The sequence below is a fragment of the Paenibacillus xylanexedens genome (assembly GCF_007680605.1).
GTDB lineage: Bacteria > Bacillota > Bacilli > Paenibacillales > Paenibacillaceae > Paenibacillus > Paenibacillus xylanexedens_B.
The window spans coordinates 1-57671 of record NZ_VEIO01000013.1; the positions used below are offsets into that span (position 1 = coordinate 1).

Below are 57671 nucleotides of genomic sequence, written 5' to 3' on the forward strand. Positions count from 1 at the left end.
CGACCGTTAAGCCCTCTAGCGCCGATGGTACTTGGACCGCAGGGTCCTGGGAGAGTAGGACGCCGCCAAGCAAAGAACCACTGCCGATGATGTTCGGTGGTGGTTTTTATTTTGTTCATTTATATGAAAGTATAAAAGACATATCCTATCAAAGCGTAAAGCTCTGACAGCTTCGTTATGGGAAGGTAACATTTTTGTTACGGATGGCAAGGATAAAACCAGTATAATAGGACTATGTTAAATATGCTAAAAGTACCTGACCGAAGAGCTGGATTGTGCAGCTGTGAAAAGGAGGGTGTGTGTGTTAAGTTGGCGGAGAGTAGGACTCCACTCACTTCTGTTGCTTTGTCTGGCAATTGTTCTTGCAGGATGCGGTGAAGCTTCAGGATCTGTATGGATCTCATATGAAGGTGCAGTTAACGAAAAGAGTTTCCCTGTACCCAAAGTAGCGAATAAATCTGACCAGTCCGAAAACAATTCGGATATGGATTATGTTCGATATACGTTGTCTGGAATCAGTGAAAGCACGAGTTTGCCTGAGGTATATCTTAACGAGATTAAAAGTTGGGGTTGGACAGAAAGGCAAGCAAAGCGTTCATCGAATCCATCAAGTAACGTACATGTTTTCTCAAAGGATGGCCATATTGTACAGTTGGCTGTGCATGATGGTTCGTTTACGTTAATGGTTCCCAGAAATGAAACGACTCAGACGACAGTAAAGTCACTGGAAGAAGAGAACTAACGGATTGTATGAAAGCGTACGAGTTAACATTGTGATGTTCTTAAAAGTGAAGTTCTCATCAAAAGCGATGAGGGCTTTTTTTGTTACTACAAGTTGAAGATTCCAGTATGCGGACTCATTTAGATATAAATCACATTGAAGGCTAGAGTGGGTTAGCGGAGCTGAATAATCATTCAGAATGGAGAAGGGGAATACGCCTATTTTTGTGGATAAAAGAGAGGGAAGCAAAAAAAGGTTATCCACAGTGGATAACCTTTTTGAAGAAGGATGGCGAATAGAACGATTTACTGCAAGTAATAAGAGATATCTTGATGATTTAATTTAACAAGACCGTCTTTACGTTCACGCGATAGAATGAGTATTACGTATAGGCGTGGTCCAAGCAACCACAGATGCCAGAATATAAGGGAAAGTGTGAAGGAGACTGGAGACCATAACAGGCACACGGTAATGATACACAATCCAATCCAGCTCATATTCAGATGAACTCGGACAAACATGCGGTAACTAAAGTGCTGATCTGGTATGTAGCCAAACCAAGGCATACGCAGGTTCCAGTGCCAACGCTTGGCATACGAGGTACGAACGAGTAACAATATAGTCCTGGCAATGACATAATGAATCCAGACCGTAATCGGTCCTGCCAGTAGAAAAAAGAAGAGGCCGTTCCAGGAGAAGGCAAGCAGATTAAAGAAGAGCATGATAACGGGCAAACACAGGTAGCTGTATATGACGCTACGAGCGATAGCTTTTTTTTTCAGAAGGCGATACTGATAAAAGGTTGCCTTATTCTCCGGTTCGGCGATCATACGATTTAAAATCCTCCTTCAAATTTACGAGTATGTGATAGAGTGGTGTATACATATGTATGGAGAGATAGAGATGGCTATAAAATAATTCATGTGGCTTACCCGATTTTGTTATCGTTATCATATCTTATATATCGGCTGAAATTCCAAGTTTTTTTAAGGTTATTATATCGTAGTTTGCATCAACATGAACTTGCATGGGGAAATCATGTGTTGTTTCATGAAAAAGAGCGAGGTAGCAGGTCCAAGAATAAAAGTGACTCGGAACATTGGATTGTATATTTTCTGTACAGACACCTATTAAGGGAAAGGCGAATATATATATTTTATAGAAAGAAAGCACTATGAAAATGTTTAAAATAATAGAAACTGTGCAATACTGATAGTAAACGTAAAACAAGGTGGGATGGTTCATGGAAGAACATGCCGAACACACATGTATCATTTGCGAGCAACGGAAGAGAGAAGGCATTTTTATTGTATCTGAATTCATATGTGATGCTTGTGAAGCAGAGATGGTTCACACCGATGCGCAGGATGCGAAGTATAACTTTTTTATTCATCAAATGAAACAGATTTGGGTGCAAAAGAACGCTTAAATAACGTTATATCCTTCACTATGAAGTTAGAAATGCACATGATTAATATTAATGATTATATATGGGCCCACGAGGCCTTTTTTTGTTGGAGAAGGGATTCCCTTGTCTGACATATGCAGAAAGCGTATGCTGAAATAAAGGGTAGAGATGCATGTTTTACGAAAATAACAGTTACAGGATGGATATCTTATGAATGAACATAATACATCAGGTGTAGGAAAAAATAGAGCTCCTCTATATGAAGCGTTGCTTGCATATCGTGATTCGAAGCAACGTTCATTTCATGTCCCGGGACATAAAAATGGACAGGTCTATTACCAATGGATGCAATCGTTTGAGGGAGCGGGAGATGATCTGCAAAAAGGTATAGGGGGAGAGCGGAATTCTGTTGTAACAGATTATGACTTGAAGGGAACAGCTCCATTCAACCATGTTGTACCCGTACGTGCTTATCTAGACATGATGGAGATGGATGTTACAGAGATTACGGGTACGGATGATCTCCACCATCCTGAGGGAGTGATCAAGGAAGCACAGGACTTGGCGGCGGATTGTTTCGGCGCGGAGGAAAGTTTCTTTCTAGTTGGAGGAAGTACAGCAGGCAACCTGTCTTTATTACTAACGATCTGTGATGAGCCAGGAAGTATCGTGCTGGTGCAACGTAATGTACATAAATCGGTTATTCACGGGTTGATGTTAGCTGGCGCAAGGGCAGTATTTCTGGAGCCGTGGGTTGACCCTGAATCTGGACTTGCTGTCATGCCGTCCATTGAGACGGTTCAGGCTGCTGTCCAGAGGTATCCTGAGGCAAAGGGTGTATTTGTCACGTTGCCCAATTATTATGGCATGGGCGCAGATCTGACGCCCATTGCCGAGATTTGCCACGAGGCCGGCATGCCACTACTCGTGGATGAAGCGCATGGCGCGCATTATGGGCAGCATCCGGAGCTGCCTGTATCTGCACTGTCCTGCGGAGCGGACGGTGTAGTGCAGTCGACGCATAAGATGCTGGCCGCATTCACCATGGGAGCCATGTTGCACATTCAGGGACCGCGATTGAACCGGTCCCTGCTTCGGCAACGTCTGGCCATGGTGCAAAGCTCAAGCCCATCCTACCCGGTGATGGCTTCGCTTGATCTATCGCGCCGGCTATTACATGTACACGGCGCCGATGCCTTCACGGCAGGACTTGCCGCCGTGAAAGCATTCAAGCGCGGTCTCGCGGAGCTACCGCGCTTCCAGTTGTTGCAGCCTGCGGATTCGCTGCAACAGGAGCCGGCCTACGGCCATGAAAATCCGGCGGCGATGCCTGGCCGCCAAGGATATACCGCTCAGGACCCATTCAAGGTCGTCATATATGACGACACAGGGGTACTGAGCGGTTATGGGCTGCAGCAACAGCTGGAAGCTTGCGGCTGCGTGCCAGAGATGAGCGACGAACGGTACGTCGTCCTGCTCTTCAGTCTTGGCTCCACATTACAGGATGCGGAGCATGTGTTACAGGCTTTACGGCATATTAACGTTGCCTACAAGCTGGAGCATTCACTGGAATCCAAAGTGTCTGTGAGGACGGATTCCCAAACTCAAATTGACCCTCCAAACTATGTTTCCACGTGGAACAATATAGAAGAACATGAACGCTTATCTGAGCCAGTGGCCTTTTCCCTGCAACCAATCTTAGAGAAGGATATGATCGGAGTTTCAATTGAAGACTGCGCAGGATATCGGTCGGCGGAGATGGTTATTCCATATCCTCCAGGCATTCCACTGGTATATCCCGGCGAGCGAATAAGTCCAAAGGTTGCTGAGCGAATTCGAGTTCTACGCGAAGTAGGGGCCAAGTTTCAGGGGATATCGGATCATACGTATCAAAAATTAAAAGTCATGAAACCTGAGTCATAGGAAAAGCTCTTGCATCTCCCGGAAAGCAGTGGCAATGCTTCATGACAAGGGTGATTAGCCATCCCAAAAATCTTGCCTGTGCATATCAGCAGTTTGAGGAATTTATATGTGATAAGGAAACAACCATAATGATATGCGACAGTAACATTGTCACGTTTATCCCTTGTTCATGTTATGTTGGCTCAGGAGTAGAATCAAGTAATTACAGGATCAAGAGTACTGTTTAATGTTGATTTCACTTTCGATGGCGATATTGTATGGTTGAAAAAGGACTAACGTTTCATGTTGGAGGAAAAGCCACCTTATAGTATGATAGAAAGAAAAACTAGCTTGGTTTATTTTTGTGTTATTAAATGCAGTTGCTGAACAATACACCTCTGGGCGAAGGAAATCATATCTTGAAGCAAGAGGGTCTAGGCACATGCATAATAGCCATGAATGAATACAGCAATGAATACAGAAAGCAGGGAAGCATATGCAGGGCAGAGGTAAATTCATTACGCTGGAAGGAGGAGAGGGTTCAGGGAAAACGACGATGATCGGCAGGATCGGTTCTTATTTTGAAAAACGGGGTATACCTTACGTAGTCACAAGAGAGCCTGGCGGGATTGAGATTGCAGAGAAAATACGTAACATTATCCTGGACCCTCTTCATACGGCGATGGATGCACGAACCGAAGCACTGCTCTATGCTGCCGCACGAAGTCAGCATCTGGCGGAGAAGGTAGAGCCTGCACTGCAAGCTGGCAAAACCGTGATCTGTGATCGGTTTGTAGACAGCAGCCTGGCCTATCAAGGGTATGCTAGGGGCCTCGGAATTGAGGATGTATGGGCAATCAATCGTTTTGCGATTGGGGATCTGATGCCGGACATGACACTTTATCTGGACATTGAGCCAGAACAGGGGCTTGGTCGAATCGAGGCTCATGATGGTCGCGAAGTCAATCGTCTTGATCTGGAGAACCTGGAGTTCCATCGCAAAGTACGTGAAGCGTACTTCTTGCTTCAGAAACAGTTTCCGGAGCGTATCCAAGTTATCGATGCTTCACAGACCCCGGAAGAGGTAGAGAAAGCGATGATTTTGTCGCTAAAAGCCGGGATTTTGAAGGATTTTGACGAGTAATTGTCTAATATATAGACAGGGCATTTTGTTAGAAGTGCTTATTCTAAAGGAGGTTATGCAGGATGAAACTGATTGTTGCGATTATACAGGATAAAGACAGCAACCGATTATCCAGCGCATTGGTCAAAGCGAATTTTCGGGCAACCAAGCTTGCCAGTACCGGTGGATTTTTGAAGGCAGGCAACACGACGTTTATGATCGGTGTCGATGATAGTCAAGTCGAATCCGTTATGAATGTCATTCGCAGCAGCTGTAAGGTTCGTGAACAGCTCGTAACTCCGGTTACACCGATGAGCGGAACGACCGACTCTTACCTGCCGCTACCTGTTGAGGTCCAAGTCGGTGGAGCAACCGTATTTGTTCTTCCAGTAGATCGTTTCGAGCATTTCTAATCCGTTTGCACAGATGAACTCCATGAGTGTTTTTCATTTATCGATAGCATGACTGCATCTTGCATGATGATAACGAAGGATGTAAAAGGACGTATCCGGTATGCATACGTGCCACTTATGGAGCGCCCTTCTTGATGACAAGAACCGGCACACTCTCTCCCAAAGGAAACTTGATTCCACAGTAATATGTTTCTTTTGGGAGAGGCGACTTAGAATACAATCGTAGATAAGAGACTATCTTTCTACCATTATATATACAGTGTATCTCAACAACCCATAAGGTCCATCTTACGCACAGGCGCAATGCGCTCTGTGCTGATGTGCGATTGGCCTAACGATGATAGAAAGCAGGCATGTCCATGAAAATCAATCCTGGATTCAGACCGCTACAGACCGGAATCAATACGAATGATTCAGGCTCAAAGCCGGTTCAATCCAAAAACTTCTCTGATATGATGAATCACCAGGGAGAACGTGCTTCCCAAGCAGAGCTCAACCGCCGATTAAGCGAAATCCAGCTTCAGGGTGATCGTTTGGCTCGATCCATGACGATTCGTGAACTGAAAGCATATAAACAGCTTGTCAAAAGATTTCTGGAAGAGACGGTCCGCCGCGGTGTATCAATGAAAGAGACAAGGGGTTGGGATCGCCGGGGCAGGGGCAAACGATATAAGCTTATTGATGAGATTGACTCGGCTCTATTATCCATGGCAGATGAATTACTGGATACAGAAGAGGGGAAAATCTCTCTTTTGCAACAAGTAGGAGAAATTCGGGGAATGCTTATTAATTTAAGCTTCTGAGGAGGAAGTATGTCTTTTCAACAGATTATGGGCCAGCAGGCAGCCAAGCAGTTGTTACAGAGCAGTTTGAGACGTCAGGCCATCAGTCATGCATATTTGTTTAGCGGTCCATCTGGAAGTGGGCAGTTACAGACAGCAATGGCGTTCGCCAAGGCAATCTTCTGCACAGAGCTTGAGGATGATGCTTGCGGGCAATGTCTTGAATGCCGCAAAGTAGAACACGGAAACCATCCAGACCTGACGATGCTTGCGCCGGATGGAAATAACATTAAAATAGATCAGATTCGGGATTTGCAACGCATTTTCTCTTACCGTTCAGAGGCGGGGCATCCCAAAGTATATATTATAGAGCAAGCTGAGAAAATGACGGTTCAAGCTGCGAACAGCTTGTTGAAGTTTCTGGAGGAACCTCAAGTTCCGGCAGTAGGAATTCTGATTACGGATAATGGACAAGCCATGTTGCCTACCATTCGCTCACGTTCTCAGATGGTGCCGTTCAGTGCACTGAATCCGGAGGAAATGCTTCAATCGTTGATTGAGGAAGGTTATCCTGCGAATCTTGCACGGTCTGCCGTCCATTTAGCGTCAGGATTGGAAGCATGTAGAGAAATTCTCCAGCAGAATTGGTTTGCAGAAATTAGAAACGTAATGTTACAATTAGGGAAGGAGTCCCTGGGCAGAGGAAGTACATCTTTGATCTCGGCTCAGCAGAAGCTTTTCAAAACAGGACTCTCGGAACACCTGGACATGCTGCTTAGTTTGTTCCATTTGTGGTTCAGGGACATGCTGTATGTTCAGTACGGTAGGCATGAACATATCGTTTTTATAGATCAGTTAGACATGCTGTCTCAGTTGGCACATACCCGTAGCACAGAGCAGTGGGTCTCCTATATGGATTTGGCCGCGGCATGCAGAAAAAAATTGCGTTTTAATGTCAATGGCCAGCTTTGTCTGGAGCAATTTTTGATCGGTTTGGCATAAGAGTGGAGGATCGCGTGAGTTCCAATCCTATGCAAACGGTTATAACTTCGGCGGGTTCCCTAAGAAGTCAGGGCTTCAGACGAAGTGGGGTTGGCTTACAAGGGGGTTAATTTTTTGTACAGTGTAGTGGGTGTCCGTTTCAAAAAGGCGGGCAAAATTTATTACTTCGATCCCCTGGACCTTCCCATTGAGAAAGAAAACTGCGTGATCGTGGAAACGGCACGAGGGGTTGAGTATGGTAAGGTTGTCGTGGGCAAGAAGGAAGTGGGCGAGGCCGATGTGGTTTTGCCGCTCAAAAAGGTTATCCGCGTTGCAGGCGATACAGATGCCCGTGTGGTGGATGAGAACAAGCGTGCAGCCAAAGAAGCATTCGGCACTTGTTTAAATAAAATCAGAGACCATGGCCTCAAAATGAAGCTGGTCGATGTAGAATTCACGTTTGATCGCAATAAAATTATTTTTTATTTTACAGCAGAGGGCAGAGTCGATTTCCGCGAGCTGGTCAAAGACCTGGCAAGCATCTTCCGTACACGAATCGAACTGAGACAGATTGGTGTTCGCGATGAAGCAAAAATGCTTGGTGGAATAGGGCCTTGCGGCCGTGTGTTGTGTTGTTCCTCTTGGCTGGGAGATTTTGAGCCTGTGTCTATCAAGATGGCTAAAGATCAGAGCCTGTCACTGAATCCGACGAAAATTTCAGGGTTGTGCGGAAGACTTATGTGCTGTCTGAAATTTGAGCATGATAATTATGAGAGCGTGAGAGAAGAGTTGCCAGCTGTAGGCAAACTGGTCGTCACCTCAATGGGTGAAGGCAAAGTTGTCGGGATTAATGCCGGTAACCGCACGGTGCATGTTCAACTGTTCGACATCAGTAAAGTCAAAGAACTTCCGCTGGATGACGTCGTTATCAAGTAAACCATAAAGGTTGCTTCGGGGTGGAAACTTGGAAAAGAAAAATCTGTTTACGCACATTCATGAAATGGAAACCCAAATGGGTCAGTTGCACGGTGATTTAGCAGAATTAAAAATGATTGTGAAAGAGTTGCTGGAAGATAATCAGCGGCTTACCATCGAAAATGAGCAGTTACGCAAACTGCTTAAGCGTGAAGCGCCAGCAGATCTGCCGATCTCGTCTGCTCTTGCTCCTGTCGCAAGACCTGCAGGTCCAGCTCCAGGTGAAGATGTAGTTGGCGAAGGTTATGATAACCTGGCTCGGCTGTATCATGAAGGATTCCATATCTGCAACGTCTATTACGGACACTTGCGGACGGAAGGCGATTGTCTGTTCTGCCTGTCTTTTTTGAATAAATGAAGTGACCGTAGGGATTCCCTACGGTTTTTTTTCAAGGTTATAAACGTTTAACGTACCGGAGGATGAGAGTACCTTATGACAGACCAAGAAGTATTTTTACAGGATTCAGAGCGGATTGATGATCTGCTCTCTCATAATTTGCGAATAATTCAAAGTGATGAGGTGTTCAGTTTTTCTATGGATGCTGTATTGCTGGCCCGATTTGCTTCTGTTCCGAAACGTGGGCGTGTCCTGGACTTGTGCACAGGAAATGGGGTTGTTCCTATTTTACTGACAACACGTACGCAGGCAAGTCTGGAAGGCATTGAGATTCAGCCACGACTTGCGGATATGGCACGCCGGAGTGTGCAGCTGAATGAATTGGGTGAGTCCATCCATATTCGTGAGGGAGATTTGCGAGAATTGGTTAAAGAAACAGGACATGCAGTATATGATGCCATTACAGTGAATCCCCCATACATGCCGCTGAATGGAAGTGACCTCAAGATGAATACCCATCAGGCGATGGCACGTCATGAAATCGGATGTACCCTTGAGGAAGTCATTCAAGCATGCAATCGTCTTGTGCGCAATGGTGGAAAAGTATCCATGGTTCATAGACCGCAACGTCTCGGTGAGATCATATCATTGATGCGCGAATACAAGCTGGAACCCAAACGTATTCGTATGGTGCATCCGCGTGCTCATCTGGAGGCGAACATGGTGTTAATTGAAGCGATGAAAGATGGCAAGCCAGAGGTACGCATGTTGCCGCCACTTATTGTTTACAATGAACAGGGAAGCTATTGTGATGAAATAATGGAGATCTACTATGGTCAGCAGGATGTTGAACGCTCCAAGGAAGGAGGAAACTAGATGTCTTTACAAGTCCAGAAAAGCTTTAATGAGCAGTCCGAACATACAGGTAAATTATATTTGGTTGGGACACCGATTGGAAACTTGGAGGATATGACATTCCGGGCCATCAAGACTTTACAGGCTTGCGATATTATTGCCGCTGAAGATACTCGTCAGACGCGTAAGTTGCTCACTCATTTTGAGATTACACCTTCGATGCTGTTTAGCTATCATGAGCACAATAAGGGAGCAAGTGGCCCTGAACTGATCCGCTATATAATAGAAGGAAAAAATTTGGCACTGGTCAGCGATGCCGGATTACCGGCTATTTCTGACCCAGGTTCTGATCTGGTAAAGCTCGCGATTGAAGCCGGAATTACGGTCATACCGATTCCTGGTCCGAATGCAGCATTATCTGCTCTGATCGTATCCGGATTACCAACGGAAAGGTTTACCTTCGGTGGTTTTTTGCCACGAGAGAAAAAGGACATGCGTAGGGTACTGGAAGCCTTCAATGAGTCGAATGGTACGTTGCTTTTCTATGAGTCTCCTCACCGGATTCGCAAAACGTTAATGTATCTGGAGGAAATATTGGGCGAACGTTCCATTGTACTGGCTCGTGAGTTGACCAAGCGGCATGAGGAGTTTGTTAGAGGTAGCCTGAAGGAATGTATAGAATGGCTCGAAGAGCACCCGCCTCTAGGTGAATATTGTTTGTTGGTTGAAGGGATCAGGGAAGAGGAACGTAAGGCCGAACGGGAGGCTTGGTGGCAGGTTTTGTCGCTGGAAGAACATGTTGAGCACTATGAAAATGAAGGAAACAGCCGTAAAGATGCGATGAAAAAAACAGCAGCTGATCGAGGTTTGGCAAAACGGGACGTATATAATGCGTTGATTGGGTAGTCTAAAATTTTAAAAATGCCAAAATTAGTTGTAATTACCTTAAAGAGAGATTAAAACCAAGCTTAATATAACCTTAAAATGTAAAAAGAGCAGTGCACCAAAATGTGAAAGATATGTGTCTGCTCTTAAGGTTAGAAAAAAACCTTCCAAGGTGAGATTACACCAGGAAGGCGATAAGGAAATATAAAAAGGTTAGAATTAACGATTTGCATAATTCCAGTATACTTGTTTTTCTTATTTTGCTACAGGTGCAGGGATTTCAGAAATACATTCGTTACAAACGATTTTACCTTTGAAGTAAGTTACGTTCTCAGCGTTACCACAGAAGATACAAGCTGGCTCGTATTTTTTGAGCATGATGCGCTCACCATCAACGTAGATTTCCAAAGCATCTTTTTCGCCAATACCGAGCGTACGACGCAATTCGATTGGAATAACTACCCGTCCCAGTTCATCCACTTTTCTTACAATACCTGTTGATTTCATCATTATAATCAGTGCTCCTCTCAGCTAACTATCATTGTCATTATTCGACATTATTTTATGTTTTATGATACCCATCATACCAACGATTCCCAAAACAGTCAACCTTAAAATTAGCTTAAAATAAAGGGTATTTTTCTTAAGTTTGCTGGTGGTAAGGGATTAAAAGCAATTTTTCGTATTTAAACATCCATGTCAGCTTTGTCGATTTGGAAAACGACAAAAGTGCTTTATTCGACAAAATTCGTCATTCCATGTCGAATTGTTGGTGAAAATTGAAGCTGGACGCGCTATTCTTTATGGCAAGAGAACAATTTCAAAGGAGTGAATTGAAATGGAACATCGTTTGACGGAAGAAAAAGTATTTAAAGATCCGGTACATAATTATATTCATGTGCAAGAACCGATTATATGGCAATTGATCAACACACCTGAATTTCAGAGGCTACGCCGTATTCGTCAATTAGGAACATCTTATCTTACTTTTCACGGGGCAGAGCACAGTCGGTTCTCCCATTCGCTAGGTGTATACGAAATTACCCGAAAAATCATCTCTCAGTTTGAACGAAGCCACTATTCGGACTGGCCCAAGGAAGAAAAGCTGGTGACGTTGTGCGCCGCCTTACTTCATGATCTCGGACATGGACCATTCTCTCATTCCATTGAAGAGGCTTTTGACATGAATCATGAGGATTGGACATGCCGCATTATCAAGGGTGATACCGAAGTAGGGGCGATTCTAAGACGGTATGCTCCTGATTTTGATGAAAAAGTGGCTTCCGTTATCCAGAAGACGTATGATAAACCGATTGTCGTGAACCTGGTAACCAGTCCGCTTGATGCGGACCGAATGGATTACTTGCTTAGGGATGCCTATTTTACAGGAGTAAATTATGGCACGATCGACTTGGATCGTATTCTGCGCATGCTGCGTCCATTTCATGGACGAATCGTAGTCAAAGAGTCTGGTATGCATGCTGTGGAAGACTATCTGATGTCACGATACCAGATGTACTGGCAGATTTACTTCCATCCTGTGACGCGTAGCTCCGAGATTATATTGCGACAAATCTTTAAGCGGGCCAAAGAACTTGTAAAGCAGGGTTTTCCATTCCGTTTCATGGTAGAGCCACTGCCCAAACTGTTTAATGGAGAAGTTTCAGTTAGTGAATATCTGCAGCTTGACGAATCGCTAATTCAAACAGCTTTTATGCAGTGGCGTAAGGAGGACGATTCTGTTCTAAGTGAGTTGTGCGAACGTTTTATGGATCGCAGGTTATATAAATATGTGGAACTTGAACAGATCGACTTGGACATCATTGAAGAGATTCGGGAAGCTTTTGTACAAGCAGGATTGAATCCCGAGTATGATCTTGAAATTGATTTTCCGACGGATAATCCGTATGATGTGTTTCGTCCAGATCAATCCACAGATAAGCAAATTCTTCTGCTCGATCGGCAGGACAAGTTGCATGAGCTGTCAGAGGTTTCTGACATTGTTCGTTCCATCAGTGGACTTCATCTGGGCAAACATCATCTGTACTATCCGCAAAACAAGGTGGATGCCATCCTTCATGAATTACCGTCCCATATACGCCCCTATTTTCTGTAAGCTTGAGTCGATGCAACAGGATGAAACATTTTGATATCAAAAGACTTTCCAAGAGAGCTATTTTACATGATACATTAATCTGCTTTAATGGGGAGGATGTGTAGATCGACATAATTTTGTAATTCGAGTGAGTAATTATACAGTTTCTAACGCCTTTCCTTGCCAGATGTTGATTTGACTTTTTATTTTTCTTCTATATATAGTAGCTTGAGTGCTAAAACTGAAAATACTGAAATTGATGCTTGTCCCAATCATTTAATGATGCAAAAAAATAAATTTGAAATTCAAACGCAAAGAATTCCTGTACAAGAATAAGAGGAGTTCCCATGAACAAATCTTCGGCATTTGACTTTCGACATGAAGGGAGAACGAGAAAGCATGTTATTCGACACACATACTCATCTGGATGCACCACAATTCGACGAAGACCGAGAGGACATGATTCAGCGGGCCGTTGAGGCAGGAGTTACTCGCATGATTAATATTGGCTTTAATCGGGAGACGATTCCAACAACGATGAAACTGGCCGAAACGTATGATTTTATCCACGCAGCTGTAGGCTGGCACCCGGTGGATGCCATTACGATGCAAGAGGGTGATCTCGAATGGATTGCATCATTGTGCAAACATGAGAAAGTGGTAGCAATTGGCGAAATCGGTCTAGACTATCATTGGGACACTTCTCCTAAGGAGGTACAGCACCGCGTATTACGACAACAAATTTCATTGGCACGTGAATTGAGTATGCCCATTGTCATCCATAATCGGGATGCTCATGAGGATATTGTGCGTATCTTGCGTGAGGAGAAGGCTGGTGAGGTTGGAGGTGTGATGCATTCTTTCTCCGGTAGCTGGGAAACGGCGAAAATGTGTCTGGATTTAGGCTTCCATCTGTCCTTTGGAGGACCGATCACGTTCAAAAATGCCAAGCAACCGAAAGAAGTGCTCGCCAAGGTTCCGATGGATCGATTTTTCTTAGAAACGGACTCCCCGTATCTGACACCTCATCCTTATCGTGGAAAACGAAATGAGACAGCGCATGTACGTCTGGTTGCTGAAGCAGCTGCGGAAATTAAAGGCATTTCGGTAGAGGAAATTGCTTCAATTACCACCAAAAATGCCATGGAACGATTTGGGATTCGATAAGAAAACGAGTAAATCGGGTGAAAAAGGGAGATACAGAGAGTTAATTTGCTCTTTGCTTCGAATAATTGCAGAATATTACAATATTTTAACCAAATATTTAGAAAAACGTACTTGATCCACGCTTTACAACATGCATCAAAACAGGATATCATCTTTTCAGTGAATTGTTGCGCGGAAAATTGGACAGATGTTCGGGGGATGAACAAAGGGACACTTTCCGATGAGACAACATTACTTTCATGAATCAATCTCGCTGAGTCTCCGTTAACGGAGAGCGGGGGAACCAATAGGGCTTAAACATCGGTGATTCTAGCCGGTGCGCATCGTTCGCTGACCCAAAAGCAGCGGAATGTTCTGCGAAGCCGTATTTGATTTCTTCTTTGGGTCTCGGGGTGAATTCAAGGGCGTCCGCCATGAGCGGGTGACCTAAGATAGGGCGGCTCTCTTTCGCCCGAACCCGACAGCTAACCTCGCAAGCGGAAAAAGAGAGGCAACCTCGTGCATGAATTTCCGATATTCAAAATCATTCGGAAGCCACGAAAGGGTCTCTTACACTCTTTCTTTGGCTTTTTTTGTTTTGAATAAAAGAAATATTGTCATCATACGGTAGGTATTCAGGAGGATGACATCATGTTGCGAAGAGGGGTTCATGGTGCAGAACCGGTCATTATCTCTGATCTGCGTTCTGTAGAAAAATTGTTATAGTCGCGTCAAAGACATCATGCATTACTTTAGACGGCGAGGCTATGAAGGAGGACGGAGAAGTGGGCATATTCCAACCAGAAGAGACCCATGAGTCACGATCATCCAGTAAGTCTTTCGCGTTGCGGTGGAAGCATGAGAACTTGCGTCAAATGGCATTGATCGCGATATTCTCAATTGCGCTTGCAATCATGATCTTGTTAGTCGTTTACGGTCAGGCCGGGAAGCAGGTTTCACTGGTTATTGACGGCAAAGCTCAAGTGGTAGAGACTCGTACAGGAATGCTTCAGGAAATGCTGGAGGAGCAGTCAATCACAGTCAGCCCTCACGACAAGGTATCCATGCCCATGAACGGGGCGATTACCGACGGAGACCGAATCGTTATTGAGCGGGCCGTTCCAGTTAAAATCACGGCAGACGGAGACACCAAGACTCTTTATACAACCGATTCATCGGTACAGGGTGTAATTCAGCAATCAGGTATTCAAGTTGAAGATCATGATAAAGTGTATCCAGCGCTCGGAACCGCAATTAAAGCGGATATGAAGATTCGTGTAGTGCGTGTAACAAAGCATACAGTGGATGTGAAACAACCGATTGCTTACAAGGTTGTGAAAACGGCAGACCCAAGTTTGTTCCAAGGGGATAACCGTGTTGTAGTGAAAGGCAAGGAAGGCACAATCGTGCAACATATCGAAAAGGTATTTCAAGATGGAGAACTCGTCTCCAAAAAAGTGGTAGGTAAAACGGTTGCCACCAATCGTGTAGATAAAGTGATCGCGGTAGGTACGAAGGCTAAGCCGGTTGTGAAGGAACCTGAGGTTCAATTGGTATCTGCCAAAACTTCGACGACCAAAAAAGCTGTAACAACGAACTCGAAGAAAACATCTGCCTCGGGCAGCAAGGTGATTACGGTCTCCGGAAATTCTTTTAAATACTCTAAAGTTTTGAAAAATGTATCGATGACAGCCTACTCTTCTGAAGAGCCGGGTATTGGTACAAAAACAGCTTCCGGTACTCGTGTAACGGAGGGGCGCACCATTGCAGTTGATCCCAAGGTCATTCCAATTGGCTGGTGGGTATACATTGAGGGCCTCGGCTTCCGTCGTGCGGAAGATACAGGCGGCGCTATTAAAGGCAACAAAATTGACGTTTATTACGACAGTGTGAAGCATGCCCTGAATTTCGGACGTAAAAAAGGCAAAACGGTCTATGTGATTGGTCCAGTTAAGCCGGAAGCAAACTAAAATCGTTTTACTTTGAAATGGGAATGCTATAAAATAGTTGCATGAATGATTCATGCGGAATATGCGGCGGGGGAGTCTGAATTCAGTCTCCTCCGCCGTTTGGCAGAGAAGAGGATATTCCTCTTCTTTTTGCGTTAGAAAGGAAGAAAAGGAACATGATAAAAGAAGTGATTGTTGTGGAGGGCCGTGACGACACGGTAGCGATTCGTCGGGCGGTAGAAGCGGATACGATTGAAACCGGAGGCTCTGCCATTAATCAGCGTATTCTGAAACGAATTGCACTTGCCCAGGAGAGACGCGGCGTCATTATCCTGACGGACCCGGATCATGCGGGAGAACGTATCCGTAAAATTATTGCCAACAAGATTCCAGGTTGCAAACATGCTTTCATTCCAGAGGCAGATGCAACACGTAAAGGAGATATCGGCGTAGAGAACGCTTCACCGGAAGCGATTCGTCATGCACTTGCTCACGTACACACATCTTATGAGGGTGCACCTAGTCTAATCGATTGGGAGGACCTCATTGAAGCAGGATTGATTATACACCCACAAGCAGCCGCACGACGTATGGAGATGGGCAATCTGCTTGGTATCGGGTATTGTAACGGCAAGCAGTTCCATAAACGGCTGAGTGTATTTCAGATTACAAGAGAAGAGTTCTCCACTGCATTAGCGCAAATCGAACGTGAAGGAATGTGAGCATATGAAGGATATGGAGCAAACCATTGAAATAGCAACACCCAAACGTACCAAAGAAATTATTCAAAGGCATGGATTCTCTTTCAAAAAAAGTCTGGGTCAGAACTTCTTGATCGATCAAAATATTTTGAACAAAATCGTAGGCGCGGCTGATTTGGACGAGTCCAAGGGAGCGCTGGAGATTGGTCCGGGTATTGGAGCACTTACAGAGCGTCTTGCGCGTGTAGCTGGCCCTGTTACGGCTGTAGAGATTGATCAGCGCCTGCTACCGATTCTGGGAGAAGTGATGGAGCCCTATCCCAACGTACGTGTTCATCATGGGGATGTGCTCAAGCTGGATCTGGCCGAGCTGTTTGCTACGGATTTTGCTTCAGTCGATAAAGTCAGCGTTGTAGCGAACCTTCCCTATTATGTAACGACGCCGATCATGATGAAGCTGCTGGAAGAAAAGCTGCCAGTGGATAGCATTGTGGTCATGATACAGAAGGAAGTAGCCGAACGCATGGCGGCTGCACCAGGTTCTAAAGATTATGGTAGCCTAAGCATCGCCGTGCAGTATTACAGTATGCCAGAACTGGTCTGTGTGGTGCCGCCTACGGTATTTATCCCACAGCCGAATGTAGAGTCTGCAGTAATTAAGTTGAAGGTGCGTGAGCACCCACCAGTACAGGTTCCGAACGAAGCACACTATTTCGAGGTGGTACAGGCTTCTTTTGCCCAGCGGAGAAAAACAATCTCCAATAATCTCAAAGCTCGTTTCTTCACCAAGGAGAACAGGGAACAGGCAGACCTCCTGTTAGAACAGGCAGGCATTCAACCTTCACGGCGTGGTGAGACATTGAGTCTACAGGAGTATGCAACCCTTAGTACCGTGATGTGGGAGGCCGGGGTTCGCGGCGAGCTTTAATTTCAATGAACCAATCCGGGTCTCTGCCCATACGATGGGGTAGAGGTGATAATGGTGATGAATATCGGAGACTTGGTCGTTCGGAAGTCATACGGCGGCGATGTGACTTTCCGGGTAGAAGGACTCCAGTCGGATGCTGCGGTCATTAAAGGGACCGAGTTCCGGCTCTTGGCAGACTCCCCGGTGAACGATTTGATACAGGTTCCTTATGAACCACAGAACGCTAAGACACGTCAGGCACATATTAAAGCTCATCAGACACTCTCACGCTTGCAGCAGAATCGCATGGAGCAGGCTGAGCGTAACCGGGAAGGTCTGATGCAGGAATGGACTGCACAGCAAGAACCCGCCTATTTTGAAATGCCCGGTAAGGTGCTACATTTGGATGGCGACCCGAATTATCTGAAGAAAAGTATGAACCTGTACGAACAGCTTCGTGTTCCTGCAGAAGGGCAGTATGTACATGAGTCCGCGATGGCTGATACGTTATATCGTCTGCTACCCAAGGTTCGTCCGGATATCGTTGTGATTACCGGTCATGACGGTGTGTTAAAGACACGCCAGCCCTATGACCTCTACAGTCTGGGGAGCTATAAAAATTCACAAAACTTTGTCTCGGCTATTCAGGTTGCAAGGCAATACGAGCGCCATTTGGATGCACTGACGATTATTGCTGGAGCATGTCAGTCCCACTTTGAGGCATTGCTACGTGCGGGTGCGAACTTTGCCAGTTCGCCTGGGCGAATTCTCATCCATGCACTTGATCCGGTCTACGTGGCTGCTAAGGCTTCTTTCACATCTGTTCGTGATACCTTGAACATGAATGATATACTGCATAACACGATTAGCGGCATCCAAGGTGTAGGCGGTGTGGAAACGAAGGGAAGTTACCGGGTAGGATTGCCGGGACTTAATGATCTATCTACGCTAAAAGTGAATCCATCCGCAGTATGATTTATTCATGTGGCAGCACAATAATGAAGTCATGTGAAGTTCACATTGCGATTCGAAAAAGGCCCTGAAAAGGGCTTTTTTATTTTGCAAAAAAATTCATTGACAACGACTTTTTAGTGCTGATATAATATTTAGCTTTGATTTGACAATGACTGTAAAATACAGTATAATGGACAAGAAAAGAGGTGGACGTCCACAATGGCTAAAAATACGCTGTTGGATATCAAACGCAATCTCGATGCACATATTGGTCAGAAAATCACGCTGCGGGCTAATGGTGGCCGCCGTAAGACGATTGAGCGTACGGGTGTATTGGAAGAAACGTACCCTTCTGTTTTTATTGTAAAGCTTGATGAGGAACAAGAAACCTTCAAGCGAGTATCATACAGCTATGCGGATATACTTACGGAGTCTGTGGAAGTCATGGTCTTTGACCCGGGCAGTGAGACTAACTCTTACAACATGGAGACGTAAGCATTGGTTTACGGGCGATTCACCTATAGGTGGATCGCTTTTTTGTATTGCAGGAATGACTACGGAATGCAGGCGGCATACTATGTGGACAGGTCACAGGTCATGGGAAAGCTCCCTACTAAGACGGGGATGTTAAACCAAAACTTGGGGCTTGGGGGTGAACAACCCCGAATTGCAGGACTCATTGTGTCTTGAATAAGATCTGGAGGAGGATGGTTCATGAGTCGGAGAAGAAGAAGTGTCATGTCCGAAGAACTGAAGTATGAACTAGCGAAGGATCTGGGTTTCTATGATACCGTTCAGCAGGAAGGCTGGGGCGGAATTAAGGCCAAGGATGCCGGTAACATGGTGAAACGAGCGATTCAAATGGCTGAGCAAGCAGCGCGTAAATCATAATCAGGTTCATCCAGATTGGAGAGCGGGGCAATTCTCAGGAATCACCCCGCTTTTTCCCCATAGATGTGGAATACAAATGACTTGACAGCCCCATTTTGATATAATATGTTAAGTTGTCTTAGGGAAAAGGTGAGGACGGGTGAACGTCTTGAAAATTTACGAAAAAGCGCCTGCTAAAATTAATTTGATGTTGGATGTCCTACATAAAAGAAGTGATGGATTTCATGAAGTTGAAATGATCATGACGATGGTTGATCTGGCTGATCGACTGGAGATGTCGGAACTTCCTCGAGATACGATTGTCATCTCAAGCCAGGCGGGTTATATTCCGCTGGATGAGAAGAATCTGGCATTTCAGGCGGCAAGACTGATTAAGGAACGTTACAACGTGCGTACAGGGGTCCACATTCATCTGGATAAAAAAATTCCTGTAGCTGCTGGCCTTGCCGGAGGTAGTAGTGATGCGGCCGCAACGTTGCGTGGATTAAACCGTCTATGGCGGCTGAATATACCGGATCAGGAGTTGCAAGAGCTGGGTGCAGAACTGGGCTCGGATGTTCCGTTCTGTATTACAGGCGGCACTGCACTGGCAACAGGGCGGGGGGAGAAGTTAACCCCAATTCCTAACCCCCCTCAATGCTGGGTTATTTTAGCCAAACCTCCAATCAATGTGTCCACGGCAGATGTATATGGACGATTCCGTAGTGACAAGATTGTTCGGCATCCAAGTGCATCCCGAATGGAACAGGCCATTCGAAGTCAATCCTTTACAGAGGTCTGCAATCAGATGGGCAATGTCTTGGAGGATGTTACGCTCAAGCTGTATCCGGAAGTGCAGCATCTCAAGGATGCGATGATTCGTCTTGGAGCAGACGGAGTATTGATGTCTGGCAGTGGACCAACGGTATTCGGACTTGTGTCCAAGGAAGCCAAAGTTGCACGTATTTATAACGGACTTCGGGGGTTCTGTAAAGAGGTCTACGCTGTAAGGTTGTTAACGTAAGTTTACTATTTATAATGTACAAACACGTATAAAGGTGGTATATTTTTAAATAATTATTCGGATTTGGATGTTTCCGTGATCGTGAGGATGGATCTCTGTGAAGAAGTTAAAACGAAGCGCAAGGCTGGTTGAAATGACGCAATACTTATTATCCAGACCACATACGGTGATTCCGCTCACCACATTTGCCGAACGTTATGGTGCTGCCAAATCGTCCATCAGTGAGGACCTGGCTATTATTAAGGAAGTGTTCGAAGAAGGTGGGTCGGGAGAACTGCATACGCTGGCAGGTGCTGCTGGTGGAGTGAAGTGGATTCCGAAAGTATCGGAAGAACATGCTCTTGCTTTTGCTGAGCGGCTGTCTACGCAGCTTGCGCAGCCGGATCGGATTTTACCTGGAGGGTATCTGTATATGTCAGATCTTCTTGGACAGCCGGCCCTGATGAATGAAGCGGGTAAGATCTTTGCAACGGCTTTTGGCGATATGAATATTGATGTAGTCATGACGGTGGAAACCAAAGGCATCCCGCTAGCTTATGCGACTGGAGCCCAGCTTAACCTTCCTGTTGTACTCGTTCGCAGGGACCATCAGGCTACGGAAGGATCGGCCGTAAGTATTAATTATGTATCGGGATCGCACAAAAGTCTGCATACCATGTCCCTATCTCGCCGGGCGATGAAAGAACATTCCCGCGTACTGATCGTGGATGATTTTATGAAAGCCGGGGGTACCGTTCAAGGCATGATTGATTTGCTCGCAGAGTTCAATGCAACGGTGGCGGGAGTTGGCGTGTTGGTGGAATCCGGTTCCGTAGATTCAGAGGAACGTCTGCTGACGGATTATGTATCTCTCGCGAAGCTGACAGCGGTTGATGCCAAGACCAGACACATTTCTGTCTCGCCAGGTAACTATTTTAACCTGTAGAATAATGACGAATTACATGTCGGGAAAGGTTCTTTTCCATCGACCTGGCACTAACGTTGTCGAATTGTGTATTAAATAAAAAAATTCCTGAAATTAGGATATTTTTATGGTCTTGAAAAGAAGGAGTTCGTATAGGCTGTGTGGAATTATACACCAAGTTCTGATGGAAAAAGGTGGTGAACACACACATGCAAATTACGGATGTCAGACTCCGCCGCGTTAACTCGGAAGGGAGAATGAAAGCTATCGCATCCATTACCATCGATAACGAATTCGTCGTTCATGACATTCGTGTCATCGATGGTAACAACGGAATGTTTGTTGCAATGCCGAGCAAGCGGACTCCTGACGGAGAGTTCCGTGATATCGCCCACCCGATCTCTTCTGGTACGCGCGAGAAGATTCAGGCAGCAGTATTAACTGAGTACGATCGTGCAGCTACTGAGGAAGAAGTCATTGAAGAAGGTGCCTGAGAACATTATTGGGGTTCGAAGGAAAAGAGAGCCATGTCTTATGGCTCTCTTTTCTTTTTGACCGGAATAAGATATATTCAGTATTGAGTTTATTCAAAAGAGAACCGGAGCGCGTCCTGCGTTCGGTTGCAGAGCGGCATCTTAGGAATCGTTGGGATTCAGTTAAGCTCGCGGGTACACGGCGTAACATATGAGGTCATGGCATGATCGTGAATCTGTTGTTACGCGTGATTACAGAGACAGCAGGCGATGAACAAGACCGGCTTGAAGCCGGCTGAATGATTCTCATTGGAGATGAATGTGTAAGGTATTCAATGGGATTTTCAGAACAGGAGGTCGTTAATTTTGAAACGCATGGCAATTGTTCTTGCCGCAGGGCAGGGCAAACGAATGAAATCCAAATTGTACAAAGTACTGCATCCCGTATGCGGTAAACCGATGGTTGGACATGTGCTGGATGCAGCACTTCGCGCAGGCGTTGAACGCAGCGTAGTTGTTGTCGGACATGGGGCCGAAGCGGTGCAGTCATTTTTAGGTTCCAGAGCGGAGTACGCACTTCAAGCGGAACAGCTCGGAACAGGGCATGCTGTAAAACAGGTGAAATCCCTGCTCGGCAATGAACATGGGTCAACGATTGTAGTTTGTGGCGACACGCCTCTCGTTACCAGCGAAACGTTGGAAGGTCTGATGAAGCTTCATGAGGAAAGCGGCGCAGCTGCTACAGTTCTCACAGCTGAGCTCGATATACCGAAGGGATATGGACGCGTGATCCGCGGGGAAGATGGTTCTGTACAGCGAATCGTGGAACAAAAGGATTGCACACCGCAGGAAGATGCCGTAAAGGAAATTAATACGGGCACGTACTGCTTTGACAATGCGAAGTTATTCGCCGCACTGGAGAAGGTGACTAACCAGAACGCACAAGGTGAATATTATCTGACAGACGTGGTTGGCATTTTCAAGAGCGAAGGTGAAGTGGTTGAGGCTTATATGTCTGATGATATTGCGGAGTCCATCGGAGTAAACGACAGACTTGCACTTTCGCAGGCTGAAGCTTATATGCGCGAGCGTCTGGCTGTCCGTCATATGTTGAACGGTGTAACCATTATTGATCCGTCATCGACATATATCGGAGCAGATGTTACGATTGGATCAGATACGGTATTGTATCCGGGAACCGTTCTTAAAGGTACTACTTCGATTGGCGAGGCATGTCATATCGGTCCTCATGCAGACATTGAAGACAGCATCATACAAGATGGTGCCGCAATTAAACATTCGGTGCTTTCGAAGGCAGAAGTTGGCCCTGATGCGACCGTAGGTCCTTTTGCCAATCTGCGTCCCGGCACTAAGTTAGGTCGAAACGTAAAAATTGGTGACTTTGTTGAAGTGAAAAATGCTACAATTGATGAAGGATCTAAAGTGTCACATCTCAGTTATATCGGGGATGCACAGGTAGGCAAGAACGTAAATGTTGGATGCGGGGCAATAACGGTCAATTATGATGGATATAATAAGGCTGTAACCAAGATCGAGGATGATGCCTTTGTAGGCAGCAATGTCAATTTGATTGCACCGATTACGGTTGGAAAAGGCGCTTACGTCGTTGCAGGTTCCACCGTGACACAATCCGTTCCTGAGAATGATCTGGCGATTGCTCGTCCACGTCAGGAAAACAAAGCAGGTTACGCGGAAAAAATCCGCGGACGTGCGAAAGCCAAGAAACAAAACGCTAAACCCGAATAAGGGGTTTTGATAGCTAATTGCCTCCCGTTAACCGGGAGGTGCCGACATGTCGCAGACGCTTATAGATTCCAATGAACCAGCACGGAGGGTTTTTATTTTATGACTTATTTTGACTCGAAATTAAAAATATTTACTTGCAATTCTAACCCCAAGCTTGCTCATCAAATTGCTGATTATATCGGGATTCCTATGGGTGAATCTCATACAACCAGCTTTAGTGATGGCGAGATTCAAGTGAAACTCTCCGAGAGTGTTCGTGGTTGCCACGTATATATCGTGCAGTCGACTTGCTTGCCGGTTAATGACAATCTGATGGAAATGCTGGTCATGATTGATGCATTGAAACGTGCATCGGCCAAAACAATCAACGTAGTTATTCCGTATTATGGCTATGCACGCCAAGATCGCAAAGCACGTTCACGTGACCCGATTACAGCCAAGCTGGTTGCCAACCTGATTGAAAAAGCAGGCGCAACACGTGTAATCGCAATGGATCTGCATGCGATGCAGATTCAGGGATTCTTCGACATTCCGGTCGATCATCTGCTGGGCGTGCCGATTCTGGCTCAATATTTCCGCTCGAAACAGATTGAAAACCCGGTTGTGGTGTCGCCTGACCACGGTGGTGTGGTTCGTGCGCGCAAATTGGCTGATTTCCTGAATGCGCCACTTGCGATTATCGACAAACGTCGTCCTGAGCCGAACGTCAGCGAAGTTATGAATATTATCGGTAATATCGAAGGCAAAACAGCGATTCTGATAGATGACATCATTGATACTGCCGGAACAATTGTACTGGGAGCGAATGCTCTGATGGAAGGCGGCGTGAAGGAAGTATATGCATGCTGTACTCACCCGGTATTGTCTGGCCCTGCGATGGAACGTTTGGAAAATGCGCCGCTGAAGGAAGTCATCGTAACGGATACAATTCCGATTACACATGCAAATCCAACAAGCAAGCTTAAAGTGCTTTCTGTAGCACCATTGCTTGGGGAAGCGATCATCCGGGTTCATGAGGAATTGTCAATCAGCAAGCTGTTTGAAATTGAATAGGATGTCTGCATAAAGTAGTAGAGGGGTTACGTCTTCCGGTTGAACGGAAAATGTAACCCCTGTCGGCGTGCCGTTTTTAATGTGATAAAAAACCGCCTGGCGCATTAATATCCCGGGCGGGAAATAAAACGGAAACGGCGTCTGTGAAAGAGTGTATCGGCAATTTCGACAAATTGACTATCAAAACGGGTAATCACACCAATCTCGATATGGGTGTCACGGTCGTACACTTGCACAGGCACGTGATGTTCCAGATGATAAATAAAGTCACTATGTTGAGTCAGTTGTCCGTTATCTTCGCGCAAAACCCGCTCACCTTCCTAGGTGGATAAATGTTCAATACGTACTTTCCTGATATTATATGAAATATAACATTCGAAGTCCATGCTTCACCTAATGGATGCTCGAAGGAGGGAACAAGATGAAGTGGATTGTCGGACTTGGAAATCCAGGTTCAAACTATGCCAAAACCCGGCATAATATCGGTTTTATGGCACTGGATCGATTGGCAGATCGCCATAACATTTCGATTACACAGAACAAGTGTAAAGCACTGATCGGAGAAGGCAACATTGGCGGCGTCAAGACGGTGCTAATCAAACCGATGACCTATATGAACCTTTCGGGTGAATCGGTACGAGCTTACATGGATTTTTATAAAGTGAGTCTGGAAGATCTAATCGTCGTATACGACGATATGGATACAGAAATCGGCAAGGTGCGATTACGTTATCAGGGCAGTGCCGGTGGACATAATGGAATCAAGTCCATCATTCAGCACACAGGTACACAGCAGTTTAATCGGGTTCGTATGGGTATATCAAGGCCTGATCCAGGACATGCCATTGTAGATTACGTACTGTCAACGTTCATGAAGAAAGAAAAAGAAGCGCTGGAGCAGACGATTGAGCAAACATGTGATGCGCTGGAATATAGTTTGACGAATACGTTTGAGCAAACGATGGCGAAATTCAACGGCTGATGCATTCGAGTAAAATGGAAGCTACACTGGAAAAAAGATTAAAGCGACGACTTTGATTCGGACAACCTGGGCATACTGGATGTATAAACCATGTTCAGGAGGCATAATTATGTCAGTGAATTATGTATGTCGGCATTGCCGTACCTTTATAGGCCAGATTGATTCGGCTAAAATTACGGAAGCACAGCTCGGTTTTCATTTCTTGACCCCCGACGAGCGGAGGGATATAATAGCGTATAATTCCGGTGGTGATGTTACCGTTCGAATTACATGCGATTATTGTAAGGAAGCGCTGGAACACAACCCCGAGCTGAGCCTGCTTGCAAATCCGCTCCAGTAGCTATTGCCTGTAGGGATTTAATTCATGCTATTGAATGGATAAATGTTGAAAAATGACAGAGAGGATGACCGCGGTTACAGCGGTTTGTCCTTTTTATAGCCTTGGCAGCCTGCTGAGGCTTCTTTTCAGTTGGAACAGAATCCATGGTGTATTCAACTTTGTAATAGAATTCAGAGTGGTCCTGTAGGAACAGATGTGGAAATGTTTAGAGTAATCCTTTATGATGAAACAGGACAAAAAGGAATAAGTATCCAGTTTTTAAAGATTCCAATGACCGAAGATGCTGCACATCATATGTGCAATATTCTATAATCAAGAAAGTTATAAGAGAGGTGCCCCTTTTGTTACAAGCACTCATACAGGCTTTTTCCAAAGATCCGGACTTTGCGTCCATTACAGCCGGGGTTAAATCCGGCATGAAGGAGCAATTGGTTTCGGGCCTATCCGGTTCGGCTCGTCAGATTATGCTGGCTACGCTACACCAAGAGATGAATCGACCATTGCTCGTCGTGACACATAATATGTTTGCTGCACAAAAAATAGCGGAAGATTTGCAGGAAGCGCTTTCATCAGATCAGGTGTTGATCTATCCTGCGAATGAACTTGTTGCTGCTGAGGCGGCGGTATCTAGTCCGGAAACACTCGCTCAGCGCATAGAAGTATTGGTCCGTTGCGCTCAGGGTTTCAGGGGCATTGTTGTCATTCCTTTTTCAGGGGTAAGACGTTATGTTCCACTGCCGGAAGTCATGGCAAATGCACATATCCAGCTTAAGCAAGGCAGCACGCTTCAACTGGATTCGTTCTTGCTTGAGATGGTAACGCTTGGATATGAACGGGTAGAGCGAGTTGAATCTCGCGGAGAGATGAGTGTACGTGGAGGCATTATCGACTTCTATCCAGTGACTTCATCGATTGCATATCGGGTGGAGTTATTTGACGACGAAATCGATTCCATTCGTACATTTGACCCTGCGGATCAGCGCTCCATTGAACGGATAGAGGAAATTACTGTTTTGCCATGTAAAGAATTAATCGCTGATCGGGAACGTATGGGGAAGGCAGCGGATACGGCGGCCATCTTGCTTGAACAGCAGTTGGAGAAAATGACGGATCGCCAGGCAAAGTTGCGCCTTCGGGAAGAGATGCATCGGGAGATTGAGTTGCTGCGTCAGCATGTCTATTTTTCGGAAATGTACAAATACATCTCCCCGCTTTATCCTGAGAATAAAACGATTTATGACTATATGCCGGAGGATACCATTCTGGTGATGGATGAGCCGGCAAGATTGTCGGAAACCTCGAAACAACTCGATAGAGACGAATCGGAGTGGAACTTGCATCTGATGCAAAATGGCAAAACCTTGCCGGACCTGCCGTTATCGGCAGATGGGGATGATTTGCTCTATGAGCGTCCATTCCAGACTATCTTTATGTCGATCTTTTTGCGTCAGGTTCCGCATACCCAGCCACAGAATATTCTGAACTTTATCAGCCGGGGCATGCAGGATTTCCACGGACAGATGAACGTGCTGAAGGCGGAGATGGAACGCTGGCAGAAGGCGGGCGTGCAGGTGCTGATGCTGGCTAATGGCGAGGAGCGGATGGACCGGATGCGCCGGGTGTTGCAGGATTACGACATCCCTGAGCCAGAGATGCTGAATGGGAACTTGCAAACCGGTTTCGAGATGCCGTCCATTCATTTGGCGGTCATTACGGAAGGCGAGATGTTTTCGCAGAAGCAGCGTAAAGCTCGTAAACCGGTTCGAAACATCGATAATGCCGAGCGGATCAAGTCCTATAGCGAGCTGAAAGTGGGCGATTATGTCGTTCACCAAAATCACGGGATTGGTAAATACCTGGGTATTGGTACGCTTGAAGTTGCCGGTATTCACAAAGACTACATGCACATTCTGTATGCAGGCGGCGACAAATTGTCTGTTCCGATTGAACAGATTGATCTCATTCAGAAATACGTGGGTTCCGAAGAGAAGGAGCCGAAAATATACAAGCTGGGCGGTAACGAGTGGACACGGGTTAAAAATAAGGTTCGTTCATCCGTTCAGGATATCGCCGATGATCTGATCAAGCTGTACGCAGAACGTCAAACATCTAAAGGCTATGGGTTCGACAAGGATTCGGCAGAGCAGCAGGAATTCGAAGACATGTTCCCTTACGACGAGACACGGGATCAGATGCGCGCGATTGAAGAAATCAAAAAAGATATGGAACAAAACCGTCCCATGGATCGTTTATTGTGTGGAGACGTTGGTTACGGGAAAACTGAAGTTGCGATTCGGGCTGCATTTAAAGCTGCAATCGAGGGCAAACAGGTGGCGGTACTGGTTCCGACCACAATTTTGGCTCAGCAACACTATGAAACGTTCCGTGAGCGTTTCTCCGGTTATCCGTTCAATATTCATGTCCTTAGCCGGTTCCGTTCCCGCAAGGAACAGAATGAGACGGCCAAAGGTATCAAAGCCGGTACAATAGACATTGTTATCGGTACGCATCGTTTGCTGTCACAGGATCTGGTATTTAAAGATCTGGGATTGCTTATTGTCGATGAGGAGCAACGTTTTGGTGTAACACACAAGGAGAAGCTCAAGAAGCTCAAAACAAACGTGGACGTGTTGACCCTAACGGCAACCCCGATTCCGCGTACTTTACACATGTCCATGTTGGGTGTACGTGACTTGTCCGTTATTGAGACACCGCCAGAGAACCGTTTCCCGGTTCAGACTTACGTGGTAGAACATAGTCAGGCGCTTGTTCGTGAAGCGATTGAGCGTGAATTGGCGCGTGGTGGTCAGGTATATTATCTCTACAACCGGGTACAAGGCATTCAGGAAATGGCTGCTGAAATCTCGGATCTGGTACCAGAAGCCAAAGTGGGCGTTGGACATGGACAGATGACTGAAACCGAGCTGGAGAAGACGATTCTCGACTTCCTGGACGGAGAGTATGATGTACTCGTGAGCACAAGTATCATTGAAACAGGTGTGGACATTCCAAATGTAAATACACTAATTGTGCATGATGCAGACAAAATGGGACTTTCCCAGCTGTATCAGTTGCGTGGAAGGGTAGGACGGTCTAACCGGATTGCCTATGCGTATTTCACGTACCAGCGGGACAAAGTGCTTACCGAAGTTGCCGAGAAGCGTCTGCAATCGATCAAGGAGTTCACAGAGCTTGGTTCGGGGTTCAAAATCGCGATGCGAGACTTGTCCATCCGCGGGGCCGGTAACTTGCTTGGAGCAGAGCAACATGGCTTTATCGCCTCCGTCGGGTTCGATCTGTACTCACAGATGCTGGCGGAAGAGATCAACAAACGTAAAGTTACCATGCTGGGCGAAGAGCCTGTTCCTTCCGATCAGTGGAATACAACGCTAGATCTCAGTATCGATGCCTACTTGCCATCGGATTATATTTATGACAGTATTCAGAAGATTGAGATCTATAAAAAGGTCGCAGTTATTGCTTCCTTCGACGATGCAATGGAACTGGAGGACGAACTGGTTGACCGCTTCGGTGATTTACCGGAAGCTGTCATTAATCTGATGGCGGTGGCCCGCCTCAAAGTATATGGCAAAATCTACGGTATTGAGTCCATCACGCAGCGTGGAGATGATCTCACGGTCAAGTTTTATGAAGGACGTGAACATGCCTTCGAGCTGTCAAAAATCGCGCACATTGGAAATCAGTTCGAAAGACGTGTACAATTTGAACAAGGACCCCATATGCTGATTCATGTCAAAGGCAAGGGTCTTGGGGATAAGCAACTGATGGAGCTGGTAGAAAAGTTTCTGGAGTCCATGAAGACTGCTTTTAAATCAAAGGGGGAACTAAAAGATGTTAGCAAAGTATAAAAAAGTGGGAAAAGTGCTGTCCGTAAGTTTGGTAGCAGTACTGTCCCTGTCCTTGCTTGCCGCATGTGGCAAGAAGGAAGAAGCAAAAGCACCAGAATCGACAGATAACAGCGCTGTTGTAGCTACGTATGATGGTGGCACAATTACAGCGAATGAATTCGACATGGAACAACGTGTTATGAAATTCCTCTATCCAGAGTATGCACAGATGATGGATATGGATGATTTTAAGGAATACTTGGTGAAGCAAGAGATTGCTTATGAATATTTGAGTGGCAAAGCAAGTGAAGAAGCCAAAACGGCCGGAGCCAAAACAGCATCCGAACAATTCGACAAAATGAAGGCTTCCGTGAAGGAAGAGCAATGGACTGAGATGTTGAAAGCTCAAAATTTAACAGACCAGAATATTAAAGACTACATGACTCGGATCATGACAGTAATCAAAGATAAAGAAACAGGCGTAACCGAAGATGCGATCAAGGCAGAGTTTGAGAAAAACAAGGATCAGTTCACAACCGCTTCTGTACGTCACGTATTGATCGGATTCACGGATTCAAAAACACAGAAAGAACGTAAGAAAGAAGATGCATTGAAGTTAGCGAAAGAAGTAAAAGCGAAACTTGAAGGCGGAACTGATTTTGCTGAAATCGTGAAAAAATATTCAGATGACACTAGGTCTGTACCTGATGGTGGATTGTATAAAGATACACCTGTTTCAACTTGGGTAGAAGCTTTCAAAGAAGCTGCTAAAACACTGCCATTGAATAAAATCAGTGATCCTGTTGAAACAGAGTACGGTTACCACGTTATGAAAGTGGAAGCTCGCACAGAAGCGGACTTCTCCAAGTTGACAGCGGAACAAAAAGAAACATTGAAAAGCCAACTGGCTGCTGCAGAGATCGATACGTTTATGCAAAAAGAGCTGGACAAAATCGTTAAAGAAGTGAAACTTCCTAAGACGGAGAAAAAAGAGGAAGGCACTACTGAAGGTACGACAGGTACTGGTACAGAAGGCACGAAAACAGATGAATCAAAAACCGATTCTAAAGGTACGGATGCGAAAACCGATCAAGGTACAACAGGAACAGACAAAGATGCAAAAACCGAAGAAGGTACAAGCAGTAAATAGTTTGATTTACAGCGATTGTAACATACGTCTCAGGGAAGCCTAAGAAGCGTGCTGAAACGGGTTATACTCACTGTAACATGGACAACCTATAACGAAGCACGGGAGGACCACGGTTCTTTCTGTTGCTTCGTTTTTTTTGTTTACATGGAGCGTAAACGAGTAGAGAGACAATTTTTGTCACTTTATAAAAAAGTTAATTCAGGATATTCCGCAAAGCATGTATAAGGATATGGGAACAGATGAATACTATGGTCAAGAAATCACACTAAACGTTCTGGGACTTTCCTCTACCCATTAAGGAACAGTAGTTGAAAAATCTTCTCGAGAAAGTGGGGCAACATGTAAATGAAAGCTACTGGTATTGTCCGCCGTATAGATGACCTGGGTCGTGTGGTCATTCCTAAAGAAATCCGTCGTACGTTACGTATTCGTGAGGGAGATCCGCTTGAGATTTTTGTGGATCGGGATGGAGAAGTTATTCTTAAGAAATATTCGCCCATTGGCGAACTTGGTGATTTTGCCAAAGAATATGCAGAATCGCTGTATGAGAGTACAGGTCACGTTACGATGATTTCTGACCGCGATACCATTATCACGGTGGCAGGCGGCTCCAAGAAAGAGTATTTGGATAAACAGGTTGGCAGCCTTGTGGAGAGTTGCATGGAAAACCGTAAGACAATTATGGAAGCAACCAATGGTACTTATGAGCTTAGCAAAGATCATGACGAGACGTTATCCTCTTTTGTTATCGCGCCAATTATCTCTGGTGGTGATCCCATCGGAACCGTTATCCTGTTCAACAAGGATGAATCCGTGAAGATGTCTCAGATGGAAACTAAAATGGCTGAGACGGCTGCAGGCTTCCTCGGCAAACAAATGGAACAATAGATAGCAGATGGACTCCTGTGAGCCTGAACCGGGCATACGGGAGTTTTTGCTTTTTGCATATAAGATGAACTATAAGTGTTTACACAAGTACTCCGACGACATCTGATCACAAGTTGATGATCAGAGGATGTTCGTATTGTGTGCCTTCTGGCAGGTATAATAGCAAAGGAAGCCTTATGCTTCGTTTGAAGGCCAGAATACACATGGAAGGAAACGGGAAATTGATAAAACAGCCATCTTCAGGAACAAGGCTGCTACAGGGTGCTTTTATCCTGGGTCTTGCCGCCATTATCTCCAAAATCATTGGTGCTTTTCAAAAGATACCCCTTCAAAATCTGGGGGGAGACGGTGTCTTCGGTATCTACAACACGGTCTATCCGTTATATATGCTCATTATTACGCTGGCTGCGGCTGGATTGCCTTTGGCTGTATCCAAATTCGTAGCTGAACAGAACACCCTTGGCAGACCAGACGAGAGCCGAAGGATTATACGATTATCTTCGATGCTGCTCGGCGGATTAGGCATGGTTACCGCGGTGGTGATGTATGGAAGTGCACCTTGGATCGCAGGTCTGATTGGAAATCAGCATGTGATTCCTTCCATCCGTGCGGCATCCTTAGCCTTGTTATGTGTTCCGCTGATGACAGGTTTACGTGGATACTTCCAAGGGATGCAACAGATGGTGCCTACAGCTGTATCTCAGGTGGTCGAACAGACGGTGCGGGTAACGGTCATGATTGTGGTGTTATTGTGGCTGATTCGACAGGATGCTTCGCTTGAAACAGTTGCTTCAGGGGCAATGTTAGGCTCGGTAGCCGGAGGATGTGCGGGGCTTATCGTCATGTTGGGATTCGTATATAGACATCGGCGGAAAGAGCAGGCATTATGTGAAAAGTCTTTGGATTCAGAAGTGTTTTATGCGGAATTGGAGCAACCGAGGGAGATTAGTCAGACTAGACTGTCCGCGAATGCTTCCCGAGAACGCTCAAATACCGGAGCAGTGGAACATGACGTTGCGGTAGTTGGAAGAAGCGGTCAAGCTCGTGTGATCAGACGCTCAAATGCCGAATGGATACGTACTTTGCTTATCTATGCCATTCCGGTTTGTCTTGGATCACTGGCAGTGCCCCTGATGAATCTGGTGGACACCTTTACCGTTCCGCGTCTGCTACGCGGTGAAGGGCTGGACGACGTGCAAACGATGGTGTCCTTTGGCATCTACAACCGCGGACTGCCGCTGGTGCAGCTGGTGACGATGCTTGCCACGTCACTCTCGGTGCTGTTTATTCCGGCGATGGCCGAAGCGCGTCTCAAGGGCGGGCCAGAAGCCGTCAGACAGCAAGCAGGCTTGGCGCTGCGCTGGTTCTGGCTGATCGGTCTGGCGGCATCCGCAGGTCTTGCGGTGCTGGCAGATCCGATTAACCGCATGCTGTACGGGGATGCCGCAGGCACCGAAGCATTGCGGTATATGGCGCTGACGGCTGCAGGCAGCACCGTCAGCATCATCGCGGCTGCGCTGCTGCAAGGCCTCGGCGCCGTGCGTGCTCCTGCGTTCAGCATGCTGGCCGCCGCAGGCGTCAAGGTGCTGCTGAACGTCATACTTGTGCCGGCGCTGGGCATCAGCGGCGCGGCACTTGCAGGTGCAGCCGCCTACATGCTGGCGGCTGGCCTGAATGTGGCGCTTCTGGCGCGGCTCACCGCCATGCGCCCTGCCCCTGGCGCCGTCCTGGCGAAGCCGGCGCTGGTGATCGCCGCCATGAGCCTGGCGGCGCTAGGCATGGCCTGGGCCGCCGAAGCAGTGCTCGGCGGCTTGGGCATCGCAGCCACGCACCGGCTGGCTGCGATGGGCGTGAGCCTGCTGGGCATTGCCGCAGGCGCAGCCGTGTTCGTGCTCGTCGCGGCTCGGACAGGGTTACTGACCGCCGCAGAGCTGGCGGCCTTGCCGAAGCTGGGGCCGCGTCTGGCGAAGCTGTTGCGCAGACTGCGTGTACTGCGCTAGCCAAATCACAGTTGCTACGGTGTATAGATGCTGCTACGCATGCTTATGGTACCGCTGCGCTTGTGGGTACCTTTACAGTCTGTCTGGCAACCTTACAAGTTAATGGAGGGCCAGTGCGACTGAACAGCATGAAGCAGCCACGCAGATGCAATTATAGGATATCGACAGATTCTGGTATAATACGTTTAATTATTGAGCGCCATCCTGTTCAGATAAAAAAGAGAGATGCTCATGCGCACATTGAAATGTTACATGAGTTAGAGGTAGCCCGGAAAAGCAGGATGGTTCGGATGGAGGTTAAGTGTAATGAGTGCAGCTTTGACAGTAGTGGGTTTAGGATCTGGAGATGCAGACCAACTGACATTAGGGATCATTAAAAAAATGAAACATGCAGCCACTTTATATGTACGCACACTGGATCATCCAGTGTTGAATGATTTACAGCAGGAAGGGCTAGAGATGACGTCGTTTGACACGATCTATGAGTCCAAATCCTCCTTCCCGGAAGTATATGATGAGATTGCGAACCAATTGATCGAGGCGGCTCGTAACGGGGATGCAGGTGCCGAGATTGTCTATGCCGTACCAGGCCACCCAATGGTAGCCGAAGCCAGTGTACGGCTTTTGAAGGAACGTTGTCCGCAGCAGGGCATCTCGTTACGCATTATGGGCGGAGAAAGTTTCCTGGATGAAGCCTTTATCCGACTGGGATTCGACCCTATTGAAGGCTTTCAACTGCTCGATGCCAGTAGCCTGAGTCCCGAACTGATACAACCCCAGCTACATACGTTGATTGGACAAGTCTATGATGGTTTTACTGCATCCGATGTGAAGCTATGTCTAATGGAAGTATACCCGGATGATTATCCGGTGTTTGTGGGCCATGCACTTGGCGTACAAGATCAGGAAGTCATTCATAAGGTACCCCTGCATGAGTTGGATCGTACCCCCGGATATGGTAACCTGTCGCTGATCTATGTGCCGAAAAATACAGATGATGCATTACGTCGCCGTTCTTTCGCGCGATTGCACGAGATCGTAAACATTCTCCGCAGTCCGGGTGGCTGCCCATGGGATCAGGAGCAGACACATCAGTCTATTCGTAAAAACCTGATTGAAGAGACATACGAAGTGATTGAAACGATCGATGAGGATGACCCGGATCACATGAAAGAAGAACTGGGTGATCTGTTGTTGCAAATTATGTTGCATTCTCAGATGGAGGAAGAGGTTGGCACATTCAACGTGTATGACGTTATAGAAGGACTTAATGACAAGTTGATTTTCCGCCATCCGCACGTATTTGGTGATAATCAAGCGGAAGACGCGAATGAAGCCCTGCAAAACTGGGAACAGATGAAGGCAGAGGAGAAAAAACGTAAAGGCCAGGACGTAGAAAAAGGTTCTGTACTAGACGGTATCCCCCGTGATCTGCCTGCACTTATGAAAGGATATAAGCTCCAGAAGAAAGCCGCGAAGGTTGGCTTTGACTGGGATGATGTGGAGGGCGTTTTTGCCAAGATCGAAGAAGAACTGGCTGAACTCAGAGAAGCGGTACAACAAGGGCACGATGCAGAAGCACGCAAGCTGGAACTCGGTGATGTGTTATTTGCCACGGCGAATGTGGCACGTTTCATTGATACAGATCCGGAGGAGGCTCTTGCCGCCACGAACCGCAAGTTTGTGGCAAGGTTTCAGTACATTGAGGATCGGTTGCGTGAACAGGGCAAAACACCTGCGGAAAGTACGGTAGAAGAGATGGAACGGTTCTGGCAACAGGCAAAGAAGGCCGGGCTTTGATTTTACTGATGTGTAAAAATACCCAGACACCGTATTCCATCAGGCTCGGCAGTGTGTTATGATGATACGAACATGTGTTCAGCATTATATTGAGTCTGGTGTTTGAAGAGACATCATATCGGGTACTGGACTAAGATGATTCTCTGTCATGCAACGGCATAAGTTAAAAAAAGTCGTTGGTCAAGGCAGGAATTTAGCATGAAAGCCAGAATACATGTGTAGTAACCGTGCGAGAATCAACTTGGTTATTCTAAAACAGCCAAGGCTCGCAGATACTTTTTTTTTAATTTGGGAGGCTTTTAACATGAACAAAACAGACCTGATCAACAACATTTCAAACAAAAGCGGTTTGACAAAGAAAGATGTCGAGTCCGTATTGAACGGCTTTTTAGGAGAAATTACAGATGCACTTGCCAGCGGAGACAAAGTACAATTGATCGGCTTTGGCACTTTTGAGACCCGCAAACGTTCTGGTCGTACGGGACGTAACCCACAAACAGGGAATGAGATTGTGATTCCTGAGTCCACTGTTCCTGCATTCAAAGCAGGTAACAAACTTAAAGAAGCTGTAAAATAATGCGTCTTGATAAATTCCTGAAGGTATCTCGGTTGATCAAACGCCGTACTGTAGCCAAGGACGTTTCTGAACAGGGACGTGTTCTTGTAAATGGACGGGAAGCCAAGCCCAGCGCTGCTGTAAAGGTAGGCGATGAGCTGACGGTTCAGTTCGGTCAGAAGCTAGTCACCGTGAAGGTGGAGCGTCTTGCTGAGAGTACCAAGAAGGATGAGGCAAGCAGCCTCTATACCTTGGTTAAGGAAGAGCCGATTGCCAAGGATAACGGGATGGATTGGTAACAGGGATTTCTGATACATCTTTAGATCATTTAAATGAAGCGTTCTCCTATTAAAGGGAGAACGCTTTTATGTTTTTCCCAGAGACAAATGGAAAGATCAAAGAGACAGGAGTTCTAATCCGGGTTTCTCATCCATAAGCTATGTACTAAAGAAGGAGGGGTACATGCCATGGCTGAGCACGGAAAAGCTAAACAACACTATCTAAACATGCAAAACAGGAAACTGCTGGATCTAACAGGGGTTTCGAATGTGGAGAGCTTTGACAGTGAGGAGTTTTTGCTGCAGACCGAACTTGGGCATCTGACGATCCGGGGGCACAATTTACATATCAAAAACCTGAGCCTGGAGGAAGGTCTTTTATCCATTGAGGGTACGGTTAGTTCACTTCAGTATCTCGATCCCGGTTCCCAGTCCAAAAACAGTAAAGGCCTGTTTGGCAAGATGTTCCGATGATTCTGGATGCGCAGTGGATCACACTGACATGGATGCTGTTATCGGGAGTTGTGATGGGTGTAGCTTATGACAGTTACCGGGTACTGTCAGGACAGCTGCGATTTCCAAGGTGGAGCATCCATACGTTAGACCTGCTGTATTGGGTCGCTTCCGCACTGTTCGTTTTCCGGATGTTGTATGCCGGAAACCACGGACAGTTGCGGTTTTATGTCTTTTTGGGGCTGATTATCGGAGTTTGCTTCTATTTTTGGCTTTTAAGTGTTACAACCCAGCGTTTTGTGGTAATGTTAATTAAACTCGCGAGAACACTCATCCAGTGGTGTGGACATATCCTTAACATCCTGATTGTTGTGCCAGCGAAGGGAATATACAGATTGGTTCGCGTATTATTTGGTTTCGTCATCGCGATCCTGCTATTCCTGGGCAAGGTGGTGCTGCAATGTTTAATCCCTTTCGGCAAATTGTTCCGCTGGATGTTTAGGCCGCTACTGAGATATTGGGTAACGCCTGGGTGGATGATCCAAGCGGGTACAAGAATTGCAGCGATATGGAAACGCTGGTTTCAAGGAGGTCGTCCGGGGAATGAGTAGAGCACCTGTGGGTAGTAAGAAGAGCCCAGCTAATCAGGGAAAGTCTGCTGGTGCACGAAGGCGTCTGATGCTTTGGTTAACATTTGTTGCTGTGTTTGCGATCTGGGCAGGATATACGTTTCTTGTACAGAATGCGCAAATTTCGGACAAGAGTGATTACTTGGCCACACAGCAAACTTCGCAGCAGGATACGCAGAAACAGCTCGAGCAGCTGAAGTATGAGGTCAGTCGGTTGAAGGACCCTGAATACATAGGACAGCTGGCACGGAAAAAAGGATACTATCTTCCTGAAGAAACACCAATTCAGGTCGAAGGGTCAGGGAACTGATGGAATCCAGTCTTTTGCTGAGCAAGGTTTGTTTTCCATGAGTCTGATGCGCGTAAACCGGAAAAAATAGGCTTTACAATGGGGTAGTGCTCAGTTGACCTTGGTTTATGGCATAAGGTATAATTACATTTAGCACAGCATGATTTTGGCAATCAAAAAATCGGGTTGTATATTTTTAAGGGAGGATCATTTTATTCTATGGCAATTGAAGTGGGCACCAAGTTAGAGGGCAAGGTGACAGGAATCACGCATTTTGGAGCATTTGTGGATCTGTCAGGAGGTGTCACGGGTCTCGTTCACATCTCGGAAATCGCCGACAATTACGTCAAAGATGTCAACGACCACCTGAAGCTGAATGACCAAGTCACAGTAAAGGTTATCAACGTTGACAAAGACGGCAAGATCGGACTTTCCATCAAACAGGCTGTTGACAAACCGGTAGAGCAACAAACTCAATCCAGACCCCCAAGAGCTCCTAGACCGGAACGCAGTGGAGGAGATCGCGAACGATTCAGCGGCGGTGGCCCAAGTGGTGGCCAAGGTCGTGGTGGTGGCGGCGGTGGATTTAACCGTGACCGCGGAGGCCGTTCTTTCAAGCCCGCAGCAGGCAAACCTTCATTTGAGGATAAAATGTCACGCTTCCTGAAAGATAGCGAGGAACGGATCTCTTCGCTCAAGAAGAATACAGAAGGCAAACGTGGTGGCCGTGGCGCTAAGCGTGTGTAATCTGTTTCAACCTGATTTGAATATATAATTAAAACCGTTAGCCTGCTGGCTAACGGTTTTTTTGTGCTTATTTTATATCATCGGATGACCAGCATTCATATTTCGATGAAACATCGGTCAGGAGTTTATTTTTAGGTAAGACGCGACACGATTTCTTCATGATTTACATTGTGCAGGGAAGAATAAGAACATTTGTCGTCTTCCATTTTTTACCGACAGGTTTCCATGGCGTTCTCCAGTTATTCTGCTCAGATCATGACGATACCCTCTAACTTCCCGTTCAAAATCAGACATGCCACTGTTCAACAGTCTGCCTAAAAATGCTGGAAAGCGCAATAAGGCCGAGGGTTTCGCACCATCGCGCCATAGCGGTTTCTTTTGTCGTAAACTTTTTGAAGCTCGTCCAGCTATTCTGACAAACTACGTCTTCTATTCTATCTATAATCAGAACCATCGAGAGTGAAACACGAAATCATATAATCGAATGGGGTGCCTTGAGCATGATGGAGAAGTGGAATGTCATTCAATTTCCGGGGATGAAAACAGGCAAGGGAGGCGCTACAGCTCGTGAGGAGCTGTCGGTACGTCTGAAACAATGGCTGGGTTCCCGCAAGGCTGTCCAGGCTATGGTATCTCGCAAGTGGGTGTTGCTACTTACTTTTATGGGATTCTTACTGGGAAAGGCGATGATCCTGAATGAATTATCTCCTTTTGCCATTGCATACTTTGCCGTGATTGCTTTTATGCGCAGGGATTATATTATCCCCGTTGGTGCGGCATTACTCGCAGGGAGTCTGTTTGCACCATTTCCGGTTTCTCTAATTGTGGCCTCTGAGATTGCCATCTTCTATCTGCTGTTCAGAGGGCTCGAGTCTTACGACCGTGCTGAATTATCTTATGCACCAGCGATGGTGTTTACGACAACTTTTATGGTGAAGCTATTCGCCGTTGTGATTGGGCCTTCGTTCAGTTGGTATGCGATGATGATGCTAACCATGGATTCCGTGCTAAGTTTCGTATTAACCCTTGTATTCATTCAGGCCATCCCCATTTTTACGTATCGCAAAAAAAAATTCAGCCTAAAGAACGAGGAGATTTTGTGCCTGATCATCCTGCTGGCTTCCGTGATGACCGGGGCAGTTGGGTGGACCATTCAGTCTCTTTCGGTGGAGCATATGCTCTCCCGTTATCTCATTCTCGTCTTTGCGCTGGTGGGCGGAGCCCCCCTGGGTGCATCGGTAGGAGTGATTACAGGGTTAATTCTGAGTCTCGCCGATATGTCTGCCGTGTATCAGATGAGTCTGCTTGCTTTTGCCGGAATGTTAGCGGGTATGCTTCGTGAAGGGAAACGTATGGGGGTTGCCCTAGGGATGTTGCTAGGTTCATCTATTCTATCGATATACTTGGGCGGTCCGAGTGACGTGATGAATTCCTTGTGGGAAACGTGCGCAGCTATCGTGCTGTTTATGTTAACACCAAAAAGCATGTTCACAGCCATCTCCAAGTATGTACCAGGCACACAGGATCATACCCGATCCCAGCATGAATATGCGAAACGTATTCGGGATATTACGGCCGAGCGAGTAACGCGCTTCTCACAGGTATTCCGTCAGTTGTCACGCAGCTTCGATCAGATGTCCGGTACGGGGGAGCCGGTACACAAAGAAGGCGGGATGGATCACTTTATGAACGCAGTTGCTGAGGGAACCTGTGCAGGATGCTTTAAGCGTGCACAGTGCTGGGATGCGAAATTTATTCAAACGTATAGCTATATGACCGATGTGATGAGTTCCATTGAGGCAAACCCGGAGCTGTCAGGTAACCAAATTCCGGCAGAATGGAACCGGGTCTGTGCCAAGCCGGAGGAGGTACTTGAAGTGATGCGTGCCCAATATGGCCTGCATCAGCATAATATGCAATGGAAACGCCAGATTATGGATAGTCGTCAGCTGGTTGCTGAGCAACTGTCCGGAGTATCCCAGGTGATGGAAGACTTGGCCAAAGAAATTCAACGCGAAAGCGAGGAGATGGTACAGCAGGAAGAAGAAATTCGGGATGCGCTGGAGTCATTGGGACTATCCATTCATTCTATAGAGATTATCAATCTGGAAGCTGGCAACGTGGAGATTGAGATTGTACATGCTTATACAAGAGGATTTGATGAATGCCGTAAAATGATCGCTCCGCTGATCTCTAACGTGCTGGACGAGCATATTGCTGTGTTGCATGAGACCATGACCGATCCCCGTCAGGGACTGGCCACCGTGACCTTCGGTTCAGCGAAGACATTTGAGATTACAACAGGTGTAGCTGCCGCCGCCAAAGGAGGCGATGTGATGTCGGGAGACAGCTTCAGCACTGTGGAACTCGGCAATGGTACGTTTGCAGTGGCACTTAGTGACGGGATGGGCAACGGGGAACGGGCTCGTATGGAGAGCAGTGCTGCATTAAATATTTTGGAGCAACTGCTTCAATCGGGGATGGACGAGAAATTAGCAATCAAATCTGTCAATTCGGTGCTGATGCTGCGTTCTCCAGAGGAGATGTATGCCACAGTAGATATGGCACTGATCGATGAATATACGGCAGAGACAACGTTTATGAAAATTGGTTCGACCCCAAGTTTTATTAAACGTGGGCAGGAGGTTATTCAAGTTTCAGCGAGCAATCTACCGATTGGGATCATTAAAGATATTGAGGTCGATCTGGTTACCCTTCAGTTACAGCCGGGTGATATCTTGATCATGATGACAGACGGAATCTATGATGCTCCAGGATACGCGGTCAATAAAGAGCTATGGATGAAACGGCTTATTCAGGATATTCATACGGATGATCCGCAAGAACTTGCAGATTGCTTGCTTGAGAGTGTTATTCGCTATCAGCAGCAGGAGATTTTGGATGACATGACTGTTGTGGTGGGTAAAGTTGAACATTATCGCCCGGAATGGGCCACCTTGCGTGTACCTGGTATTAATCGTATGGAGCGTCCGCGCACCGTAAGTTAAGCCGGGAATCCGTTTGAACTCTCTTCAATGTGGCAATGCTAGTCATAGAATTGGAGAGTACGAAAAACGGAGGGATATCGGATGAAACAAATTTTGTTGATCACCGACGGTTGTTCCAATGTGGGGGTAAGCCCGGTACTGGCAGCGGCGGAGGCACGCGAAGAGGGGATTACAGTCAATGTCGTAGGTGTAATTGATTATGGCACGATTGGTGAGCTGGGTAGTCGGGAGATTGAGGATATTGCGAGAGCTGGCGGAGGCATTAGTCAGATTGTAGGTACAAGACAGCTTGCGCATACGATGCAGATGATGACGAGAAAAACAGTGGTTCAGACCATTCAACAGGCGGTTAATAGAGAGTTAACACAAATTTTGGGAGAGAAGGGGACCAAGACAGTAACGGATCTGGAACCATCCCAGCGCTCGCAGGTGGTGGAAGTGATTGACAATCTGACAGAAAATGCCGCCCTGCAGGTCACGCTTCTGATTGACGTCAGTGCTAGTATGAAACCGAAACTGGCAGCAGTAGAAGAAGGGATTCGGGATTTGATGTTAAGCCTGCAGGCACGAGTAGGCAAAAGTCGTTTATCTGTATTTCATTTTCCAGGTCGCCTCAGCGGAGAGGATGCGGTAATGGACATCGACTGGACCGATGATCCCGGACGTGTTCGTTCCTTGTTCGGACGCTTGCAGACAAAGGGGGCAACGCCGACAGGCCCTGCAATTCAGAAGGTGATTGATTTTTACCGTTATGGTACACTGGAGGAACAGCAGGAAATAGAAGGGAACTATCGCATTGAAAGAGAAGGGATGCTCGGTGACAACGTTGTCTGATGCCTCTTTCCCGCCGGGAACCGTCATTACGGGGAAATGGAACCGAAGTCGGTATACGATTCGAAAGTTGCTGGGCAGAGGCGCCAATGGGGTTGTTTTCCTTGTCCAGCGTGGAGAGAATGGCAAACATTATGCGCTCAAAATGGGATTTGATCCGGTCGATTTGCAATCGGAGATCAATGTACTCAAATCATTTCAGTTACAGCGTAATCATGAAGCCCTTCGGCAGAGCGGCATTCCTTCCTATCTTAAAGATGTGGATGATTATGCCGTTCGTGGACGGGATATTCCTTTTTATGTGATGCGCTACGTTCGGGGTGAGGCTCTCCATCATTTCATTCGGCGTCAGGGAACGGACTGGACACTGCTGGTTGGATTAAGATTGTTGCAGAGACTTGCTCAATTACATCAGGCAGGCTGGGTATTTGGCGATCTCAAACCTCAAAATGTACTCGTATCCGATTACGGTCATGTCGAGTTGATTGATTATGGCGGGGTAACGTCCATTGGACGAAGTGTTAAACAGTTCACGGAATGGTATGACCGGGGATTTTGGAATGCAGGTAGCCGAACTGCAGATGCTACATATGATGTGTTTGCCTATGCGCTTTTGATGATTCACATTTTGGAAGCGGACGCGCTGAAGTCTTTGGCTGCAGATGGACTCCCGCAATTGCGGAATGTGAATCAACTTGTGATGTTGGTGGAAAAAAGCGAACGGCTGGCTCCTTTTCGTGAGTGGATTATTGTGGCCTTACGGGGACAATTCCAGAATGCAGACCATGCTGCAAAATCGTGGAAGGAATTGATGGCACGTCCTATACAGATGCGCCGGCGTTCCAGAAGCAGCACACCGCGATGGCTGAAAAATGCATTTGCTCTATCGGTAATTCTACTTATCGGTGTACTTATCTATGCACTACGTTTTTGATGTTGGGCGTGCATATACATAACGTAAGGAATGAGGAACAGGTATGGAAGCTTCGCGCTGGGAGACACTGGTGAATAACGTACTGGATGCAGCGGAAGAGCATCAGTTATGGGTTCCCGGGGACCGGATTGTCATCGCTGTATCGGGCGGGCCGGATTCGGTAGCTTTTTTGCATATCATGCATGAGATCAGCAAGCGACATGTGCCGCTCGAATTGATCTGTGCCCATGTACATCATGGATTTCGGACGGAGTCGGATCAAGAAGCCCGTCAGATGATGGATTTGGCACGTCAGCTTGGCCTTGCATTTGAGTGGGTCAAAGCGGACATACCTTCCTATATGAAACAGACAGGTCAGGGTCCACAGGAGGCAGCAAGGAACCGGCGTTACGCCTTTTTGCATGAAGTGGCTGACAAATATGGGGCAGCAAGTATTGCCCTGGCACATCATGCCGATGATCAGGCAGAGACAGTTATGCTGCATTTGCTTCGAGGTAGCGGGCTTTCGGGACTTGCAGGTATGAAGTTCAAACGTCGTGAAAAAAATGTGGAACTTATCCGACCATGCCTTCGTATAAACAAGACAGACCTTGTAGAAGCTTGTATTACTAAGGGTTTTACTTATTTTCATGATGAGAGTAATGATCAACGAAAATATCGGCGTAATGCGATTCGTCTGGATGTGCTTCCATTTTTGGGGCAATATAATGGACAACTCACGCCGTCACTGAATCGACTTGCCGAAATTGTGGGTGACGAAGACGATTTCATGGAGCAGAGTACTCATGACACATACAGGTGTCTAGTGCAGGTGAACGGCGGAAGGCAGACCTTTGAGGTGCCTTCCTTCTTGAAGTTACATGTCGCTTTACAACGAAGGTTGATTAAACTAATATTGAATTATCTGCCTTTGGACAGTGATTTTGTCGACTTTACCCGTATTGAAACTATTCGGCGCAAGGTCATGGAGACCGAGGAGACGACCTGGAGCCTGGATATAGGACAGACACTCGTATGTGCCCGGGAGTATGGTCTGATCTCTTTTGGCGAACGGGCAAGTGCACAGGATCAATCTTACGAGTATCGTCTTGCACAATGGAGCGGAACTTATGAGCTTTCACTCACCGAGATTAACCGATATATCCGGTTGATGCCGATGAGTCCCGAAAACTATCATGTACCGGAATCGGCTGATCAGGCCGCATTTGATGCAAATAAGCTTCAGATGCCGCTGGTTGTACGTTCACGGTTACCTGGAGATACCATGAAGGTAATGGGATTAAACGGGAGCAAAAAGGTGAAAAATATTTTCATCGACGAGAAAATTCCCCCATCTGTCAGACCACGCATTCCTGTGGTGTGTGATGGAGCAGGCAATGTCATCTGGTTACCGGGTGTTCGCCGGTCCGATATGGCTCCTGTCAGGGAGAGCACTTCCGCAATCCTGTACATGACTGTAGGCGATTCAGCGATTCATGGGTAGTGGTTATGGTTCAGGTAAGGCTTTCATAGTATAACTTAGGAGGTTCGCACAGTTGCAGAACGACATTCAAGAAGTATTGATCAGTGAAGAAGAAATTCAGAGTAAGGTTAAGGAATTAGGCGCAACACTCAGTGCCGATTATGCTAACCGGAACCCTTTGGTCATTTGTGTGCTCAAAGGTGCGTTTATATTTATGGCTGATTTGGTTAAGAACATAACGGTACCGGTAGAGATGGATTTTATGGCCGTATCCAGTTATGGTGCATCTACCAAGTCATCCGGTGTTGTCAAAATCATCAAGGATCTGGATGTATCCGTTGAAGGACGTGAAGTTCTGATTGTCGAAGATATTATCGACAGCGGACTGACCCTCAGCTATTTGATTGAACTGTTGGAAAACCGCGGTGCTGAAACCGTACGTGTGGTAACATTGTTCGATAAACCATCCGGCCGCAAAGTGGAACTGGAAGCTCACTACACGGGCTTTGATATCCCTGATGCGTTTATCGTGGGGTACGGTCTGGATTATGCCGAGCAATACCGGAATCTTCCATATATCGGGATTCTGAAACCAGAAATCTACACAAGCTGATATCCAGTAAGGCCGAAGCCTTGAGCTGTTCTTGGCTTCTATTGAGAAGCCATGTCGGGCTATGTTAAAATAATTAAAGTGTCTCGAGAGGAGGTAGGGGATGAATCGGTTCATCCGGAATTCTGGTTTTTATTTGATTCTTTTTTTAGTTGTGGTGGGTTTAGTTAGATTTATCACAGATGGAAACGATGTTATAGAAAACCCTAGATATGATCAGTTTCGTGCTGAGGTTAAAGCCAACAATATCGCCGAAGTGACTGTTCAATTCAACGGTCAGACATATCTCGTGACCGGCCGATACAAACAAGCACCTGATGGGGCCAAATCAGAAAATTTCTCAACGTATATTCCTCCTACGGATGAGGCAATTACCGAACTTGTAGCTGCAAGTGAAGCTAACAAATTTGAATATCATCAGGAACCAATGAAAGGTGACAGCATCTGGTTAACGTTGCTGACTTCCTTTATTCCTTTGATCATTATGTTCCTGCTGTTCTTCTTCCTGTTTAATCAGGCTCAAGGCGGCGGCGGTAAAGTAATGAACTTTGGTAAAAGCCGTGCTCGCCTCTACAATGAAGAGAAGAAGCGCGTAACATTTGAAGATGTGGCGGGTGCAGACGAGGAGAAACAAGAGCTTGTTGAAGTCGTAGACTTCCTCAAGGACCCTCGGAAGTTCGCAGCCGTTGGGGCACGTATTCCGAAGGGCGTATTGCTCGTAGGTCCTCCAGGTACAGGTAAGACTTTGCTTGCTCGTGCTGTAGCCGGTGAAGCAGGTGTACCATTCTTCAGCATTTCCGGTTCCGACTTCGTTGAAATGTTTGTCGGTGTCGGTGCATCACGTGTACGTGACTTGTTCGAAAATGCAAAGAAAAATGCGCCTTGTATCATCTTTATTGACGAAATCGATGCAGTGGGACGCCAGCGTGGTGCTGGTCTTGGTGGCGGTCACGACGAACGTGAACAAACCCTGAACCAATTGCTCGTTGAGATGGACGGATTCGGTGCAAACGAAGGTATTATCATCGTTGCTGCCACGAACCGTGCAGACATTCTAGACCCTGCATTGTTGCGTCCAGGCCGTTTTGACCGTCAAATCACAGTGGATCGTCCAGATGTTAAAGGCCGTGAAGCTGTTCTGAAAGTACACTCCCGTAACAAACCGCTCACGAAAGATGTGAGACTGGACATTATTGCGAAGCGTACAACAGGTTTCTCGGGTGCAGATCTGGAGAACTTGCTGAATGAAGCGGCATTGCTCGCAGCACGCCGTAACAGAAAAGATATTTCCATGCGTGAAGTGGATGAGGCGATTGACCGTGTCATCGTTGGTACGGAGAAGAAAAGCCGTGTCATCAGTGATCGGGAGAAACGCATTGTTGCTTATCACGAAGCAGGCCATACCATTGTAGGATACTTCCTGGAACATGCTGATATGGTACATAAAGTGACCATCATTCCGCGCGGACGTGCGGGTGGATATGTAATCATGTTGCCAAAAGAAGACCGCATGCTCGTTACCAAACAGGAGTTGCTGGATAAAGTAACCGGACTTCTCGGAGGTCGCGTGGCGGAAGAATTGTTTATCGGTGAGATTGGTACCGGTGCATATAGTGACTTCCAACAAGCGACAGGTATCGTGCGCAGCATGGTTATGGAATATGGTATGAGTGAGAAACTGGGTCCAATGCAATTCGGAAGTTCACAAGGACAGGTATTCCTTGGACGGGATATCGGTCATGAGCAGAATTACTCGGATTCCATCGCATATGAGATTGACCAAGAGATGCAGCGCTTTATTAACGAATGTTATGAAAAGTGTAAAGCCCTCCTTACAAAACATACAAGAGAGATGCATCTGATTGCCGAAACATTGCTTGAAGTGGAAACGTTGGAAATGGATCAGATCAAGCAGTTGATCGAAACAGGTTCCTTGACACCAAAAGCAGACAGTGACAATTCGGGAGAAGGTACGCCAAATGAAGGCGGCGAGCCAATCATTGATAACATCGGTGATGTTCGCGTACGCATTCAGGGTAAGGATGAAACATCTGAGCCGCCAGCTGGTGATATTCCGAATGAAGCTCCTGACTTGGATAAGGGTAGCAATGATCCAAACGATGGCGGTACGAAACCGACATCTTAATATCACATGTCCGGTCATGCTATCGGAAAGATAAGAGAGCCCTCGTGGCTCTCTTTTTTTGTAGAAATTATTCATTCCTAGAAGAAACAGATAATCAAGAGCTAAATGGCGAACCGGACAGCATAAGGGGGATAAGGGAGTATATCCTGCCCTTTTTCATTTATTGACAGAGTCGTGAACGTTGTGTACATTAGTTGTTAAACCGCTTGTGATTCGTTTCACCAGCGAACATAACGACACAGGTTAGCCCATGAAACAGCGCTTGACGCTGTCCCGATAAGGAGAGGATCACAGGTGGAAGCTCTGGCTTTAGAGCGCAAGGCTGAGATGAATCGTGAGCTGCGTGAGCGGCTGATGGAACTCAAGAAGGAACGTAATGCTATTATTCTTGCTCATTATTATCAACGTGATGAAGTACAGGAAGTCGCAGATTTTCGCGGAGATTCTTTCCTGCTTGCCCAGAAGGCGGCACAAACAGATGCGGACGTAATTGTATTCTGCGGTGTTCATTTTATGGGTGAAAGCGCTAAAATTCTGGCTCCCAATAAAACCGTTCTGATTCCTGATGAACGTGCTGGGTGCCCGATGGCGGATATGGTGAACGTGGACGGATTACGTAAGTTGAAGGCACAACATCCGAACGCCAAGGTAGTCACCTACATTAATTCCTCGGCTGAGATCAAAGCAGAAACAGATATTTGCTGTACATCAGCCAATGCTGTTCGTGTAATCCAGTCCGTAGACTCAGAGGAAATCATCTGGGTACCTGATAAAAACCTGGGGCATTATGTACAGCAGCACACAGACAAGAAGATGATCATCTGGGAAGGATACTGCAATACACACGATATGCTCACGGTAAAAGATGTTGTTGAGATGAAGGCTAAATATCCGAATGCTGAGTTTGTAGTGCACCCTGAATGCCGCCCTGAAGTTGTAGAAATGGGTGACTTTGTAGGTAGCACGACAGCGATTCTGGAATATTGCAAAAAATCCTCCACGAAGGAATTCATTGTCGGCACAGAGGATGGTACAGGATATCAGCTTCGCCTCGACAGTCCGGATAAACAGTTCCATTTTGCAACCAAGTTCCTGGTATGTCCAAACATGAAGGTTAACAACCTGAAGAAGCTGGTCAAATGCCTGGAAACGATGAAACCGCAGATTTATGTCCCTCCTGCTGTTGCTGATAAAGCCAGAGAATCACTAGAGCGCATGTTACTGGTGAAGTAACATGCGTTACTCTTGCTCCGAGACAGGTGAAACGATGATACCGCAATATATATATGATTTCGACCTCTCTGCGCTGCCGATGGTGGAGACCGATGTACTGGTGATTGGTTCAGGCATTGCTGGCCTGTTTACCGCAATTAAGGCTAGCGAACAGCATCGTGTTCTGATGATTACGAAGAAGTCTTTGCTTGAGAGTAACACCAGATATGCGCAGGGCGGGATTGCGGCTGTTATTGCTGAAGATGATTCTCCTGCGTACCACTTGCAAGATACTCTTGTTGCCGGAGCGGGTTTGTGCCGATCCGAGGCGGTTGAAGTCTTGGTGAATGAGGGCCCGGACGGTGTCAGAGAACTGATCCGTCTGGGGACATTGTTCGATCTGGAGAACGGCGAATTGGCGTTGACGCAGGAAGGTGCGCACAGCCACCGCCGTATTTTACATGCCAATGGGGATGCAACTGGATATGAGATCGTAAGAGCGCTCGCCGTTGAGGTTCACGAGCATTCGGGCATTGACGTTTGGGATGAGCACTTTGTGGTGGATTTGATTACGGATCGAGGAGAATGTATCGGCGCTCTGATTCTGAAAGAAGACGGCTCAAAGGTATTTGTCAAAGCAAAAGCAACAGTGCTCTGCTCGGGCGGGGCGGGACAGCTGTATCGTTATACAACCAATCCCGATGTAGCTACAGCTGACGGGGTAGCTATGGCATACCGTGCGGGGGCTATAGTTCGTGATATGGAATTTATCCAGTTCCACCCGACATCCTTATGTTACCCGGGAGCACCCCGCTTCCTGGTATCTGAAGCGGTACGCGGGGAAGGGGCTTACCTTCGCAACGTGAAGGGTGAGCGTTTTATGGAGAAATATCACCCGCAGCTTGAATTGGCACCTCGTGATATTGTAGCTAGAGCGATTGTCAGCGAGATGGAACTGACAAACAGCACCTTTGTGTACCTCGACATTACCCATGAGCAGCCGGAGATGGTGAAACATCGTTTTCCTACCATTTATGAAACTTGTATGCGTTACGGTCTCGACATGACTACGGATTGGATTCCGGTTGCGCCTGCGGCTCATTATATGATGGGCGGAGTAAAGACGGACTTGAGTGGTGAGAGCAGTATCCCCCGTTTATTTGCCTGTGGCGAGGTATCCTCTACCGGCGTGCACGGAGCCAATCGACTAGCGAGCAATTCCTTATCTGAAGCGATTGTATTTGGCCGCAGAATCGTGGAACGTATTCATTCGTTGCCGCCGCTCGAAGGGACGCTGGGGAGAGATGTAAAATCTCCGAGCACAGAAAATAAGAACATTAACGATGCGAAAGAGCAGCAGCATTCCAAGCCGGTATCGGAAAGACGTTTACGTCTGCAAAAGATGATGGTTCGTCAAGTGGGTCTGCGAAGAAATGGAACTAATCTGAGGCAGGCTATAGATAAATTGCAGCAGGAGTTGTCTTTTTTCGATCAGAAACTTACACAAAGGGAAGAACTGGAGTATGCGAACCTTCTGACTTGTGCGTGGCTTGTAACCAGCGGAGCGCTACACCGTGAGGAGAGCCGAGGAGCACATTACCGTGAGGACTTCCCTGCACGAGACGATATAATATGGCAGAAGCATAGTCTGCAGCAGCGAGAACAAGCGATTGTGGAGGAATGGATGTCATGATACTGAACGGATATAATGAGGAACTAATTGAGACGATCAAAGGCTGGCTGCGCGAGGATGTAGGTGCAGGTGATGTCACAACGAATGTGACCATTCCAGCAGGCAGTGAATCCAAGGCTGTGATTCATGCCAAAGATCATGGAGTCATAGCGGGTATGACGATTGCTGAGCTTGTTTTTCAAGTCGTAGATCCAGAGCTCCGTTATACGGCAAAGGTAAATGACGGTGATATAGTTATCCCTGGCACCATATTGGCTGAAGTTGAAGGAAGTACACATTCGCTCCTGACTGGGGAACGGCTCGCACTTAATCTGTTACAGCGTATGTCCGGTGTTGCTACCCGAACACGTTCCTACGTGGATGCTCTTGATGGATTGAAGACCAGACTTGTCGATACACGCAAAACAACACCAGGCCATCGCTTGCTGGAAAAGTATGCAGTACGTGTAGGTGGCGGAGCCAATCACCGGTTTGGACTGTATGATGCCGTTATGATCAAAGACAATCATATTAAAGGTGCAGGCAGCATTACAGAAGCTGTTGAGCGAGCACGGGCAGTTATTCCGCATACGATGACGATTGAAGTTGAAACGGAAAATATGGCCCAGGTACAGGAAGCCTTGCAAGCAGGCGCAGATATCATTATGCTGGATAACATGCGGCCTGATCGGATGCGAGAAGCAGTCGCTCTGATTCGTGAACAGGCTCCGCATGTGAAGATAGAAGCATCCGGCAATGTATCACTTGAAACGATTCGCGGAATAGCGGAAACGGGTGTGGATGTAATTTCGGTTGGCAGGTTAACCTATTCTTTTGAGAGCCTGGATATCAGCCTGGATCTAAACGAAAAGAAAGAGGGGTGAACCTCTTTGATTTTAGTCGTAGACGTGGGCAATAGTAACATCGTGCTCGGGGTATATCACGGCCGTGAACTATTGCATCATTTTCGTCTGAGCACATCTCGTCAGTCCACAGTGGATGAATACGGCGTATTGATTTATAATTTATTTCATATGTCAGGTATTTCTGCCCGCGACATCGAGGGTGTAATTATTTCATCTGTGGTTCCGCCACTGGTGAGTGTCATTGAAATGATGTGTGTGAAATATGTGGGAAAAAAACCATTGCTGGTTGGACCCGGTATCAAGACCGGCCTGAATCTACGATATGAGAATCCCCGTGAAGTAGGCGCGGATCGGATCGTGAATGCTGTGGCGGCCGTGGAAAAATACGGCGGCCCCCTTGTGGTCGTTGATTTTGGTACAGCCACAACATTTGACTGTATTGATGAGAAAGGCCATTACCTGGGAGGCGCAATTGTACCTGGTATTCACATTGCTACCGAAGCGCTTTACGAGCGAGCGGCGAAGCTACCGCGAATTGAGCTGGAGAAGCCGAAGAAGGTGATTGGGCGCAATACCGTACATGCCATGCAGTCCGGCATCATCTATGGTTATGCCGGCCAAGTGGACGGGATCATAGAACGAATCCGCGAAGAGATGAAGGCCGAGCCTATGGTTATTGCCACAGGAGGTCTTGCTACTCTGATTGCAGAAGAAACCCGTAGCATTGAGAAAGTTGATCCACTGCTTACGCTTGAGGGGCTACGTGTCATCTACGAGCGGAACCGGGAAAGGTAGACATACAAAGGGCGGCATACAGCAGGCTGGGATTACAGCTTAAATGTTGAGCCGTTTTTTTCTGTTAGGATATTAAAATGACACGCCAAAGGAGGCTGAATGACTTGGAAAACAACAACAAACATGACCGGTTGATCCGTGGTACAGCAATGAATGGAAAGGTAAGAGCATTTGCCGTTCAGACCACAGAACTGGTAGAAGAGCTACGCAGAAGACATGATACGTTTCCCACGGCTACAGCAGCTATGGGGCGTACAGTAACGACCGCATCTATTATGGGGGCAATGTTGAAAGGTGATGAAAAACTCACTATTCAAGTGAACGGTGATGGCCCAATAGGCCAGATCGTAGCTGATGCTAATGCCAAAGGTGAGGTGCGCGGCTATGTTTCAAATCCGCATGTACATCTGCCAAGCAATCGTTTTGGGAAATTGGATGTAGCTGGGGCGGTGGGTACAGAAGGTTTCATTAATATAACGAAGGATCTGGGACTGAAAGACCCGTACCGTGGTAGCATTCCGATTATCTCGGGTGAACTGGGCGAAGACTTTACGTATTATTTTGCTCAGTCAGAACAGACGCCTTCTGCTGTTGGCGTGGGTGTGCTGGTTGATACGGATAATTCGGTTATCGTTTCAGGCGGATTTATTATTCAGCTTCTCCCAGGTCTCACTGATCCCGAGATTACAGAAATCGAGAATGCTATTGGTGCCTTGCCTCCGGTGACAACCTTGTTGAACGAAGGACTCGAGCTAGAGGAATTGTTACGTCGTCTCCTGCCGGATGTGCAAGTCATGGGCGAACTTGATATTCGTTTTAGATGCAGTTGTTCTCGTGAACGTCTGGAACAAACCTTAATCAGTCTTGGTCAGTCCGAGCTGGAGCAATTAATTGAAGAAGAAGGGCAGGCTGAAGTGGTCTGCCAATTCTGTAATGAAGCGTATGATTTTAACAAAGAGCAGCTAGAGGCCATCCTAGAACAAGCTAAGAATTGATCGATGCGGGGACGGGATGAGGTATGACCAGACAGGAAAAAGGATTATGGACGGCGGTCGTTATTTTGACACTTGGCGTGCTCGTGATGGGTACATTCATGGCGATGCAGGTGCTGCATCAGGGAAAAGAAGATGCAGAAACACCTCATGATGGGAGCAAGGAAGAGGGAAGTACGGTTGCGACGATTAATGGTGAAGTGATCACAGATAAAGCTTGGACGGATGCATTAAAACGACGTTATGGTAGTGAGATCCTCCTACAGATGCTGAACCGGAAAGCAGTATATGCAGAAGCTCTTCAACGCAATTTGGTGGTTACTCCGAAAGAGATCGCAAGAGAAATGGCTGGAGCGATGGATGGATATGATTCAGAGAAGTCATACTATGATGCCATGAAATCACAGCTTGGCCTGTCGAAACAGGATCTCGAATTAGAGGCAGGTTACCGTCTACTGCTCGAAAAGATTGCTACCGCAGGTATACAGGTGAAGGATGACGATATTCAAAAATACTGGGTAGAGCATCGAGAAGACTATATCACCCCTGAGAAATACGATCTGTCCATGATTGTGGTAAAAGAAAAGTCTGATTCAGAGGCTATGTTGACGGAGCTTCGGAACGGGAAAGATTTCGAAGAAATGGCTCGCTCCGAATCAGAGGATAGTTACTCCCGAGATGCGGGAGGTAAACTAGGGTGGATCGATCAGAACGATCCGTTCCAACCTAAATCCATTTTGCAACAGGCTGCAAATATGTCAATCGGTGATATTGCTGGTCCAGTGAAAGTTGAGGACGGTTATGCAATCATCAGACTGAATGACAAAGTCGAACGCCAGGAGCAGTCAGCAAAGGAAGTACATGAAGAGATTCGTATGGAGCTGGCCTTAAGTCAGGCTGATCCACTTCCACAGGTGGAACAGATGTTGCGCGATAAATACGAGGCCGTGATTATCTCCGAGATTCCTGCCTCCTGAAACGAAGATTGGCAAATTTCCTGTCTTATAGAAGTGGCATCTTGATAAAAATACTTTGTCTACGGTCTCAGGGCCCAAGGCAAAGTATTTTTTTGAGTACTCATATTGACAATGGCGTGTAACGTTGATAAGATGAAAATAATCAAAAACCTACTCATTTACTCGGATATAAATACATCATCACATGATATGCATGAATTTAGATGTTTTCAATGTAGTAAAGAAACTTTCGGAAAACTCGGCGCTGCCTGATACCTGTATGCGTGGTTCTTATGCAGAAAGGAACGGATAATCACCGGATTTCCGCAGTTCTTCATAAACATCCAGAGGCTCATTCGCAAACATCGCATAAATTTACAGGAGTTAAGTATCATTTATACCACTAAGGAGGGCATTCATATGGCTAAAGTAGTTAATAACGTAACTGAACTCATCGGAGGTACTCCGCTTGTTCGTTTGAACAATATCGTACCTGAAGGCAGTGCTGAAGTATTGGTGAAGCTGGAATACCAGAACCCGGGATCAAGTGTTAAAGACCGGATCGCAATTAGCATTGTTGAAGAAGCGGAAAAAGAAGGCAAGCTGAAACCGGGCGGTACGATCATTGAAGCAACAAGCGGTAACACGGGGATCGGCCTCGCGATGGTTGCTGCTGCTAAAGGCTACAAGTCTGTTATTGTAATGCCTGAGACGATGAGTCTGGAGCGTCGTAACCTGCTTCGTGCTTATGGTGCCGAGCTTGTACTTACACCTGGAGCAGAAGGAATGAATGGCGCAGTCAAAAAAGCCGAAGAGCTATTGAAAGAAAATCCGTCCTACTTCATGGCGGAGCAGTTCAAAAACAAAGCGAACGTGAAGATTCACCGCGAAACGACAGGTCCCGAAATCGTTGAAGCGATCCAGTCTGTAGGCGGTACGCTCGATGCATTTGTTGCGGGAATCGGTACTGGCGGAACAATCACAGGTACGGGTGAAGTGTTGAAAGAAGCATTCCCTGGGATCAAAATTGTAGCCGTAGAGCCGGCAGCATCACCAATTCTGGCTGGCGGTAAACCGGGTCCTCACAAAATTCAGGGAATTGGCGCAAACTTTATTCCTGAAATTTTGGATCAAGAAGTATATGACGAGATCATTCACATCGAGAATGATGATGCATTTGAAACCGCTCGTGCTGTTGCAAAAGAAGAGGGGATTCTATCCGGTATTTCATCCGGTGCAGCGATTCGCGCGGGACTACAAGTAGCAAAACAACTGGGCGCAGGTAAACGCGTTGTCGTTATCGTGCCAAGTAACGGCGAACGTTATCTGAGCACTCCGCTTTACAATTTCGAGGCATAATTCAGGCACAGGACTTATCTTTTACCGGATAAGCTTGATGTTTCTGAACGGTTTATATGTATCCTTCCTGCCCTGACGGGTGGGGAGGATTTTTTGTGTAATGCTTTTAAAAGCAACGGCGCTTTAGTATACTATCAAACAATAAGAACTACATAAGTTGAACACTCGTTTGCACAGCTTATCTGCCATTGGGGTGACTGTGTAAATTATATAGTCAACTTATATAGTGACACAGGAAAGGGCGGCGGGCCGCAATGACACACCTGATGACAACATACGCCGACTGGGAAGCATGGGCTGGACAAGGCTGGACCATGCTTCCTTATATAACGAAGTCCGATGAGGGACCGTATCATGGCGGTTTACCGCTAACGTGGGAGGCAGCGTGGCAACAAGCATCTCCTAACGCAATTGTGCTGGAGAATGGCAAAGGCGGAAGGTATACTTTCCTCGGATTAAATCCGGTATCCATCGTTTCCGGCAAAGGGCAGGAAGCTACAATTCATGATGTGTTTCAAGGAACAATTCGAACAGATCGGGGTAAACCGCTGGATGTGTTAAAACGGTGGACGTCACCTTACCGAGCACCCAAGGTTGATGGAGCACCAGATTTTGCAGGCGGTTGCGCCGGGTACCTCAGCTATGATGTAGCCAGATCACTGGAGAAGTTGCCATCGATTGCTGAAGATAATCCTGCACTTCCAGATTACTGGTGGATGCGTTTTGAGGAAATATGGGCATATGACCATGAGCAGCAGGCTCTTTTCTGTATGGTGCATCTGGAGGTAAGTGCTGAACAGCAGGAGCAGACCGATCTGCAGAGTCTCTACGCTGCGGCTGGGAAACGTGCTGTAGCCATGCAGCAACGCTGGCTTCATATTATGGGTTTTGCTCAGGCAGAGGAGCAACAGCAAGCGTTGGAGCTCCGTCACAGACAGGTTCATCTTGCCCTCCGAAGAGAAGAATCCGAACGCGAAACAGAGGGGTGGAGGACATCCTTTCCACAAAAAGATTTTGAACAAGCTGTGCGTAAAGTACAGGAGTATATCAGGCAAGGCGACGTATTTCAGGTTAATCTGTCCCTGCGACATGAAAAGCAACTCCAATCCAGTAGCGAGCATATCTATGAATGGTTACGTATTGTGAACCCGTCACCCTATATGGGGATGCTTCGCAGTCCCGAATTCCAACTGGTCAGTGGATCGCCAGAATTGCTCGTCAAAGTCGAGAACGGCAAAGTCAGTGCGCGGCCCATCGCCGGAACACGAAGAAGAGGACGAGATGAAGCAGAGGATCGGGCGATGGCAGATGAGCTGCTTGGTAGTGAGAAGGAGCGGGCCGAGCATATTATGCTGGTTGACCTGGAGCGCAATGATATCGGGCGGATTGCTGCGTATGGATCGGTTCATGTCCCTGAATTAATGACAATCGAGAGATATTCGCATGTTATGCACCTGGTTTCACAGGTGGAAGGCAGGCTGGCCGAAGGATTGACTGTGTTTGATGTCATTGCTGCAACGTTTCCTGGTGGAACGATAACGGGTGCTCCGAAAGTACGCACGATGGAAATTATCGAAGAGCTAGAGCCGGTAAGACGTGGGCCATATACGGGGTCCATTGGATGGATGGACTACAGTGGAAATATGGAGCTGAATATCGTCATACGCACTCTTGCAATCAAGGATGGAACGGGGTATGTACAGGCTGGTGCAGGTATTGTCATTGATTCCGATCCATATCGCGAGTACAAGGAGTGTTCCAACAAGGCTAGAGCAATGATGCGAGCAGTGAACTATAGTGAACGAGCCGAGGCTGACACATCGCAGGCATCAGCAGGAATAATCCCGACGCGAGCAGAAACCACATGAAGAGACAGAATGAAGCAATCAAACTAAATTAGTTAAAATAAACAAGGCATCCGCCGTAATCTGCGGTGGAATATGAGGAGGAGCAGACCTATGATTCTGGTTATCGACAATTACGATTCCTTTACCTACAACCTGGTTCAATATCTGGGTGAATTGGGGGAGACGGTGGAAGTTCGCCGCAATGACGAGATTGATCTGGCAGGTATCGAAGCACTGGCACCGGATCATATACTGATTTCTCCAGGTCCATGCACTCCGAATGAAGCGGGGATCAGCTTGGCAGTTATCGATCATTTCAAAGGAAGCATTCCCATCTTTGGCGTTTGTCTTGGACATCAGGCAATCGGGCAGGCGTTTGGAGGCAATGTCATTCGGGCGGATCGGATGATGCATGGCAAAACATCGGAGATGCATCACCAGGGTACATCGGTATTTACAGGGCTGCCTTCTCCGTTTACGGCAACTCGGTATCATTCATTGATCGTGGAACGTAGCAGCCTGCCGGATTGTCTGGAGATTACAGCGGAAACAGCTGAGGGAGAGATTATGGGTCTGCGTCACAAAACGTATGCGATTGAAGGGGTACAGTTCCACCCGGAATCCATTATTACAGATCATGGACACCAGATGCTTCGCAATTTCCTAGCACAGCAAAAAGCGAACGTATAATATGCAATATGCCGCGATTAACGGAGAACTGGTTAAACTGGCGTCGGCTGTGGTTCCTGTAACGGATCACGGCTTTTTGTACGGACTTGGGCTGTTCGAGACCTTT

The 57671-nt window shown here is 46.7% G+C and carries 57 protein-coding genes and 1 riboswitch (1 of these 58 running past the window's edge); of the genes, 54 read left to right on the forward strand and 3 right to left on the reverse strand.

Going from position 1 to position 57671, the window contains the following annotated elements; all coding sequences use genetic code 11:
* Positions 1-301: 301 nt before the first annotated feature.
* A complete protein-coding gene (locus FS818_RS26845) occupies positions 302-742 on the forward strand; it encodes a hypothetical protein (protein WP_145336356.1) in 441 nt (146 codons plus the stop codon).
* A 284-nt stretch (positions 743-1026) separates the two neighbouring features.
* Here FS818_RS26845 and FS818_RS26850 read toward each other — a convergent pair whose 3' ends face one another.
* On the reverse strand, positions 1027-1551 hold the full coding sequence (locus tag FS818_RS26850; protein WP_145336358.1) for a hypothetical protein: 525 nt from the start codon (positions 1549-1551) through the stop codon (positions 1027-1029).
* 413 nt (positions 1552-1964) lie between these two features.
* On the opposite strand from FS818_RS26850, the gene FS818_RS26855 reads away from it, so the two are divergent.
* The 10 genes from FS818_RS26855 (at position 1965) to rsmI (ending at position 10403) form a co-directional block, all read left to right on the forward strand.
* Complete coding sequence (locus tag FS818_RS26855) at positions 1965-2150, forward strand: sigma factor G inhibitor Gin (protein WP_090924590.1); 186 nt, start codon at positions 1965-1967, stop codon at positions 2148-2150.
* A 189-nt stretch (positions 2151-2339) separates the two neighbouring features.
* On the forward strand, positions 2340-4052 hold the full coding sequence (locus FS818_RS26860; protein WP_145336360.1) for an aminotransferase class I/II-fold pyridoxal phosphate-dependent enzyme: 1713 nt from the start codon (positions 2340-2342) through the stop codon (positions 4050-4052).
* 475 nt (positions 4053-4527) lie between these two features.
* On the forward strand, positions 4528-5175 hold the full coding sequence (gene tmk, locus FS818_RS26865; RefSeq protein WP_145336362.1) for a dTMP kinase: 648 nt from the start codon (positions 4528-4530) through the stop codon (positions 5173-5175).
* A gap of 62 nt (positions 5176-5237) precedes the next feature.
* A complete protein-coding gene (locus FS818_RS26870) occupies positions 5238-5567 on the forward strand; it encodes a cyclic-di-AMP receptor (protein WP_047914178.1) in 330 nt (109 codons plus the stop codon).
* Between the two features lie 359 nt (positions 5568-5926).
* Positions 5927-6370: a YaaR family protein gene (locus tag FS818_RS26875; RefSeq protein ID WP_090924593.1), complete on the forward strand. Its 444-nt coding sequence runs from the start codon at positions 5927-5929 to the stop codon at positions 6368-6370.
* A 9-nt stretch (positions 6371-6379) separates the two neighbouring features.
* On the forward strand, positions 6380-7351 hold the full coding sequence (gene holB / locus FS818_RS26880) for a DNA polymerase III subunit delta' (protein ID WP_090924594.1): 972 nt from the start codon (positions 6380-6382) through the stop codon (positions 7349-7351).
* Between the two features lie 114 nt (positions 7352-7465).
* Entirely contained in the window at positions 7466-8266 is an 801-nt protein-coding gene (locus FS818_RS26885) for a PSP1 domain-containing protein (RefSeq protein ID WP_090924595.1), read from the forward strand.
* A gap of 28 nt (positions 8267-8294) precedes the next feature.
* Entirely contained in the window at positions 8295-8663 is a 369-nt protein-coding gene (locus FS818_RS26890; protein ID WP_090924596.1) for an initiation-control protein YabA, read from the forward strand.
* Positions 8664-8738: 75 nt separating this feature from the next.
* The gene (locus tag FS818_RS26895; RefSeq protein WP_145336364.1) at positions 8739-9518 is read left to right on the forward strand and encodes a tRNA1(Val) (adenine(37)-N6)-methyltransferase; all 780 of its coding nucleotides are present in this window, start codon (positions 8739-8741) and stop codon (positions 9516-9518) included.
* Positions 9519-10403, forward strand: a complete 885-nt coding sequence (rsmI, locus tag FS818_RS26900) for a 16S rRNA (cytidine(1402)-2'-O)-methyltransferase (protein ID WP_145336366.1) — start codon at positions 9519-9521, stop codon at positions 10401-10403.
* A 234-nt stretch (positions 10404-10637) separates the two neighbouring features.
* Here the strand turns inward: rsmI and FS818_RS26905 are convergent, their stop codons facing one another.
* Entirely contained in the window at positions 10638-10892 is a 255-nt protein-coding gene (locus tag FS818_RS26905; protein ID WP_017691383.1) for an AbrB/MazE/SpoVT family DNA-binding domain-containing protein, read from the reverse strand.
* A gap of 328 nt (positions 10893-11220) precedes the next feature.
* Between FS818_RS26905 and FS818_RS26910 the strand changes: the two genes are divergently transcribed.
* From FS818_RS26910 to FS818_RS26970, 14 genes are all read left to right on the forward strand, one after another.
* Entirely contained in the window at positions 11221-12498 is a 1278-nt protein-coding gene (locus tag FS818_RS26910) for an HD domain-containing protein (protein WP_145336368.1), read from the forward strand.
* Between the two features lie 159 nt (positions 12499-12657).
* On the forward strand, positions 12658-12813 hold the full coding sequence (locus FS818_RS29010; RefSeq protein ID WP_186375614.1) for a hypothetical protein: 156 nt from the start codon (positions 12658-12660) through the stop codon (positions 12811-12813).
* Positions 12814-12876: 63 nt separating this feature from the next.
* The gene (locus FS818_RS26915) at positions 12877-13644 is read left to right on the forward strand and encodes a TatD family hydrolase (protein ID WP_145336370.1); all 768 of its coding nucleotides are present in this window, start codon (positions 12877-12879) and stop codon (positions 13642-13644) included.
* 241 nt (positions 13645-13885) lie between these two features.
* A riboswitch (cyclic di-AMP (ydaO/yuaA leader) is annotated at positions 13886-14139 on the forward strand.
* A gap of 269 nt (positions 14140-14408) precedes the next feature.
* Positions 14409-15593 (forward strand): 3D domain-containing protein, encoded by a 1185-nt coding sequence (locus tag FS818_RS26920; protein WP_090924601.1) that lies wholly within the window; start codon positions 14409-14411, stop codon positions 15591-15593.
* Positions 15594-15748: 155 nt separating this feature from the next.
* The gene (rnmV, locus tag FS818_RS26925) at positions 15749-16294 is read left to right on the forward strand and encodes a ribonuclease M5 (RefSeq protein ID WP_145336372.1); all 546 of its coding nucleotides are present in this window, start codon (positions 15749-15751) and stop codon (positions 16292-16294) included.
* 4 nt (positions 16295-16298) lie between these two features.
* A complete protein-coding gene (rsmA, locus tag FS818_RS26930; protein ID WP_397351826.1) occupies positions 16299-17201 on the forward strand; it encodes a 16S rRNA (adenine(1518)-N(6)/adenine(1519)-N(6))-dimethyltransferase RsmA in 903 nt (300 codons plus the stop codon).
* A 57-nt stretch (positions 17202-17258) separates the two neighbouring features.
* On the forward strand, positions 17259-18155 hold the full coding sequence (gene yabG / locus FS818_RS26935; RefSeq protein ID WP_145336374.1) for a sporulation peptidase YabG: 897 nt from the start codon (positions 17259-17261) through the stop codon (positions 18153-18155).
* Positions 18156-18353: 198 nt separating this feature from the next.
* Complete coding sequence (veg, locus tag FS818_RS26940; protein WP_145336376.1) at positions 18354-18629, forward strand: biofilm formation stimulator Veg; 276 nt, start codon at positions 18354-18356, stop codon at positions 18627-18629.
* Positions 18630-18848: 219 nt separating this feature from the next.
* The gene (locus tag FS818_RS26945) at positions 18849-19025 is read left to right on the forward strand and encodes a small, acid-soluble spore protein, alpha/beta type (RefSeq protein ID WP_090924606.1); all 177 of its coding nucleotides are present in this window, start codon (positions 18849-18851) and stop codon (positions 19023-19025) included.
* Between the two features lie 148 nt (positions 19026-19173).
* On the forward strand, positions 19174-20028 hold the full coding sequence (ispE, locus tag FS818_RS26950) for a 4-(cytidine 5'-diphospho)-2-C-methyl-D-erythritol kinase (RefSeq protein ID WP_145336378.1): 855 nt from the start codon (positions 19174-19176) through the stop codon (positions 20026-20028).
* Positions 20029-20125: 97 nt separating this feature from the next.
* Entirely contained in the window at positions 20126-20953 is an 828-nt protein-coding gene (gene purR / locus FS818_RS26955) for a pur operon repressor (protein ID WP_145336380.1), read from the forward strand.
* Positions 20954-21141: 188 nt separating this feature from the next.
* Positions 21142-21426, forward strand: a complete 285-nt coding sequence (gene spoVG / locus FS818_RS26960) for a septation regulator SpoVG (RefSeq protein ID WP_017691372.1) — start codon at positions 21142-21144, stop codon at positions 21424-21426.
* A gap of 354 nt (positions 21427-21780) precedes the next feature.
* The gene (gene glmU / locus FS818_RS26965; protein ID WP_397351828.1) at positions 21781-23172 is read left to right on the forward strand and encodes a bifunctional UDP-N-acetylglucosamine diphosphorylase/glucosamine-1-phosphate N-acetyltransferase GlmU; all 1392 of its coding nucleotides are present in this window, start codon (positions 21781-21783) and stop codon (positions 23170-23172) included.
* 99 nt (positions 23173-23271) lie between these two features.
* Positions 23272-24225: a ribose-phosphate diphosphokinase gene (locus tag FS818_RS26970; protein WP_017691370.1), complete on the forward strand. Its 954-nt coding sequence runs from the start codon at positions 23272-23274 to the stop codon at positions 24223-24225.
* Between the two features lie 104 nt (positions 24226-24329).
* Here FS818_RS26970 and FS818_RS26975 read toward each other — a convergent pair whose 3' ends face one another.
* Complete coding sequence (locus FS818_RS26975; RefSeq protein WP_090924609.1) at positions 24330-24530, reverse strand: hypothetical protein; 201 nt, start codon at positions 24528-24530, stop codon at positions 24330-24332.
* Between the two features lie 116 nt (positions 24531-24646).
* Here FS818_RS26975 and pth point away from each other — a divergent pair, with 116 nt between their 5' ends.
* The 29 genes from pth to FS818_RS27120 form a co-directional block, all read left to right on the forward strand.
* A complete protein-coding gene (pth, locus tag FS818_RS26980) occupies positions 24647-25207 on the forward strand; it encodes an aminoacyl-tRNA hydrolase (RefSeq protein WP_145336384.1) in 561 nt (186 codons plus the stop codon).
* Positions 25208-25316: 109 nt separating this feature from the next.
* On the forward strand, positions 25317-25547 hold the full coding sequence (locus tag FS818_RS26985; RefSeq protein WP_090924611.1) for an anti-sigma-F factor Fin: 231 nt from the start codon (positions 25317-25319) through the stop codon (positions 25545-25547).
* 341 nt (positions 25548-25888) lie between these two features.
* On the forward strand, positions 25889-29416 hold the full coding sequence (mfd, locus tag FS818_RS26990) for a transcription-repair coupling factor (RefSeq protein WP_145336386.1): 3528 nt from the start codon (positions 25889-25891) through the stop codon (positions 29414-29416).
* Complete coding sequence (locus tag FS818_RS26995) at positions 29400-30545, forward strand: peptidylprolyl isomerase (RefSeq protein WP_145336388.1); 1146 nt, start codon at positions 29400-29402, stop codon at positions 30543-30545. Before mfd ends, FS818_RS26995 begins: the two co-directional genes overlap by 17 nt.
* Before the next feature lie 345 nt (positions 30546-30890).
* Positions 30891-31433: a stage V sporulation protein T gene (spoVT, locus tag FS818_RS27000; RefSeq protein WP_090924614.1), complete on the forward strand. Its 543-nt coding sequence runs from the start codon at positions 30891-30893 to the stop codon at positions 31431-31433.
* 224 nt (positions 31434-31657) lie between these two features.
* Positions 31658-33433, forward strand: coding sequence for a putative polysaccharide biosynthesis protein (locus FS818_RS27005; RefSeq protein WP_145336440.1), 1776 nt, complete (start codon positions 31658-31660; stop codon positions 33431-33433).
* Between the two features lie 306 nt (positions 33434-33739).
* Positions 33740-35233 (forward strand): bifunctional methyltransferase/pyrophosphohydrolase YabN, encoded by a 1494-nt coding sequence (gene yabN, locus FS818_RS27010; RefSeq protein WP_145336390.1) that lies wholly within the window; start codon positions 33740-33742, stop codon positions 35231-35233.
* Between the two features lie 304 nt (positions 35234-35537).
* Positions 35538-35810, forward strand: a complete 273-nt coding sequence (locus tag FS818_RS27015) for an HU family DNA-binding protein (protein WP_090924617.1) — start codon at positions 35538-35540, stop codon at positions 35808-35810.
* Positions 35810-36088: an RNA-binding S4 domain-containing protein gene (locus FS818_RS27020; RefSeq protein WP_090924618.1), complete on the forward strand. Its 279-nt coding sequence runs from the start codon at positions 35810-35812 to the stop codon at positions 36086-36088. Before FS818_RS27015 ends, FS818_RS27020 begins: the two co-directional genes overlap by 1 nt.
* A 168-nt stretch (positions 36089-36256) precedes the next feature.
* Positions 36257-36541: a sporulation protein YabP gene (gene yabP / locus FS818_RS27025; RefSeq protein ID WP_090924619.1), complete on the forward strand. Its 285-nt coding sequence runs from the start codon at positions 36257-36259 to the stop codon at positions 36539-36541.
* Positions 36538-37131, forward strand: coding sequence for a spore cortex biosynthesis protein YabQ (gene yabQ, locus FS818_RS27030; protein WP_145336392.1), 594 nt, complete (start codon positions 36538-36540; stop codon positions 37129-37131). Before yabP ends, yabQ begins: the two co-directional genes overlap by 4 nt.
* Complete coding sequence (locus FS818_RS27035; protein ID WP_145336394.1) at positions 37124-37459, forward strand: septum formation initiator family protein; 336 nt, start codon at positions 37124-37126, stop codon at positions 37457-37459. Before yabQ ends, FS818_RS27035 begins: the two co-directional genes overlap by 8 nt.
* 198 nt (positions 37460-37657) lie before the next feature.
* Complete coding sequence (locus tag FS818_RS27040) at positions 37658-38185, forward strand: S1 domain-containing RNA-binding protein (protein WP_090924622.1); 528 nt, start codon at positions 37658-37660, stop codon at positions 38183-38185.
* Between the two features lie 500 nt (positions 38186-38685).
* A complete protein-coding gene (gene spoIIE, locus FS818_RS27045; RefSeq protein ID WP_186331905.1) occupies positions 38686-41193 on the forward strand; it encodes a stage II sporulation protein E in 2508 nt (835 codons plus the stop codon).
* An 81-nt stretch (positions 41194-41274) separates the two neighbouring features.
* Positions 41275-42027, forward strand: a complete 753-nt coding sequence (locus FS818_RS27050; RefSeq protein ID WP_145336398.1) for a VWA domain-containing protein — start codon at positions 41275-41277, stop codon at positions 42025-42027.
* Positions 42011-42958 (forward strand): protein kinase domain-containing protein, encoded by a 948-nt coding sequence (locus FS818_RS27055; protein ID WP_145336400.1) that lies wholly within the window; start codon positions 42011-42013, stop codon positions 42956-42958. Before FS818_RS27050 ends, FS818_RS27055 begins: the two co-directional genes overlap by 17 nt.
* 43 nt (positions 42959-43001) lie before the next feature.
* Positions 43002-44441 (forward strand): tRNA lysidine(34) synthetase TilS, encoded by a 1440-nt coding sequence (gene tilS / locus FS818_RS27060; protein WP_145336402.1) that lies wholly within the window; start codon positions 43002-43004, stop codon positions 44439-44441.
* Positions 44442-44493: 52 nt separating this feature from the next.
* Entirely contained in the window at positions 44494-45033 is a 540-nt protein-coding gene (gene hpt / locus FS818_RS27065; protein WP_090924626.1) for a hypoxanthine phosphoribosyltransferase, read from the forward strand.
* A 100-nt stretch (positions 45034-45133) separates the two neighbouring features.
* Positions 45134-47176, forward strand: a complete 2043-nt coding sequence (ftsH, locus tag FS818_RS27070) for an ATP-dependent zinc metalloprotease FtsH (RefSeq protein WP_145336404.1) — start codon at positions 45134-45136, stop codon at positions 47174-47176.
* A 294-nt stretch (positions 47177-47470) separates the two neighbouring features.
* On the forward strand, positions 47471-48409 hold the full coding sequence (gene nadA, locus FS818_RS27075; protein ID WP_145336406.1) for a quinolinate synthase NadA: 939 nt from the start codon (positions 47471-47473) through the stop codon (positions 48407-48409).
* 34 nt (positions 48410-48443) lie between these two features.
* Positions 48444-50081 carry an L-aspartate oxidase gene (nadB, locus tag FS818_RS27080; protein WP_145336408.1) on the forward strand — a complete coding sequence of 546 codons (1638 nt, stop codon included), beginning with the start codon at positions 48444-48446 and terminating at the stop codon, positions 50079-50081.
* Complete coding sequence (nadC, locus tag FS818_RS27085) at positions 50078-50944, forward strand: carboxylating nicotinate-nucleotide diphosphorylase (RefSeq protein ID WP_145336410.1); 867 nt, start codon at positions 50078-50080, stop codon at positions 50942-50944. The genes nadB and nadC overlap by 4 nt, the downstream gene beginning before the upstream one ends.
* A 6-nt stretch (positions 50945-50950) precedes the next feature.
* On the forward strand, positions 50951-51721 hold the full coding sequence (locus FS818_RS27090) for a type III pantothenate kinase (protein WP_145336412.1): 771 nt from the start codon (positions 50951-50953) through the stop codon (positions 51719-51721).
* Between the two features lie 77 nt (positions 51722-51798).
* Entirely contained in the window at positions 51799-52716 is a 918-nt protein-coding gene (gene hslO / locus FS818_RS27095) for an Hsp33 family molecular chaperone HslO (protein ID WP_145336414.1), read from the forward strand.
* A 23-nt stretch (positions 52717-52739) separates the two neighbouring features.
* The gene (locus FS818_RS27100) at positions 52740-53690 is read left to right on the forward strand and encodes a peptidyl-prolyl cis-trans isomerase (RefSeq protein ID WP_145336415.1); all 951 of its coding nucleotides are present in this window, start codon (positions 52740-52742) and stop codon (positions 53688-53690) included.
* 399 nt (positions 53691-54089) lie between these two features.
* The gene (gene cysK / locus FS818_RS27105) at positions 54090-55028 is read left to right on the forward strand and encodes a cysteine synthase A (protein ID WP_145336417.1); all 939 of its coding nucleotides are present in this window, start codon (positions 54090-54092) and stop codon (positions 55026-55028) included.
* Between the two features lie 254 nt (positions 55029-55282).
* Positions 55283-56896: an anthranilate synthase component I family protein gene (locus FS818_RS27110; protein ID WP_145336419.1), complete on the forward strand. Its 1614-nt coding sequence runs from the start codon at positions 55283-55285 to the stop codon at positions 56894-56896.
* Between the two features lie 90 nt (positions 56897-56986).
* Positions 56987-57565, forward strand: a complete 579-nt coding sequence (gene pabA / locus FS818_RS27115) for an aminodeoxychorismate/anthranilate synthase component II (protein ID WP_145336421.1) — start codon at positions 56987-56989, stop codon at positions 57563-57565.
* A 1-nt stretch (position 57566) separates the two neighbouring features.
* Positions 57567-57671, forward strand: partial view of an aminotransferase class IV gene (locus FS818_RS27120; protein WP_145336423.1) — the start only. It continues 789 nt past the right edge of the window; 105 of the gene's 894 nt are visible here — the first part of the coding sequence; its start codon is at positions 57567-57569; its stop codon lies off the right edge, out of view.

Bases quoted from the DNA above. Each gene is read 5' to 3' on its own strand.
- hslO (WP_145336414.1), top strand. From the start codon at position 51,799: ATGACACGCCAAAGGAGGCTGAATGACTTGGAAAACAACAACAAACAT.
- spoVT (WP_090924614.1), top strand. From the start codon at position 30,891: ATGAAAGCTACTGGTATTGTCCGCCGTATAGATGACCTGGGTCGTGTG.
- FS818_RS26970 (WP_017691370.1), top strand. From the start codon at position 23,272: ATGACTTATTTTGACTCGAAATTAAAAATATTTACTTGCAATTCTAAC.
- nadB (WP_145336408.1), top strand. From the start codon at position 48,444: ATGATACCGCAATATATATATGATTTCGACCTCTCTGCGCTGCCGATG.
- FS818_RS26945 (WP_090924606.1), top strand. From the start codon at position 18,849: ATGAGTCGGAGAAGAAGAAGTGTCATGTCCGAAGAACTGAAGTATGAA.
- FS818_RS27110 (WP_145336419.1), top strand. From the start codon at position 55,283: ATGACACACCTGATGACAACATACGCCGACTGGGAAGCATGGGCTGGA.
- FS818_RS26905 (WP_017691383.1), bottom strand. From the start codon at position 10,892: ATGATGAAATCAACAGGTATTGTAAGAAAAGTGGATGAACTGGGACGG.
- FS818_RS26870 (WP_047914178.1), top strand. From the start codon at position 5,238: ATGAAACTGATTGTTGCGATTATACAGGATAAAGACAGCAACCGATTA.
- FS818_RS27015 (WP_090924617.1), top strand. From the start codon at position 35,538: ATGAACAAAACAGACCTGATCAACAACATTTCAAACAAAAGCGGTTTG.
- veg (WP_145336376.1), top strand. From the start codon at position 18,354: ATGGCTAAAAATACGCTGTTGGATATCAAACGCAATCTCGATGCACAT.
- FS818_RS26860 (WP_145336360.1), top strand. From the start codon at position 2,340: ATGAATGAACATAATACATCAGGTGTAGGAAAAAATAGAGCTCCTCTA.
- FS818_RS26915 (WP_145336370.1), top strand. From the start codon at position 12,877: ATGTTATTCGACACACATACTCATCTGGATGCACCACAATTCGACGAA.
- spoVG (WP_017691372.1), top strand. From the start codon at position 21,142: ATGCAAATTACGGATGTCAGACTCCGCCGCGTTAACTCGGAAGGGAGA.
- glmU (WP_397351828.1), top strand. From the start codon at position 21,781: ATGGCAATTGTTCTTGCCGCAGGGCAGGGCAAACGAATGAAATCCAAA.
- FS818_RS27035 (WP_145336394.1), top strand. From the start codon at position 37,124: ATGAGTAGAGCACCTGTGGGTAGTAAGAAGAGCCCAGCTAATCAGGGA.
- FS818_RS26995 (WP_145336388.1), top strand. From the start codon at position 29,400: ATGTTAGCAAAGTATAAAAAAGTGGGAAAAGTGCTGTCCGTAAGTTTG.
- FS818_RS26895 (WP_145336364.1), top strand. From the start codon at position 8,739: ATGACAGACCAAGAAGTATTTTTACAGGATTCAGAGCGGATTGATGAT.
- FS818_RS27100 (WP_145336415.1), top strand. From the start codon at position 52,740: ATGACCAGACAGGAAAAAGGATTATGGACGGCGGTCGTTATTTTGACA.
- tilS (WP_145336402.1), top strand. From the start codon at position 43,002: ATGGAAGCTTCGCGCTGGGAGACACTGGTGAATAACGTACTGGATGCA.
- rnmV (WP_145336372.1), top strand. From the start codon at position 15,749: ATGATAAAAGAAGTGATTGTTGTGGAGGGCCGTGACGACACGGTAGCG.
- yabG (WP_145336374.1), top strand. From the start codon at position 17,259: ATGAATATCGGAGACTTGGTCGTTCGGAAGTCATACGGCGGCGATGTG.
- FS818_RS26985 (WP_090924611.1), top strand. From the start codon at position 25,317: ATGTCAGTGAATTATGTATGTCGGCATTGCCGTACCTTTATAGGCCAG.
- yabN (WP_145336390.1), top strand. From the start codon at position 33,740: ATGAGTGCAGCTTTGACAGTAGTGGGTTTAGGATCTGGAGATGCAGAC.
- FS818_RS27050 (WP_145336398.1), top strand. From the start codon at position 41,275: ATGAAACAAATTTTGTTGATCACCGACGGTTGTTCCAATGTGGGGGTA.
- FS818_RS27020 (WP_090924618.1), top strand. From the start codon at position 35,810: ATGCGTCTTGATAAATTCCTGAAGGTATCTCGGTTGATCAAACGCCGT.
- FS818_RS26850 (WP_145336358.1), bottom strand. From the start codon at position 1,551: ATGATCGCCGAACCGGAGAATAAGGCAACCTTTTATCAGTATCGCCTT.
- FS818_RS26855 (WP_090924590.1), top strand. From the start codon at position 1,965: ATGGAAGAACATGCCGAACACACATGTATCATTTGCGAGCAACGGAAG.
- ftsH (WP_145336404.1), top strand. From the start codon at position 45,134: ATGAATCGGTTCATCCGGAATTCTGGTTTTTATTTGATTCTTTTTTTA.
- rsmI (WP_145336366.1), top strand. From the start codon at position 9,519: ATGTCTTTACAAGTCCAGAAAAGCTTTAATGAGCAGTCCGAACATACA.
- tmk (WP_145336362.1), top strand. From the start codon at position 4,528: ATGCAGGGCAGAGGTAAATTCATTACGCTGGAAGGAGGAGAGGGTTCA.
- pabA (WP_145336421.1), top strand. From the start codon at position 56,987: ATGATTCTGGTTATCGACAATTACGATTCCTTTACCTACAACCTGGTT.
- nadC (WP_145336410.1), top strand. From the start codon at position 50,078: ATGATACTGAACGGATATAATGAGGAACTAATTGAGACGATCAAAGGC.
- yabQ (WP_145336392.1), top strand. From the start codon at position 36,538: ATGATTCTGGATGCGCAGTGGATCACACTGACATGGATGCTGTTATCG.
- holB (WP_090924594.1), top strand. From the start codon at position 6,380: ATGTCTTTTCAACAGATTATGGGCCAGCAGGCAGCCAAGCAGTTGTTA.
- spoIIE (WP_186331905.1), top strand. From the start codon at position 38,686: ATGATGGAGAAGTGGAATGTCATTCAATTTCCGGGGATGAAAACAGGC.
- cysK (WP_145336417.1), top strand. From the start codon at position 54,090: ATGGCTAAAGTAGTTAATAACGTAACTGAACTCATCGGAGGTACTCCG.
- FS818_RS26875 (WP_090924593.1), top strand. From the start codon at position 5,927: ATGAAAATCAATCCTGGATTCAGACCGCTACAGACCGGAATCAATACG.
- FS818_RS27040 (WP_090924622.1), top strand. From the start codon at position 37,658: ATGGCAATTGAAGTGGGCACCAAGTTAGAGGGCAAGGTGACAGGAATC.
- FS818_RS26910 (WP_145336368.1), top strand. From the start codon at position 11,221: ATGGAACATCGTTTGACGGAAGAAAAAGTATTTAAAGATCCGGTACAT.
- pth (WP_145336384.1), top strand. From the start codon at position 24,647: ATGAAGTGGATTGTCGGACTTGGAAATCCAGGTTCAAACTATGCCAAA.
- rsmA (WP_397351826.1), top strand. From the start codon at position 16,299: ATGAAGGATATGGAGCAAACCATTGAAATAGCAACACCCAAACGTACC.
- yabP (WP_090924619.1), top strand. From the start codon at position 36,257: ATGGCTGAGCACGGAAAAGCTAAACAACACTATCTAAACATGCAAAAC.